Here is a 52267-nt window from a genome sequence, read left to right as displayed (position 1 = left end):
GTCTCGTCCGGGGCCGGCGTCGGGGTGGGGTTCACCGGGGCGTTGTGCCAGCGGCGTTCGCCGTCCCAGCCCCACCAGGTGCGGGCGGAGGCGGCGGTGGGGACACCGAGGACCAGGGCGCCGGCGGTCGCGACCGCCAGGATCGCGCGGTGGCGGATCATCGGGTACCCCCTCGGGTGGTCGGGGGTGTGGGGGTGGTCCGTGGGGTCGTGCCGCGCGAGGGCGTGCACGTGCTTCGGGTCGAGATGTCGGGCTCCTCGTGGATGCTCGGGCGCAGGATGCGGGGAGGGACGGACGCACCAGCCGGCCGGATGCCGAGGGTTTCGTTGACACGTCCACGGACATCTTGCATCATTTGTGACCCGTTCGGGGGGCGTCACGGAAATCGACCGACGAACGCCCGGTGTCCGACGCCCGAACGTGCACGATGCAACGAACGGGGAGCCGACCGCTCAGGCCCGGGGGATCGGCTGCAACCGCTGCAGCTGCGTCACGTGCCCCGGCTCGAGCTCGTCGAGCGAGGCCACCCCGAGCAGCCGCATGGTCCGCTCGATCTGCTCGGACAGGATCTGGATCATCCGGTCCACCCCGGCCTCGCCGCCGGCCATCAGCCCGTACAGGTAGGCGCGGCCGACCATCGTGAACTTCGCGCCGAGTGCGACCGCGGCCACGATGTCGGCGCCGGACATGATGCCCGTGTCGAGGTGCACCTCGGTGTCCTTCCCGACCTCCTTGACCACGGAGGGCAGCAGGTGGAAGGGAACCGGGGCGCGGTCCAGCTGCCGGCCACCGTGGTTCGACAGCGTGATGCCGTCGACCCCGAGGTCCGCCAGACGCTTGGCGTCCGCCAGGGACTGCACGCCCTTCACGACGATCTTGCCCTGCCACTGGTCACGGATCCAGGCGAGGTCCTCGTAGGTGACGGTCGGGTCGAACATGTGGTCGAGCAGCTCGCCGACGGTGCCGGACCAGCGGTCGAGCGACGCGAACGCCAGCGGCTCGGTCGTCAGGAAGTCGAACCACCACCACGGCCGCGGGATCGCGTTCACCACGGTCCGGGCACTCAGCTGCGGCGGGATCGAGAACCCGTTCCGCTTGTCCCGCAGCCGCGCACCCGCGACGGGCACGTCAACGGTGACGAGCAGGGTGTCGAACCCGGCCTGCTGGGCGCGGGAGACCAGCGCCATCGACTTCTCGCGGTCCTTCCACATGTACAGCTGGAACCAGTTGCGCCCGTGCGGGTTGGCGTCGCGGACGTCCTCGATCGCGGTGGTGCCCATCGTGGAGAGCGAGAACGGGATGCCGGCACGTCCGGCGGCCCGGGCGCCGGCCCGCTCGCCCTCGGTCTGCATCATCCGCGTGAAACCCGTCGGCGCGATGCCGAACGGGTACGACACCGGTGCCCCGAGCACCTGACGCGAGGTGTCCACCCGCGACACGTCCCGCAGGATCGCCGGGGTGAACTCGATGTCCTCGAACGCCTGCCGGGCGCGGGCCAGTGAGATCTCCGCCTCGGCCGCACCCTCGGTGTAGTCGAACGCGGCCTTCGGGGTGCGGCGGGCGGCGATGTCCCGCAGGTCCCAGATCGTCAAGGCCTGTTCGAGGCGCTGACGCCGACCCGGCAGCGAAGGCTTCTTGAACTGCATGAGCGGGGCGAGGTCCCGCACCGTCGGCAGCTGCCGCTTGACCCGGGTGCGAGCGGCGGACGCGGAGCCGGTCGCGGGCGCCGGTGCCCCGGTCGCGGGGTCGATCCGGTGCTGGTCGTCGGTCGTGGTCATGCGTGGCTCCTGACGGGGGATCGATCGGGATCGGCGCGCGACGGCGCCGACGGGGTGTACCGCACGGGCTCGACGCTCCGTGCGACGATGCTGCGGAGTGCCTCCAGTGAAGCCCCTCCGAGGCCCGCGAGTCCAGCGGCGCGCGCCTGCACCAGCACGTTGCCGAGTGCGGTGGCCTCGACCGGTCCGGCCACGACCGGCAGGCCCGTGCGGTCCGCGGTCAGCTGGCAGAGCAGCCGGTTCTGCGAGCCCCCGCCCACGACGTGCACGACCCGGATGGTCTTGCCGGTCACGTCGGCGATGGTGTGCAGGGTCTCGGCGTACGCCGTCGCGAGCGACTCGAGGATGCTCCGGACGAACTCCGCCCGCGACGCGGGGGCGCTCAGCCCGTGCGCCGCGCACCACGCGGCGATCCGCGCCGGCATGTCGCCGGGTGCCGTGAACGACTCGTCCGCGGGGTCGAAGACGGGGACCGGGGCGGTGACGGCCGCGGCGGAGGCGAGCAGGGCCTCCAGGTCGACGTGGTCGCCACCGCGCTCCCAGGTGCGGACGCTCTCCGACAGCAGCCACAGTCCGGACACGTTCTTCAGGAACCGGACGCGGCCGTCGACACCGCCCTCGTTCGTGCAGTTCGCGCGTCGTGCCGCGTCCGACAGGACGGGCGCGTCGAGCTCGACGCCGACGAGCGACCACGTGCCCGACGAGATGTAGGCGAAGTCCGGCTCCGTCGCGGGCACCGCGACGACGGCGCTCGCCGTGTCGTGCGAGCCGACCAGGGTCACGTCGGCCTGCCCGCCGACGAGCTGGGCGACGGACGGCAGCAGCGGGCCGAGTCGGTCGCCCGGGTCGCGCAGCGTGGGCAGCAGTCCGGCCGGGAGGCCCGCAGCAGCCCGCACCGCGGGGTCCCACCCACGGGTGGTCGCGTTCAGTGCCCCGGTCGTCGAGGCGTTCGTGCGCTCGGTCGCCTCGACCCCCGTCAGCCAGTACCCGAGCAGGTCGGGGACGAGCAGCGCACGCTGCGCGAGCTGCAGCGACGGGTCGGCAGCCCACTGGAACAGGGTGTTGAACGGCAGGTGCTGCAGGCCGTTCCGGGCGTACAGCTCGGTGGCGTCCATCCGGTCGTGCACGGGGACGACACCGCCCTGGTGCCGGTCGTCGCGGTAGTGCGACGGCAGCCCGAGCAGTCGGCCGTCGCGGAGCAGGCCGTAGTCGACCGCCCACGAGTCGATCCCGATGCTGGCGATCGCGGGGTGCTCGGCGAACGCGCGCCGGAGCCCCTCGGTCACCTGCCGGTACAGCTCGACGACGTCCCAGTGCAGGGCGTCGCGGCCGGTGTCGGCGGCGCCCTCGTGCAGGGTGACGGGGCCGTTCGGGAACCGTACGACGTGGTCCATCCGGACTCCGTCGGGGTCGACGTGGCCGACGATCACCCGGCCGCTGGTGGCCCCGAGGTCGACCGCGGCGACGCTGCCGCTGGTGTGCATGCCGTGCTCCTGCTCGGTTCGTTGGTCGTCGCTCGTTGGTCGTCGGTCGTCGCTACCGCAGGAAGGCCGCGGCGACACCGGCGTCGACCGGCACGTGCAGGCCGGTGGTGTGCGAGAAGTCGTCGGTGCAGATGGCGTAGACGGCGTTCGCGACGTTCTCGGGCACGACCTCGCGCTTCAGGATCGTGCGCTGCGCGTAGAACTTGCCGAGGTCCTGCTCCTCGATGCCGTACGTCTTGGCGCGGTTGGCGCCCCAGCCGCTCGCGAAGATGCCGGAGCCGCGCACGACCCCGTCGGGGTTGATGCCGTTGACGCGGACGCCGTACTCACCGAGCTCGGCTGCGAGCAACCGCACCTGGTGGGCCTGGTCGGCTTTCGTGGCGGAGTACGCGATGTTGTTCGGCCCGGCGAACACCGAGTTCTTCGACGAGATGTAGACGATGTCGCCGCCCAGGCCCTGCTCGATGAGGACCTTCGCCGCGGCCTTCGACACCAGGAACGACCCCTTCGCCATCACGTCGTGCTGCAGGTCCCAGTCCTGTTCGGTCGTCTCGAGCAGGCTCTTGGACAGCGACAGACCCGCGTTGTTCACGACGAGGTCGAGGCCGCCGAAGTGCAGCAGGGTCTGCTGGATCGCCTGGTCGATCGCGGCGGCGTCCGTCACGTTCGCGGCGACGCCGATGGCCTGGTCGAGGCCGCCGATCTCGGCGGCGGTCTCCTGCGCCTTCGCCAGGTCGAGGTCGGCGATGACGACGGCCGCACCCTCGGCCGCCAGGCGCTTCGCGATCGCCTTGCCGATGCCCGACGCCGCCCCGGTGACCAGGGCGATGCGCGTCGCGAGCTTCTTGGGCGCGGGCATCCGCTGCAGCTTCGCCTCTTCGAGGGCCCAGTACTCGATCCGGAACTTCTCGGTCTCGTCGATGGGGGCGTAGGTGCTGACCGACTCGGCGCCGCGCATCACGTTGATCGCGTTCACGGTGAACTCACCGGCGACCCGGGCGGTCTGGGCGTCCTTGCCGTACGAGAACATCCCGACACCGGGCACCAGCACGATGAGCGGGTCGGCGCCGCGGATCGCGGGGGAGTCCGGCGTCGCGTGCCGGTCGTAGTACGCCTGGTAGTCCGCGCGGTACTGCTCGTGCAGTTGGTGCAGGCGTGCGGTCTGCTCCTCGACGGAGGCCGTTGCGGGCAGGTCGAGGATGAGCGGCTTGACCTTGGTGCGCAGGAAGTGGTCCGGGCAGCTCGTGCCGAGGGCCGCGAGTGCTTCGGCGCGCTCGCTCGCCAGGAACTCGAGCACGATGTCCGAGTCGGTGAAGTGCCCGACGACCGGCTTGTCGTGCCCGGCGATGCCGCGGATCGTCGGCGCGAGGGCTGCTGCGCGTGCGCGACGTTCGTCGGTCGGGAGTGCTTCGAACCCCGCTCGGACGCCGCCGAAGGGGTCTGCCTCACCGTGCTCCGCGAGGTACTGCTCGGCGGTGTCGATGATCCAGCGGGAGTTCGCTTCGGCCTCGTCGCTCGTGTCCCCCCACGCGGTGATCCCGTGGCCGCCCAGGATCGTGCCGATCGCCTGCGGGTGGTCACGCTTGACGCCTGCGATGTCGAGCCCGAGCTGGAACCCGGGCCGGCGCCACGGCACCCAGACGACCCGGTCGCCGAAGATGCGCTCGGTCAGGGCCGGACCGTCCGCCGCCGTGGCGATCGCGATGCCGGCGTCGGGGTGCAGGTGGTCGACGTGGGCGGCGTCGACGAGGGCGTGCATGGCGGTGTCGATCGACGGCGCGGCACCACCCTTGCCGTGCAGCGTGTAGTCGAACGCGGCGACCATCTCGTCCTCGCGCTCCACCCCGGGGTAGACGTCCTGGAGGGCACGGACGCGGTCGACGCGCAGGACCGCGAGGCCCGCCGGGGTGAGGGTGCCGAGGTCGCCCCCGGAGCCCTTCACCCAGAGCAGCTCGACCGGTTCGCCCGTGACGGGGTCGGTGTCGGTGCCCTTGGCGGAGGTGTTCCCGCCCGCGTAGTTCGTGATCCGCGGATCCGAGCCGAGCGCGTTCGAGCGCGTGATGAGCGCACTGATCGTGGTGTCTGCGTCGGTTCCGTGCGTTGCGGGGTCCACCCGTGCCTCCACTGTGTTCGTCATGTTCCTACGCGCCCCAGCCGGCCTGGACGCCGCCGACGCGGTCCTCGGCGATGGACTGCTGGTAGCCCGAATCCAGGTACGCGCGCATCGGGTTCGCCGGCAGCCCGCGGGACTCGCGCCACTCGGCGAGGTCCTTCCGGACGTCGGTCTGGTACGCGTCCATGAAGACCTCGTTGGCGCCGAGGACGTCGTGTGCCTCTTGCGCCGCGGTCAGTGCGACGCGGTCCAGGAGCAGCGCGCGGGCCGTCATCTCCTGCACGTTGAGCACCGAGCGGATCTGGCCGGGGACCTTGTCCTCGATGTTGTGGCACTGGTCGAGCATGAACGCCACGTCGGGGTTGTCGTAGCCGCCGCCGCGGATGACCTCGACCAGGATCCGGAACAGCTGGAACGGGTCCGCGGCGCCCACGATCAGGTCGTCGTCGGCGTAGAAGCGCGAGTTGAAGTCGAAGGAACCGAGCTTGCCGAGGCGCAGGAGCTGCATCACGATGAACTCGATGTTCGTGCCGGGGGCGTGGTGCCCGGTGTCGAGGCAGACCATCGCCTTCGGCCCGAGTGCCGCCGTCTGCACGTAGCTCGTGCCCCAGTCGGGAACGTCCGTGTGGTAGAACGACGGCTCGAAGAACTTGTACTCGAGCACGAGTCGCTGGTCGGTTCCGAGGCGGTCGTAGATCGTGCTGAGCGACTCGTGCAGACGGTCCTGGCGGGAGCGCATGTCCTCTTGACCGGGGTAGTTCGAGCCCTCGGCGAGCCAGATCTTCAGGTCGCGGCTGCCGGTGGCGTCCATCACGTCGATGCAGCGTAGGTGGTGGTCGATCGCCTTCTGCCGGATCGTCTCGTCGACGTGGGTCAGGGCGCCGAACTTGAAGTCGTCGTCCTGGAACGTGTTCGAGTTGACGGTGCCGAGCGAGACCCCGTGCTCCTCGGCGTGGCGCTTGAGGTCGGCGAAGTCGTCCACCAGGTCCCACGGGATGTGCAGTGCGACGGTGGGCGCCAGGCCGGTGTACTCCTGCACCTGGGCGGCGTCGGCGATCTTCTCGTAGGGGTCGCGCGGGGTGCCCGGCGTGCTGAACACCTTGAAGCGGGTGCCGGAGTTGCCGAAGGCCCAGCTGGGCAGCTCGATCTGCTGTCGTGCCAGCTGGTCGGTGATGCCGGCGAAGCTCGGGGTCGATGTCATCGTGTCACTTCCTCGTGTGCGATTGAATCGTTTCATACAGTACGGCGCGCGGCGGGCTGCCGCAACCGTGTGGTGGGTGGTGCTGCGTCGCGCACCCCGTTGCGGTCATCGCGCCCCGGAGAGTCGGGGCGCGATGCGCGTACGGGGGCGCGATACGGGACGGGCGTGGGACGGGCGTGGGACGGGCGTGGGAGGAGCGTGGGACGAGCGTGGGACGGGCGTGGGACGGGCGTGGGACGAGCCTGGGACGGGCGTGGGACGGGCGGATTGCTCGCGGAGCGAGGGGGCGGCTGCGCTGGCGGGCTGTGCGCCCCGTTGCGGTCTTTGCGCCCCGAAGAGTCGGGGCGCGAAGCCCGCCCGGGGGCGCGATGCCGGGCGAACGCCGCCAGGCGTCCCGCGCACCCACCGTGACCGGCCCACCTTCCGCCCGTCAGACGCCCTACGCGGCGGGGACGGCGGCGGGTGCGCGCAGGTCGTGCGTGCCGCCGCCGAGCCGCTGCTCCGCAGCACCCGGCAGGCGCACCACCGCGGTCACGCCCTCGGGCACGGTCGCCCGGACGCGCAACTCCCCGTCGACGAGCTCCCACCGCACCGCGACGTGCCCGTGCACGGTGTCGAGCGAGGTCTCCGCCCACGTCAGCCCACCGCCCGGCTGCGGCGCGATGAGCACGGACTCGTACCCCGGCGACAGCGGCGACAGACCACCCACCACCCGGTGCATCCAGTCCGCCACGGCACCGAGTGCGTAGTGGTTGAACGAGGTCATCTCACCCGGGTTGATCGTGCCGTCCGGCAGCATCGAGTCCCACCGCTCCCACACCGTCGTCGCGCCCATCGTCACCGGGTACAGCCACGACGGGCACTCCGTCTGCAGCAGCAGCCGGTAGGCGTCCTCCAGGTGCCCCGTCTGCGTCAGCGCGTCGGTGATGAAGGGCGTCCCCGCGAAGCCCGTCGAGATCCGGTACCCGGACGCCTCGACCAGCTCGGCGAGACGCTCGCCGGCCACGGCCTGCTCCTGCTCGGACAGGATCCCGAACACGATCGCCAGTGTGTACACCGTGGTCGCGTCCGACAGGATCCGCCCGTCGTCCTGCAGGTAGTGGGTGCGGAACCCGGCCTGGAGGCGCGTGGCGAGTTCCCGGAACTCCGCTGCTTCCGCCTCGTGACCGCCCAACAACTCCGCCGCGTCCGCCACGATCGTCGCGGACCGGTAGGCGCAGATCGTCGCGACGACGCCCTTGTCGGCCTTCGCGTCGGCCGGGGCCTCGGGCGGGGCGTCCGGGTCGAGCCAGTCGCCGAACTGGAACACGGTGTCCCACAGGTCCTCCGGGGACAGGTGGTCACGGACCCGGCGCAGGTGTGCGGCCATCGAGTCGAACTGCTCCTCGAGCACCGCGGTGTCGCCGTACGCCTGGTACAGCGTCCACGGCACCCAGACGCCGGCGTCCGACCAGACGGCGGTCGCGTCGGGCGTGCCGAAGTCCTCGGCGGGGGAGTACTTCAGCACGTCCGGCACCACGAAGGGGATGACCCCGTCGGCGTGCTGCTGCTCGAGCCAGACGTCGCGCAGCCAGTCGGCCAGGAACGTCCGGGTGTCGAACAGGTACGAGGCCGTCGGGGCGAACGCGGCGATGTCGCCCGTCCAGCCGAGTCGCTCGTCGCGCTGCGGGCAGTCCGTCGGCACGCTCAGGAAGTTGCCCTGCATGCCCCGGACGACGTTGTCGTGGAAGGTGTTCAGCAGCTCGTGGCTCGACGCGAACGTGCCGGTGCGGGTGAGGTCCGACCCGACCTGCACGGCGGTGACCGCGGCGCGGAGTTCGTCGTGGGTGCCCGGCCAGCCGTCGACCTGCGCGTACCGGAACCCGTGGAACGTGAACCGGGGCTCGAACGTCTCGGGCTCGTCGTCACCGCGCAGGGTGAAGTGGTCCGTCGCCTTCGCGGTGCGCAGTGGGCGGGTGCCGAGCTCGTCGTGCTCGAGCACCTCGGCGTGCTGCAGGGTGAGCACGGTGCCGGCCGGGCCGGTCGCGGTGACGCGGAGCCACCCGACCAGGTTCACGCCGAAGTCGAGCAGGGTCGCTCCCGACGGGCTCGTCCAGATCGCCACCGGGGCGATCTCGGCCAGCGGGCGCACCGGCGGCACCGTGTCGGCGACGAGTTCGCGCTCGCCGATGTCGACCGTGTGCACCGTGCTCGTCCGTCCCTGGTGCCCCTCGACGCTGGGCACGGTGACCTCGCCGGGCGTCAGGAACGAGCCGTCGCGGAGTCGGGCGTCGATGTCCTGCCCGTCGTAGAGCTGGTCGGCGGTGATCGCGCTCGACAGGGCCTGCCAGTCGGTGTCGGTCGTGACGTGCTGCTCGTGCCCGTCGGCGAAGGTGATCCGGAGTTCGGCGAATCCGGCGCGCTCGTCGGTGTACCAGCCACCGCCGCCGCCCCAGGCCAGGCGTCCGGCTGCCCAGCCGTTGCCGACGACGAGCGCGAGGACCGCCAGCTGCCCGGGGATCGTGTCGGTCAGGTGCTCGGTGACGTCGTGCGAGACGACGCGGATGCGCCACTCGTAGCTCGTCCACCCCGGTTCGAGCAGGTGGTCGGAGACACGCTTCCCGCCGAGCCAGGCCTCGACGACGCCGAGGGCGCTGACGTCGAGGGTGGCGGCGGTGACGGCGCCGTGGCCGTCGTCGAGGGGGAACTCCCGACGCAGGATCGGGGCGCTGCCGAGGTCGGTGTCGGCCGCGATGAACGGTGCGGTCCAGGTGGTCATGTGGTGGTCCTTTCACGCGACCGGTCGTCGTCGACCGGTGCGGGGGTCGTGGGCCCGGCCGTCCGCCCGGGTGGGCGGTGTGGCGGAGGCGGGTCGCGCCTCCAGGCCGGGGTGGGAGGTCAGCCCTTGACGGCGCCGCTGGTCATGCCGGCGACGATCTGACGGTTGAAGAAGACGTAGAGGATCAGCGGCGGGATCGTGATGAGCAGCACGTCGGTGAACAGCAGGTTCAGCTGGCTGACCGACTGGCTCTGGAACGCGTAGAGCGTCTGCTGCACCGTCGCGTTCTCGGACCCCGGCAGGAAGTACAGCGGGTTGGTGAAGTCGTTGAAGACCGTCACCGACTGCACGAGCACGACCGTGATGATCACCGGCTTGAGCAGCGGCAGCACCACCCCGAAGAACAGGCGGATCGGGCCGGCGCCGTCGAGCACGGCGGCCTCGTCGAGTTCCTTCGGGATCGTCGCGACGAACGCCCGGAACAGCAGGATGCAGAACGACAGGCCGAAGGTCGCCTCGATGAGGATCATCCCGCCCATGGTCTTGAACAGGTTGAGCCCCTGCAGCACCCAGATGGTCGGCACGATCGCCGGCGGCACGATGAGCCCCGCCAGCACGAAGAAGTTGATCAGGCCGTTCCACTTGCTCGGTCGCCGCTGCAGGACGTACCCGACCATCGCGGAGAACACGACCATGACGGTGACGCTGCCGACGGTGAGCAGGGCGCTGTTCCAGAACGCGCGGAGGATCCCGCCGTCGCCGCTCTGGAAGACCGCCCGCAGGTTCTGCCACAGCTGCCAGTCGGTCGGCAGGCTGAAGCCGAGCTGGTTCGCCTCGGCGGGGTTCTTCGCGGCCTGGAGCAGGACGAACACGAACGGCACCAGGAAGACGACGAAGCTGACGACGATGGCGATCGAGCCGATGATCCACCGGCGGGCACGGCCGGGGTGGCGGGACCGCGTCGGGGTGCTGACGCGGGGGCTGGTGAGCGTGGTCACAGCTCTGCCTCCTTGCGGTTGAGGAGCCACGAGATCGGCACCATGATCGCGGTGACGACGATGAACAGGACCACGTTGCCGGCGGTGGACAGGCCGTAGAACCCGGCCTGGTACTGCTTGTAGATCACGCTCGCGATCACGTCGCTCGTGAACCCCGGCCCGCCGCCGGTCATCGCCCAGATCAGGTCGAACGACCGCAGGCCGCCGATGAGCGACAGGATGATGACCGTGCCCATCGCGGGGCGGGACAGCGGCAACGTGATGTTCCGGAAGATCGACCACGCGCTCGCGCCGTCGACCCGTGCCGCCTCGAAGTACTCCTGCGGGATCGCCACGATGCCGGCGATGAAGATGAGCGTCGCGATGCCGACGCCCTTCCAGACGTCCACCGCTGCGACGCTCCACAGCGCGAGCGCCGGGTCGGTCAGCCACCCGGGGGTGGGCAGGCCGACCGAACCCAGCACGCCGTTGATGATCCCGTGGAACGGGTCCATCAGCGCCTTGAACGTGATGCCGATGCCGATGGTCGACACGAGCACCGGGAAGAACACGACCGCCCGCAGGTAGCCGCGCCCCAGCACGGGCGACGTGAGGAGCAGGGCGAGGGCGAGTCCGAGGACCACCTTCGCCGCGCTCGTCACGAAGCCGTACTGGAAGGTGTGCACGAACCCGGAGACGAGCTGCGGGTCCTGGAAGAACCGGACGAAGTTGTCGAAGCCGATGAAGGTCTGGTCGAACAGCGTCCAGCGGGTGAGTGAGAAGTAGAACCCGGCGAAGGTCGGGACCGCGAAGAACACGACGTACAGCGCGATCGCGGGGATGAAGAACCACGCGGGGTAGAACGAGCGCATCCGCTTGCGCGCTGGTCCGGGGCGGCCGGCCTTGCGTGTCTGCGGCGGGGCAACCGCCGTCGTGAGGGTCGCGGTCACGCCGATCACCAGCCCTTGATGCCGAGCTGCTGTGCCTGCTGGACGACGTCGTCGTCGTACTGGTCGGCGCCCTTGCTCGCGGTGGTGATGCCCGAGCCGACCTGCACGCAGATCTTCTCGAGGTTCGGGCCCTTGATCGGGGACAGGAACTCGAGCGCGGGGCTGGCCTTGCCGTCGTCCAGGTACTGCTGCAGGTCGTCGATCATCGGGGGCACGTCGTCCGGCAGCGAGCAGGTCGAGATGACGTACGGGCCGGCGGGGGTGCCGGTGTCGTTCTGCACCTGGCAGCCCTCGGTGGAGTTCGCGAAGGCGACGAACTTCTTCGCGGCCGCCAGCTTGTCACCGGTGGTCGTCTTCGGGATGTACAGGCCGTTCGGCTCCCAGATCGTCAGGTTCGTGTCCGCGGCGTCCTCGGCAGGCAGGGCGAACGCGCCGATGTCGTCGACGGCGTCGGGGGAGTCCTGCTGGATCGCCGAGATCGCGTTCGTGAGCATCGGGTACTGCGCGCCGGTGCCGTCGGCCAGCATCTTCAGGCCGTTCGCCTGCGTGGCCGAGGCGTAGTCCTCGTTGTAGAGGTCCTTGTCCTTGCCCTCGGCGAGGTGCTCGAACCCGGCGAGAGCGGGTTCGTCGGCGTAGGACTCCTTGTTGGCGGTGTAGTCGTCCGCCCACTTGTCGTCCTGCGCGGTGATGTTCGCGAAGTCGCCGAGGACGAAGAGCTGGCTGGTCCAGGTGTCGCCGTAGGTCTGGATGATCGGGGCGACGTCGCCGGCGTCCTTGATCTTCTCGCTGTTGCTGATGAACTCGTCCCAGGTGGTCGGGACCTTCAAGCCGAGGTCGTCGTAGACCTTCGTGTTGTAGAGCACCGCACCGCCGAAGCTCGTGCCGAACGGGGCGCCGTACATGCCCTTGTCGGTGCTGACGACCTTGGTGAACTGCGGGTCGACGTCGCTCGCCCACTTCTCGTCGGACAGGTCCACCAGGGTGTTGTCCGGGTTGAGTGCCTGCATGAGCGAGCCGGAGTTGTAGTTGAAGACGTCGGCGGCCTCGCCGGTCGACAGGCGGGTCTTGATCAGGTTGTCGCCGTCGGTGCCCTGGGGCCGGGTGTCGAACTTGACGGTGATGTCGGGGTTGGCCTTCTCGAAGGCTTCGATGAGCGGCTTCGCGGTGGCCGCGGTGGCCGGGGCGTTGTCGGCCTGGTAGGTGATCTCGACCTTGCCGCCGCCTTCGTCGGCGGAGCCGCCGGACGAGCACGCTGCGAGCCCGCCGATCAGGACCGTCGCGCCGCCGATGGCGATCGCGCGCTTGGTCACGGAACGAACTGACATTCCTTACCTCCTCGTAAGGCCCGGGGCTGGGGTACCCCGGGTGAAACGGACCCGGATCCCGCGCCGTCGCGGGGTCCGGTTACTGCGTTTTAGAACGTTTCAATCAGGATGGAACCACGAGGATTGAAGCGTGTCAATCGCTGTGCCGATTTCGTTACCCGATCCCGCAGGCTCGCTCGCTCGTTCGTCGTTCGGTGCGAGGTTCAACACTCGGTGACGGGCGCGCGGGCTCGCACGGAGTGCGGAATCTCGCACCGAGCCGACGCGCGGTGCTGCACCGTGCGGTGGTCGCGCCGCCCGCCGGCCGGGAGGCCCGTACCGGCCCCGCCCCGCGCCTCCCGTCCGGCGCCCGGTCGCGTTCGCGGGCCCGGGTCGCCTCGTGCGCGCCGGCCCGGCCCGCAGTCCGCTGCCTGCTGCCTGCTGCCCGCTGCCCGCTGCCGCGGCCCGCCGCCCACTGTCCGCGAAAGCGACAGTGTGCCGCCGAACGTTCGCGCCGATCTGTCGCTCTGGCGGACCGGACGCAGCGACGACCCGCGGATGTGTCGCTTTCGCGGGTTGGTCCGCCGCCGGTCAGGCCTCGGTGCGCCTCGGGTCGCTCGGCGTGGTGCCCGCGACGGCTGCGGCGGCGGCTGCTGCGGCCGCGCCCTCGCGACCGAGCGTGCTCTCTCGCGGCACCAGCTCACTGCCGAGCACGACGGTCCGGTGTACGTGCATCGGGTCGGTGAGCTCCTCGAGCAGCAGTTCCACCGCCGCCGCACCCATCTCCGAGCCGTGCATCGTCACCGAGGTCAGCGGCACCGCACCACCCCACGCCACGGAGTTGTGGTCGCAGCCCGACACGGGGATGTCCTCGGGGACGCGGATCCCGGCGGCCCGGAGTTCGGAGACGACGGCCATCGCGAGCAGGTCGGTCACACCCAGTACCCCGTCGGGGCGTTCGTCCTCGGGCATCCGGGCGATGCGGAGCCCGGCGTCGGTGCCTCCGGGCGGGTCGATGTCCCCGGCGTCGACGTCGACGAGTACGACCCCGGGGTGCGCCGCGACGGCCCGCAGCACGCCGGCCCGTCGGCGGTCGACGGGCTGCAGGTCCGGACGGGCGCTCACGAACCCGATGCGTCGGCAGCCGCGGTCGATCAGGTGCTCGGTCGCCAGGAACCCGGCCTGCTCGTTGTCCACGACCACCGCGCACGCGTCGAGCTCGGTCGGTTCGTAGTTGACGTACACGACGGGTCGGCCGTGACGCCGCGCGACCTCGACCTGGTCGCGGGACTCCGTCATCGAGGCGAGCAGGATCCCCGACACCCGGGCGCTCTCGAGGTAGGCGAGGTGTTCGCCCTGCGCCTGCAGGTCGTCCTCGCTGCTGGCGATCAGCAGGGTGAAGCCGCGTTCCCGGGCGGCCAGCTGCGCGCCGTTGACCATGTCGCTGAACAGGGAGTTCCGCAGCGACATCACGACCAGACCGATCGCGCGCGTGCTGCCGGACACCAAGGCCCGGGCGTTGCGGTTCGGCGTGTACCCGAGTGCGCCGATCGCGTCCCGCACGCGTGCGGCGGTCGCGTCGGCGACCCGCTCGGGGTGGTTCAGGACGTTCGAGACCGTGGCGAGCGAGACGCCGGCCCGGGCTGCGACGTGGTGCACGCTCGGCGGACCGTCGCGCCGGGGGACATGCACCATGCTCCGATCGTAGGCGGCGGGGGAGCCGTGTCCGGACCGGGCCCTAGGCGTCGGCGACGGAGGACTGCCGCACCACGAGCTCCGGTGTGAACTCCACGTGCTCGAGGTCGATGTCCTGCCCCTGCTCGACCTGCTTCGTCAGGAGTTCGATCGCGCGGCGGCCGAGGTCCTGCGCCGGCTGCCGTACCGACGTCAGCGGGACCACGGCGGACTCGGCGAACGCGATGTCGTCGTAGCCGACGATGGCGATCTGCTCGGGCACCGCGATGGTGCCGCGCATGATGAAGGCCTGTTCGAGCCCGACTGCGAGCAGGTCGTTGGCGGCGAAGACGGCATCCGGGCGTTCGGCGGCCGGGCGGGCCTGGATCGCTTCGCCGATGCGGCGCCCTTCGAGCACGGACAGCGAGGTGGTCGGCAGGGCTTCGAGCCGGATGCCCGCGGCCTGGGCGGCGGCGAGTGCCCCGGCGTGCCGGTCGGCGACCTGGCGGATGCCGAACGGCCCGCCGACGAAGGCGATGTGGGTGCGGCCGATCGCCGCGAGGTGCTCGACCGCGATGCGGCCGCCGGCGACGTCGTCGACGGAGACCGAGGCGAAGTGCTCGTCGTCGGCGCGGCGGTCCACCAGCACCACGGCGGTGCCCTGATCACGCAGCCGCGCGAGGCGGGACAGGTCGTCGCCGGCTGGGGAGATCAGGAGTCCGGCGACACGGCGTTCCTCGAACAGGTCGACGTAGGTGCGTTCACGGTCGGTCGACTCGTCGGAGTTGCCGATCAGCACCGCGAGGCCGTTGTCCATCGCGGCGTCCTCGGCACCCCGGGCGACGTCGGTGAAGAACGGGTTGCCGCCGTCGAGCACGATGAGGCCGACGGTGGAGCTGCGCCCGGCCCGGAGCTGGCGCGCCGAGTCGTTGCGGACGAACCCGAGCGTCGCGATCGCCGACTGCACGCGTTCCACCGTGCCGGGAGCGACCTTGTCGGGGCGGTTCAGCACGTTCGACACCGTGCCGAGTGACACGCCCGCGAGCGCTGCCACCTCTCGCACACTGACCGCCATGTGGCCATCCTGGCATCGGCGCGGTCCGCGCGGTCGGCCCGCGCCGTGATCTGTGGAAAACGCGGACGGGAGGCACGGGGCGAGCCGGTACCGGGCCTCCCGTCCGTGGGGTGGTCGCGTCGACTGCCCGCGCACGGTGCGAGGCGCAGCCCGGCGAACCCGCTCTTGCCAGCGCGCACACCGGAGCGCTATCGTCCTCGTCGTCCCGTTGAAACGATTCACCGACGAACACGCGAACGGAGGACCAATGGCGGTCCGCATCGGAGCCCGGAACACCACGGGCTGGAAGGCCACCGTCTCGGTGGCCATGTCGAACTACATCGAGTCGGGGTCGATCATCGCGATCGCCACGAGCTTGAGCCTGTGGCAGGCGGAGTTCCGGATCGGCGACCTCGAGGTCGGCCTGCTCGCGAGCCTGTCCGCAAACGCCTTCGGTGCCGCCCTCGGCGCGATCGTCGGCGGACCGCTGTGCGACCGGTACGGCCGGAAGTTCATCTACACGTACGACCTGCTCCTCTACATGCTCGGCATCCTGCTCGCGGTGTTCGCCGGCAGCTACGGCATGCTCCTGGTCGGCTTCATCCTGACCGGCATCGCCGTCGGTGCGGGTGTGCCGGCGAGCTGGACCTACATCGCCGAGCAAGCCCCTGCGGACAAGCGCGCGGCCCACGTCGGCACGGCACAGCTCGCGTGGTCGATCGGGCCGATGGTCGGGTTCGCCCTGGCGATCGCCGCGGCCCCGCTCGGCCTGCTCGGCAGCCGCCTCATCTTCGCCCACCTGTTCGTCGTCGCCGCGATCGTGTGGTGGCTCCGCCGCGGGCTGCCCGAGTCGGCGATCTGGAAGGACGAGCGCGCGGCCACCGGCACGGCGAACTTCTTCCACGGGATCACGCAGCTGTTCAGCCGCCGGAAGAACCTGACCGCGATGCTGTTCCTGTTCGGCGTCTACGCGCTCTGGAACACCGTCGCCGGGCAGGCCGGCATCTTCCAGCCCCGGGTGTACGCGGCGACCGGGGTCACGAGCGTCACCGAGCAGTACGGACTGCAGATCCTGGTCTGGGGCTGCACCGTGGCCGCGACGTACTTCGGCTTCATGCGGTACGCCGACCGGGTCAGCCGCCGCGCGCTCTACGCCGCCGGTGCCGTGCTGGCGATCATCGCGTGGGCCGTGCTCATCTACGCGCCCGCCAACCTCGGCACCCTGCTGTTCTTCGCCGTGGCGTGGGGCATCTCGTCGGGCATCGGCGCGCAGGCGTTCTACGGCCTGTGGACGAGCGAGCTCTTCGCCACCCGGTACCGCGCCAGCGCCCAGGGCGTGCTGTTCCTGGCCGCCCGCGTGATGGTCGGACTGTTGAGCATCTGGTTCCCGCTGCTGCTGTCGGACATCGGGCTGCGGGCGCTCGGCGGCCTGATCCTCGGGCTCCTCGCGCTGTCGTTCCTGGTCGGCACGATCTGGGCACCGAGGACGCAGGGCAAGACCCTCGAGGCGATCGAGGCCGAGCGCTACGGCACCGTCACCACGGTCACCGGGACGGTCCGCACCGCCGACGAGCGCAGCGTCCACGACGCCGAGCAGCGGCGCCGCGAACAGGCCGGACGGTGACCCGCGTCTGCTTCCGGCTGCAGGTGCAGGTCGAGCTGCTCGACGCCTACCGTGAGCAGCACGCCGCCGTGTGGCCGGCGATGCTCCGGGCGATCGCGGCGGCGGGGCGGCGGAACTACTCGCTGTTCCTCGACGACGACGGACTGCTCATCGGGTACTACGAGACGGACTCGGTGGCCGATGCGGACGCCGCGCTCGCCGCGTCCGAGGTGGCCACGGCGTGGGAGGCGCACATGCAGGACCTCTTCGCCGGGGCCACCGGGCGCGCCGACCAGACGGCGCGGGTGCTGCCCGAGGTGTTCAACCTGGAGGACCAGCTTGCGGCCGCGCCGGACTGACGGGGCCGTGGACTTCGTGAGCAGGAATGGTCGGGTCCGCTGGCGCGACCCGACCATTCCTGCTCACCGAGCGCCCGCAGCACCGGAGTGACGGGGGCCGTGGCTACCGTGGACGCATGCAGCCGCCAGCAGCCGGGACCCTCCGCATCCTCCACCTCTCCGACACCCACCTGACCGGCGACGGCGCCCTGCACCAGGGCGCGGTCGACACCACGGCCGCCCTCGAACGGCTGCTCGCCCACGTCGACGCGGTGCCCGGCATCGGGCTGGTGGTGGTCTCGGGCGACGTCTCCGAGGACGGCAGCCCGGAGTCCTACGCGATCGTGCGGGACCGCGTCGGCGGCTGGGCGGAACGGCACGGTGCGGCCGTCGTCGTGGTCCCCGGCAACCACGACCTGCGCGAGGGCTTCCGGCAGGTCCTGGCGAACGGGCACGTCCTGGGCGAGGGCGGAACGGCGCTGATGCACACGCTGGAGTACCTGCCGCCGACGGTGCCGGTCTCCGGGCAGTCGGTCGTCGCGGGTCGACGGATCGTGACCGTCGACACGAGCGTCCCGGGTGCCGGGTACGGCGAGCTCAGCGACACGGCGCTCGAGCACCTGCGCACGGCCCTCGCCGAAGACGCCCACAGCGGCCCGGACGACGCCCCGCACGGCACCGTCGTCGTCCTGCACCACCCGCCGCTGCCCGCTCCGACCGAGCTGCACGAGGCCCTCCGCCTGCAGAACCCCGAGGCGCTCGCCGACGTCATCCGTGGTTCCGACGTGCGGGTCGTCCTCGCCGGCCACTACCACCACCACTTCGCCGGGTCACTCGCCGGCGTCCCGGTCCTCGTCGCCCCCGGTGTCGCGAACGACACCGACGTCGTCGGCCCGTACGACGAGGAATCGGCCGTCGTCGACAGCGGCGCACTCGTCGTCGACGTCGCCGCGGACGGCTCGGTCTGGTCGACACCGGTCCGCGTGCCCCGGGGCGACGCCGACCCGCGGGCGTTCCGCCTCGACCCCGAGACGGTCCGCGCCGTCATCGCGGCCGCCGGCAAGCACTGAGCACGCTTGCGCGGTCCCCACGCGCGGTGGACGCGCGTTGGACGTGCGTGACGACGGACGGGAGGCCCGTGGCGGCGCCGCCACGGGCCTCCAGTCCGTCGTCTGGGCACGTCCACAGCCGCGGTACCCCACGTCTTCGGGTTGCGTGCGGGAACACCGAGTAGCACGGACGCACACCTGGAGCGAAGGAGCACCCATGCGAGTCGGCAGTGCAGTGCAGTACGACCGGTACGGCGACTTCGACGTCGTCGAGCTCGTCCCCCAGCAGAAGCCCGAGGCCGGACCGGGCGAGATCGTCGTCGAGATCGTGGCCGCGGGCCTGAACCACATCGAGCGGTTCCTGCGCGAAGGGAAGCTCCGCGACCACGTCGACCTCGAGTTCCCCGCACACCAGGGCGTCGACTTCGCCGGCATCGTGCGCGCGCGGGGCGACGGCGTGAAGGACCTCCGCATCGGCGACGAGGTGATGGGGCACGCGCCGACCGGCGGCGCCCACGCCACGTGGATCGCGGTGCCGCGCGGCGCCGTCATCAAGAAGCCGGAGCACGTCGGGTGGGAGGTCGCCGGCGGCCTGTACCTGGCGGGCTGCACCGCGGTGTCGGTCGTCCGGTCGCTCCGGCTCGGACCGCAGGACACCGTCGTGATCTCGGCCGCAGCCGGTGGCGTCGGACACATCGAGTGCCAGCTGGCGCACGACGCCGGCGCGACCGTGATCGCCCTCGGCAGCCCTCGCAACCACGATTACCTGCGGCAGATCGGCACGCTGCCCGTCGCATACGGCGAAGGCGAGGAAGACCGCATCCGCGACATCGCCGACGGCCGGCCGATCACCGCGTTCATCGACAACCACGGCGAGAGCAACGCCGAGCTGCTGGCCGAACGCCTCGGCGTCGGCCAGGAGCGGTTCGTCTCGTCGGAGGAGCGCCGGGACATCGAGGTCCGGTTCCTCCGCGCACCCGCCGAGGACGAGGAGACGCGCGAGCTGCTCACCCTGCTGGCGAAGGCCGTGCAGGACCGCCGCGTGCAGGTGCTCATCTCGGGCTTCTACCCGTTCGAGTACATCGTCGAGGCGTACGAGGACCTGGCCGAGATGAAGTCCCGCGGCAAGGTCGTGATCGGGATGCAGACGGTGGAGACCGGGGCGCGGCTCGACTGGTACCGCTCCGAGAAGGCCCGTGACCTGCGCGACCGGTACGCCGACGCGCGGGGGACCGACACGGAGACGATGGCCGGCGGATCGGCGTCGCCCGCGAGCTGAGCGAGCGGAACGCGCTGAGCGTTGCAGGGGCCCGGCACCTTCGTGCCGGGCCCCTGCCGTGTCAGCTCAGGATGTCCTTCGAGGCGAACCGGCTGTACGCCAGCGCCCCGAACACCACGACGTACCCGAGCTGCAGCACCGCGTTCGACCCGAACGAGTCGAACGAGATCGGGTCGCGCAGCAGGTCGCCGAACCCGAGCCACTGGTGCGAGAACAGGAACGGGTGCAGCCAGTCGAGCTGGGGGAGCTGGTCGAGCACCTGCGACGCCCCGGCGAGCACGACCGTCGCGGCCATCGCGCCGACCGGCACGTTCGTCAGCGTCGAAGTGAACATGCCGATAGCCACGAGCCCGAGCATCGACACGGCGACGTACAGCGCGAGCAGCAGGGCACGGCCGGCGTACGACCAGCCGCCCACCTGGGTGCCGGACAGCAGCGTGACGGGGCCGATCGGGAACAGCACGGCGCCGATCGCCGCACCGACCAGCACCACCAGCAGCGTGGCGGCCAGGCAGAACGCGACGGCACCGGCGAACTTCACCAGGATGAACCGCACGCGGCCCGTCGGTGCGACGAGCAGGTAGCGGATCGTGCCGTGGCTGGCCTCGCCCGCGACGGTGTCACCGGCGACCACCCCGACGGTCAGCGGCAGGAACAGCGGGATCGACACGGTCAGTGCGGTGAACGCCACGAACAGGCCGTTGTTGGTGATGTCGCCGAGGAACGCCGGCCCGCCGTCGTCGCCGTCGGTGGTGAGCTTCACGGCGACCGCGATCAGGATCGGCACGAGCGCGAGCGCCCCGAGCATCGCCCAGGTGCGGCGACGCCGGAACACCAGCGCGAGTTCGGAACCGAGCAGTGCGAACGGGCGCTGCCGGCGGCGGACGGGCAGGTCGCGTACGGCCGCATCAGGCTGCGACATCGAATCCCTCTCCGGTGAGTGCGACGAACAGGTCCTCGAGGGTGCCGCCGCCCACCGTCAGGCCGCGGACCCGGACGTCGGCGCGCACGAGTTCCGCGGTGATCGTCTCGGGCAGCAGCTCGTTCGGCAGGTCGGCCACCAGCACGTCGGCCCCGCCGTCGTGCCGCGGGGTGAGCCCGAGTCGGGTGAGGACAGTACCGGCCTGCCCGACGTCGGGCGTCCGCACGGTCACGGTCCGGGCCCCTGCTGCGCGCAGCTCGTCGAGGGGGCCCTGCGCGACGATCTTGCCCGTCCGCATGACGGCTGCGTGCGTGCAGACCTGTTCGATCTCGGCCAGCAGGTGGCTCGACACGAACACCGTGGTGCCGTCGTCGGCCAGGGAGCGGATGAGGTTGCGGACCTCGCGCGTGCCCTGGGGGTCGAGGCCGTTCGTCGGCTCGTCGAGCACCAGCAGGTCACGCGGGGACAGCAGGGCGTTCGCGAGACCGAGTCGCTGCTTCATGCCGAGGGAGTACGCGTGCGCCTTCTTGTCCGCCGCGTGGGTCAGCCCGACGCGGTCGAGGGCACCGGCCACGCGGGCCTTGCGGGTGCGCGGGTCCGACGTGGGGTCGGCGGCGTCGAATCGCTGCAGGTTCGCCCGGCCGGACAGGTACGGGTAGAAGGCCGGCCCCTCGACGAGCGCGCCGACGCGGGGCAGCACCTCGTGCAGCGCCTTCGGCATCGGTTCGCCGAGCAGCTCGATGGTGCCGCCGCTCGCGCTCGAGAGCCCGAGCAGCATCCGGATCGTGGTGGTCTTGCCGGAACCGTTCGGCCCGAGGAACCCGAACACCGCGCCGCGCGGCACCGCCAGGTCGATCCCGTCGACCGCACGCTGCTTGCGGAACACCTTCTGGAGGCCCGTGGTGCGGATCGCCAGGTCGGGTCCCGGTCCGGCCGTGCTCGCCTGGTGGTCGGCTGAGCTCACCGCGTGGCCGGCTGTGCGCACCTCGTGGTCGTCCGCGCTCACTTCGCGGCGTCGACCAGGGAGGCGACCGGCACGGCACCCGCGAGCACGCGGCCGTCGTCGGTCAGGTAGACCGAGACGAGCGACGTCTGCACGGCACGGCCGCCGTCGACAGGCTTCGTCAGCTGGTCGAGCAGGCCGGAAGCCTCGCCCTCGAGCCCGGACCGGTCGACGGTGCCGGCGGGGAGCTCGGCGATGGTGCTCCAGCCCGTGCCAGTGAAGGTCGGCTCGTCACCGTTCGGGGTGCCACGGTGGTCGCCGTGCTCGCCCTTCGCGTGTGATCCGGCCTCGGACAGGTCCTTCTCGGTCACCTTCGCGTTCGACGGCGGGGTGAAGTCGAAGAGCCGGGCTGCCGGGGCGCCGTAGTCGAGGCTCGTGAACCCGACCTGCACCGCGGGGTCGTCCGCGCCGGCGGCCTGGACGCTCGCACGGAGCGGGAGACCGGTCTGCTGGTCGACGGCCAACCGGACGGCTCCGACGAGGGTGTCGGACGACTTCGGCGTGAGGGTGATCTGCCAGGCGTCGTGTCCGGCGACGCTGACCTCGGTCGGCTTCGACACAGTGGTGGTCGGGGTGATCGCGTCGATGGCCTGCTTCGCGATGTCGGCCGGGGTGGTCGTGCCGCCCTGCGGGTCCTTCGCGGTGTCGCTCGGCAAGGTCACGTGCGTGGCCGTGCGTTCCTTCGAGTCCCAGGTCCAGACGTTCGAGCCGTTGCGGACGACGTCCTGCTCGGCGAGCTGCTGCGTCAGCTGGACGCGCTGCTTGTCGGGGCCGTCGACGTAGACCCGGGCGGTGTGCGATGCGGCGAGCAGCCCGAGCACGTCGGAGGCGTCGCCCTCGAGCGAGGAGCCGCCGGACCCGGTGGGCAGTTCGGGGAGCCCGAGTGCGCTCGTCTGCGAGAGCTTCCCCGAGTACTGGGCGTCCGACGACTTCGCGATGCTGGCGATGACGGCCGCCGCGCTGGGGTTCGTCCCCGCGATCGGGTCGTTCGCGGCGTTCGCGATCATCGGCGCGGCAACGGCGCCGGCGACGACGACCGGTGCGATGACGGCTGGCAGCCAGGCTGACTTCTTCATCGGGTTCCCCTCGTGGAGCATTGGAGTCGTCGGTACGGTACGTCCGGCCCCCGACAGGCAGCTGGGCGTTGCGCGGGGGACTACGCCTGGGCGTCGACGCCGGCGGGCGCACTGCCGTCGTACTCGCAGATGGCGTTGACCTTCTCGGCGCTGGCACTTGAACGGTCGAACTCGTAGCCGAGCCACTCCTTCGCCAGACGACGCGCGAGCTCGATGCCGACGACCCGCTGCCCCATGCAGAGGACCTGGGCGTCGTTCGACAGGACCGAGCGCTCCACGCTGTAGGAGTCGTGCGCGGTGACGGCGCGGATGCCCGGCACCTTGTTGGCGCTGATCGCCACGCCCAGTCCGGTGCCGCAGATCAGGATCGCCCGGTCGGCCTCGCCGTTCGCCACCAGTCGTGCGGCGTCGACGGCGACGTGCGGGTACGCGGTGTGGCCGTCCGCGTCGACGCCGACGTCCCGCACGTCGGACACCCGCTCGTCGGCGAGCAGGTCGGCCTTGATGATCTCCTTGTAGTCGAACCCGGCGTCGTCGGACCCGATCACGAGACGGTACGTCATGTCTGTGCTCCTCCCGCGCCCCGAGGTTCCGGGCGCTCCCGAACCAGTCTGCGACGGCCGTGGACATCTGTCCAGCACACAATTTCTGCGTTGTGCGTGGCGGTAGCATCGCACCATGTCGGCCGAGACCCCCACTCCGGACGGAGCCCGCACCCGGTTCCCGCTGGACACCGTCTACCAGGCGGCGCGGATGTACTACCTCGAGGACGCCACGCAGGTCGAGATCGCCTCGCGCCTCGGTGTCTCACGGCCGACCGTCTCGCGGCTCGTCGCCGAGGCCCGCAAGGCGGGACTCGTCCGCATCGAGGTCGTCGACCCGTTCCAGGACGAGACCGTGGCGCTCGCCGAACGGCTGCAGGTCGTGCTCGGGCTCCGCGCGGTCCACCTCGCCGCGGTCACCCACGCCGCCACGCTCGGCGCCGACCTGGCCGCACCACTGGCCGCCGCGGTCGAGGGCATGGGACTCGTCCCCGGCGACGCCGTCCTGATGTCGTCCGGCCGCACCGTCTACGACGTCGCACGGTCCGGCATGCCGACCATGCCCGGGGTGCAGCTCGTCCCGACGGTGGGCGGGCAGGCCGACCCGATGCCGTGGTTCCAGACGAACGAGATCACCCGGACGGCCGCGGAGCACTCCGGCGCGATCCCGGCGTTCCTGTTCGCCCAGGCGCTGCCGTCCCCGGTGATGCGGTCCACCCTCGACGAGGACCCGGCGTTCCAGCACGTCGTCGGGCTGTGGAGCCGGGCGAAGGGCGCCATCCTCGGCATCGGGGCGCCGACCCACACGCGGGACGCGCTGGCCCGGGGCATCCCGGTCGAGGACGTCGCGTTCGACCGTGCCGCCGGAGACGTCTGCCTGAACTTCTACGCCGCGGACGGCTCACCGATCGAGTTCCCCGGCAGCGACCGGATGGTGCGGACCTCGCGCGAGATCCTGTCGACCGTGCCGCACGCGGTCGGGGTCGCCGTGGGCAGCGCCAAGGTCACGAGCATCGTGGCCGCGGTGCGGGGCGGTCTGGTCAACGAACTGGTGACGGACGCCGCGACGGCGCGCGCCGTGCTCGACGCACTCGCCTGAGCGCGATCCTTCCCATCACGCGTGCGATGGCGGGTGGATTCGGGCATACCTGGTCGTTTCTTCGTGGCAGGTACGCCCGGTTCCGGTAGGTACGCCCGAGTCCGGCAGGTACGCCCGGTTCTGGCAGGTACGCCCGGTTCCGGTAGGGACGCCCGAGTCCGGTCGGTACGCCCGGTTCCGGGGGTGACCGCAGGCGGCCTGGAGGCGCGGGGCGGGGCCGCACCGCGCCTCCAGACCGGTGGTCCCCACGTCTAGCGCGTGCGCCGCACGTCCCACAGGTGGTGCACCGGGTCGTGCGCGTAGTAGGTGGCGAGCGTCGCGACGGTGAAGGCGCTGCCGTCGGACCGGAGCCCGGTGCGCCCGAGCACCTCGTCGGGGACGGCGGCGAAGGCCCGGGCCGCGCGGTCTGCCGACTCCCGGAGCTCCTCGGCGACGACCGCGGGGTCCTGCTCGCCGTAACGGTCCTCGACGGCGGTGGCGTCCTGGTCCCAGTTCGGGAACGTCGGGGCGTCCTCGGTGAGCATCAGCTCGAGGCGCTCCGCCATCTTCCGGTGCACGTCCCGCACGTGGGCGCTGTACTCGAGCGGGGACCACGTGTGGTCGTCCGGGCGGTCGCGGACGTCGTCGCGCGTGAGGACTCCGGGCCACCCGGCCGTGTTCTCGTCGATGATGCCCGGCACGTCGCGGACGGTCACCGCGCTGCCGTCGTAGCCGCACTCGGGACACGCGGACTCGATGACCCACGTCCAGTTCTTCGTCTCGGGTTCGATCGCCATGGGCCGATGTTACGGCCTCGTTACTCAGCTTCCGGGTTCGCTGGACTGGTGCGGATCGGCGGCGGCCCCCGTTCGGGTGACACGCCGTTCCCTGAGAATCACCGGCCAATGACATTTCGGTTGCTCGGTAACGTCGCTCGCTGTTCTGGGCCGGTTCCCGACGGCCCACCGATCTTCTCGAGGAGCAAGGCATGGGTTCCGACCCCAGCAGTACCCACACCCGACCACACCGACGGCTGCGCGAGAGCGACGTCACCGTGGTCGACAAGAGCATGATGCGACGAGCCGTCAGCGGCATGGTCGTCGGCAACACCATGGAGTGGTACGACGTCGGTGTGTACGGCTACCTGGCCGTGACGATGGGGAAGGTCTTCCTGCCGACGGCCGAACCCTCGGTGCAGATCCTGTTCAGCCTCGGGGTGTTCGCGGCGACCTACATCGCACGGCCCCTGGGTGGCATCGTGTTCGGACGCCTCGGCGACAAGATCGGCCGGCAGAAGGTGCTCGCGACGACGCTGATCATGATGGCGGCGTCGACGTTCCTGATCGGGGCGCTCCCCGCGTACGCGACGATCGGCGTGTTCGGCCCGATCCTGCTCGTCGTGCTGAAGCTCGCGCAGGGCTTCTCGACCGGTGGTGAGTACGCCGGGGCGACGACGTTCGTCACGGAGTACGCCCCGGACCGCCGTCGTGGGTTCTTCGCGAGCATCCTGGACTTCGGCAGCTACCTGGGCTTCGCGCTCGGTGCCACGGTGGTGTCGGTGCTGCAGCTCACCCTCGGCGACGAGGCGATGACCGCCTACGGCTGGCGGTTCCCGTTCCTCGCTGCCGGTGTGATCGGCGTCGTGGCCATCTACTTCCGTCTGCGCATCGAGGAGTCGCCGGTGTTCCAGGCGACCCAGGCCGCGCAGGAGGCCGCGACCGAGTCCCGTGCGTCCTTCGACGGTGAGCGTCCGGCCAACGTCGTCGCGATGGTCCGTCAGCACTGGCGTCCGATCGTCATCGCGATCATGCTCGTCGCCGCGTCGAACACCGTCGGCTACGCCCTGACCTCGTACATGCCGACGTACCTGACCGACTCGCTCGGGTACTCCGCCATCGACGGCACGCTGCTGACGATCCCGGTGCTCCTGCTGCTGGCGGTGATGCTCCCGCTGACCGGCAAGCTCTCCGACCGCCTCGGCCGCCGCGTCGTGATGTGGATCGGTGCCGCCACCACCGTCGTGCTCGTCGTGCCGGCGTTCATGCTCATCGGGCACGGGGCGCAGTGGTCGACGCTCGCCGGCCTCGGGCTCCTCGCGCTCATGACCGCGCTGTGGGTGTCGAACCAGGCCGCGTCGCTGCCGGCGCTGTTCCCGACCTCGACGCGGTACGGCGGCATGGGCTTCGCCTACAACATCGCGATCGCGGTGTTCGGTGGGACCACGCCCCTGATCGTGCAGGCGCTGCTCACCGCGACGGGTGACGAGCTCGCGCCGGCGTACTTCCTGATGGCGATGAGCGTCGTCGGAGCGATCGGTGTCTTCTGCATGAAGGAGTCCTCGCAGCGCCCGCTGCCCGGGTCGATGCCGGCCGTGGAGACCGAGGACGAGGCGAAGGAGCTCGTGCTCACGCAGGACACGAACCCGCACCTGGACCTCGGTGACCTGCCGTTCGCGGCGCAGGACGCGGCGGCCGCCGCTGCGCGCGAGGCTGCTGCGCGCGAGGGGTCGCCGGTGCGGTGACGCTGCGGCTCTCGACGTGACCACGGACGGGAGGCGCGGTGCGGGTCGGACCCGCACCGCGCCTCCCGTCCGTGCGTGCGCACACTGCGACGATCCACGCGTCGATCGACGCGCGTTCTGTCGCACCATGCGCACGGAGCGGATGTGTGCGCATGAGGCGACGATGCACGCGTCGATCGACTCGTGCTCTGTCGCAAGACGAGTGCGCAGCCGCCCGCGCACGCGCCCCCTCACTCGTGCCGGTGCTCCGACGCCGGGTCCACCGCGGGCCACGCCGGGAACGGGTCCGGCCAGCCGCGCCACACGTCCGGCCCGGCGAGCAGCTCCGACGGCGTGAGCAGCGCCCCGTCGAGCGCCCGCTCGATCGCCCGGACGTCGAGCTGCTCGCCGACGAACCACAGCGCCTGCCCGATCGGGGCGTCGGCGTCCCACGACGGGTTCGCGGTGGGGTCGAGCGCGAGCATCGACCCGAAACTCGACCACGAGCCGACGTGGTCCGGCCGGGACGCCAGGCGGAAGAACCCCCGCGACCGCAGCACGCGGCCGTTCACGCCGGCGGACAGGTCCTCGGCGATGACGGTCGAGAGTCGACCGGGGTGGAAGGGCAGCGGCTCCCGGTAGCGCATCGAGACCAGGGCATCGCGGGCTTCGCGCCCGGTGTCCGCGCCGCTCGACAGCGCCCGCATCCAGCCGGCACCGGTGGCGAGCACCCGCGCGGCTCCACCGTTCGACGCCGGCAGGTCGGCGGCGCTCCGGATCGCGGGCAGGGCGACGATCACGGCCTGGGGTGCCATCCGGTGCAGCAGTGACACGAGCGCCCGTCGCCGACGGCCGGACAGCGGCTCGATGCGGTCGAGGGCGATCACCGTCGCGTACTCGACGAGTGCGGCCATCCGGTCCGCGGCCACGAACGCGTCGTCGACGTCCGACCACAGCAGGTGCGCGACGTCGTCGGCCCGCAACACCCCGACGACGTGCCGCAGCACCCGGTCGTCGCCGGTCTCGGACCGTGCCGCGTTGGCGAGCAGCATGCCGACCGCTCGGGCATCGGCTCCCGGGTGCAGGGTGACGACGAGCCCGTGGCGCGCGTCGGGCCCGCAGACCCGGTCGAGCTGGTCGGCGCGGTCGGCCACGGCGCGGGCGGTGGCAAAGGCACTCCCGGCGACGTGCATTCGGTGTCCGTCCGATATCCGGGCGGCGACGCGGTCGGCGTCGACCTGGTGCAGGGCGGTGACGAGGGTGATGGCAGCAGCACGCATGTCCGCTACTGTAACTGAAAACCGTTATCAACAAGGAGGCTCGTCGTGAAGGTCCGCAACTCCCTCAAGGCCCTGAAGAAGATCCCCGGCTCGCAGGTGGTCCGACGCCGGGGTCGCGTCTACGTCATCAACAAGAAGAACCCCCGCTGGAACACCCGGCAGGGCTGACGTCAGCGGCGGTCCGTAGGGTGGCGGCATGCGACTGCTGCTCATCCGCCACGGCCAGACCCCCGCGAACGTGCACGGCATCCTCGATGCCGTGGTGCCCGGACCGGGGCTGACCGAGCTCGGGCAGCAGCAGGCCGACGCCCTGCCCGCAGCGCTCGCCGACCGGGGGATCGAGCGACTGTTCGTGTCGTCGATGGTCCGCACGCAGATCACCGCGGCGCCCCTGGCGACCTCGCTCGGCCTCGAGCCCGTGGTGCTGCCGGGCCTGCGTGAGATCGAGGCGGGCGACACCCAGGGCAAGAGCGACAAGGTGTCCGTGCAGACCTACATCTCCACCGTGCACGGCTGGTCCGGCAGTGACCGCACGACCCGGATGCCCGGTGCCGAGAGCGGCGTCGAGTTCTTCGAGCGCTACGACGACGCCGTCCGGCAGATCGAGGCCACCGGGGTCGCCGTCGCCGCCGCCGTCAGCCACGGTGCCGCGATCCGCACGTGGGCGAGCGCAGCTGCGCAGAACACCCCGGACCACTTCGGCACGAAGCGTCACCTGGAGAACACCGGCATCGTCGAGCTCGAGGGGTCGTTCGCCGACGGCTGGCGCCTGGTCGACTGGGAAGGCGAGCCGGTCGGCGGCGACCAGCTCATCGACCGCACGGCGCTCGACCCCACCGGCGAGCGGTTCTGACGCGACCAGCAGACGGACGGGAGGCCCGGTACCAGCTGGTACCGGGCCTCCCGTCCGTTGTCGGTCGCGTCGACTACGCGAGCTGCGACGCCGATGCGGACGTCAGCGGCACGATCACGCCGTGCGACTCACGCAGCACGTCGAGCGTGCGCTGGACCTCGTCCGCGCGCTCCTCGGTCGTCCAGCCGAGCGCCTCGGCGAGCACGTCGGCCAGCTCGTCGAGCAGGTCGATCGTGACCCCGCCGACGAACGCCAGGTTCGTGCGGCGCAGGACGACGTCCACCAGGTGGACGGCCTGCTCGTGGCGGGCGAAGTACGCGACCTCGGCGCGGGTGAGCGACGGGTCGGACTCGAGCGGCTCGACCGGGCCGTCGGTCAGGACGTCCACGACCTCGGCGGCACGGGTGCCGTAGCGCTCGAGCAGCCCCTCGACGAGGGACTCGTCCAGGCCGTCGCGGTGTGACTTGATCCACAGGGCGCGCTGGGCGTCCGTGGTCGGGAACTCCTTGCCACCGCCGATCGGCATGCCCGTGGTGTCGACCTTGCGGCTCATGCCGAGCTTGGTCGTCGCCTCGGTGGACAGGTGTGCAGCGAGGGCACGGAAGGTCGTCCACTTGCCACCGACGAGCGACAGCACGGTCGACTTCGGCAGGCCGGCGATCTGGGTGTCCACGATCCGGTAGTCACGGGACACGAAGCCGGGGGCGGTGTCCTCGTGGCGGGGGAGCGGACGGATGCCGGAGTAGCTGTAGACGATGTGGTCGCGGGTGACGTCGATCTGCGGGAACACGTGCTTGACGAGCCCGAAGAAGTAGTCGATCTCCTCGTCGGTCGTCGTGACCGGCTTCGCGGGGTCGGCGTCGATGTCGGTCGTGCCGATGAGGACCCGGCCCTTGAGCGGGTAGATGAGGACGATGCGGCCGTCGTCGTTCTCGAAGAACAGCTCGCGGCCCTTGGTGGCCTCGAGCAGCTCGTCGTTGTGCACGACGATGTGCGAGCCCTTCGTGCCGCCCATGAACTTCGTCTCGCCGCCGAACGCCTCGTTCGTCAGGTCGGTCCAGGGGCCGGAGGCGTTGATCACGACGTCGGCCGTGAAGACGAACTCGTCGCCGGTCTCGCGGTCGCGCAGCAGGACGCCGCCGTCGCGGGTGCCGGCTGCCTCGACGTAGTTGACGGCGCGTGCCTTGTCGGCTCCGGCGGCCAGGCCGTCCTTCAGGACGTCGAGGGCCAGGCGCTCGGGCTCGTGCACGCTCGCGTCGTAGTAGGTGCCCGTGTACTTCAGGTCCTTGTTGAGGGCGGGCATGTCCTCGAGCGCGGCCTTCTTGGTGCGGAAGACGTGCTTCGGGACGGAGCCGCCGTCACGCGAGAAGGAGTCGTAGATCGTCATGCCGATCTTGATGAGCATCGCGCCGCGCTCCTTGGTGGAGCGCTGCTTGTGCGTCAGCATGCGCAGCGGGGCGTTCATGATGCCGGAGAACGTCGAGAAGATCGGCATGGTCGTCTGCAGCGGCTTGACGTAGTGCGGGGCGATGCGGATCAGGCCGTTGCGCTCCTGCACGCTCTCGCGCACCAGGCGGAACTCGCCGTTCTCCAGGTAGCGGATGCCGCCGTGGATCATGTGGCTCGAGGCCGCGGAGGCGCCGGAGGCGTAGTCGCCACGCTCGACCAGGGCGACGTCGACGCCCTGGAGCGCCAGGTCGCGGAACGTCGCGATGCCGTTGATGCCGCCGCCGACGACGAGGACCTGCGCGTTCGGGCGCTCGGTGAGGGCGGTCACCGTGTTCCGGGGCTGTGTCTTCTTCGACATGGTTCGTCGCTTCCTTCGTCTGTTCGTGCGGTCAGGATCGATCGTGCGCTCGTTCGACAGGGCGGGCAACTCGCGTGCACGAACGTGCAGCACACGTGTCGTCCAGGCCCGACACGGCGGTCAGGAGGCGCGGCAGGGGTTGCAGAGGCCCTGCACGTCCGTGCATGGTTGCGTTCGACAGATCGGAGCACCATGAGCGATGCGGCTCAGCCCATGCGCACGCAGCAGGCGCTGCGCGCCGCCCACCTGTACTACCTGCAGGACCTGACGATGGACGCGATCGCCGACGAACTCGGCACCTCGCGCTCGTCGGTGTCGCGGCTGCTGAAGTACGCGAGGGACACGGGGCTCGTCGACATCCAGATCCGTTCGCCCCTGGACCAGGCCGCCGCGCTGAGCCGGAGCATCCGCTCCCGCTTCGGGGTGCACGCGCACGTCGTCCCGGTGCCGGACCACACGAGCGACGTCGACCGGCTCGAGCGGGTGGCCCTGTCCGCCGCCCGGATCCTGACGCAGTACGTCGAGTCGAACATGGTGATCGGGATCTCGTGGGGTTCGACCGTGAGTGCGGTCAGCCGCTACCTGGTGCCGAAGACCACCCACGGCTCGACGATCGTGCAGATCAACGGCGCCGCGAACACCCGCACCACCGGCATCGTCTACGCGTCCGAGATCCTGCGCCGGTTCGGCGAGGCCTACGGCGCGTTCGTGCAGCAGTTCCCGGTGCCGGCGTTCTTCGACGACCCCGCGACGAAGGAAGCGCTGTTCCGGGAGCGCTCGATCCGCCGTGTGCTCGACCTGCACGAGCGGATGGACCTCGTCGTGTTCGGTGTCGGTGCCCCGCAGGCCCCGGTGCCCTCGCACGTGTACTCCGGCGGGTACCTCGACCCCGAGGACCGCGACGAGCTCACGCAGGCGGGGGTCGTCGGGGACGTCTCGACGGTGTTCTACCGGGCCGACGGCTCGTGGAAGGACATCGGGGTGAACGCCCGCGCCGGCGCTCCGGACCTCGACACGATCAAGCGCGCGCCGCGGCGGGTCTGCGTCGTCGCCGGGCGGTCGAAGGCGGCGTCGCTGCGCGGTGCACTGGCTGCCGGGCTCATCACGGACCTGATCCTGGACGAGAGCGTGGGGCAGGCGATCCTGCAGCCCTGAGTCAGGACCTGACGCAGTTTGTCGGTGGTCCGTCGTAGGTTCTCGACCATGGTGCTTTCTCTCGAACAGCCCGGTCAGCGGTACTTCCGGCGGATGGTCGGCAGCGACGTCGACCAGGCGCTCGCGTTCTTCACGGGCGACTACGACTTCCGTGCACCACTGGTCCGTCGCACCCACGAGAACGCCCACTGGGACTTCGCCGGCGTCGGTGACGAGCGGATGTCCCTGCGCTCGTCACGGTTCATGGTCGACCTGCGGAGCGAGAGCCAGGTCGACGACGAGTTCCTGGTCGCCTGGATGCGGAGCGGCTCGAGCCGGATCACCACGGGCGGCGAGACGTACGAGCTCGAGGCCGGGGTGCCGGTCGTGCTGCCCTTCGCCGAGCCGTACGCGCTGCACCACCGCGACATCGCCCTGAACCTGGTGCACCTGGACCGCGACTTCGTCCGTGCCGTGGCCGGTGACGACGACTTCGCCTTCGAGCCGATGCGCCGCCCGACGGCCGACGGCATCGCGCTGTGGCGGTCGGTGGTGCGGAAGTACTCGGCCACGTGGCTCGACGTCGACCGGTCGATGAGCCCGATGCTGCAGCACGACATCGCCGAGGCCTTCGCGACCGCGGCGATCCGGGCGTTCCCGCAGCGCAACAAGTGGCGCGCGACGGTGTCCGGCAGCGGCCCGGAGCACGACCGCCTGCGCCGGGCGCTCGAGTTCGTACACGAGCACGCGCGCGAAGCGATCGGTACCCCGGACATCGCCGCGGCGGCGGGGCTCAGCCCGCGCGGGCTGCAGCAGTCCCTCCGCCGGCACCTCGACCAGACGCCGGGGGAACTCCTGCGCGGCGTGCGACTCGACGGCGCCCGGACCGACCTGGTCGGCAGTGGCCTGGACGAGACGACCGTGGCCGAGATCGCGCGGACCTGGGGCTTCGGGCACCTCGGACGCTTCTCGGCGACCTACCGCAGCCGTTTCGGGGAGCTGCCGAGCGAGTCGCTGCGCGGGCACTGACCGACTGCTGCTGCGAACCGCTCCGCCGAATCTGATGACACGGATCGCGCTGCGGCTGTCCGGATGTTCGGCTGAGCGCTGCTGTGGGCGAATCCGGTGCTCAATGGACGGGACGAACGCACCGCCCACGAAGGAGTCAGCATGCGCATCGGCGTCCCCACCGAGATCAAGAACAACGAGTACCGCGTCGCGGCCACGCCCGCCGGTGTCGCCGAGCTCGGGTTGCACGGCCACCAGGTGCTGGTGCAGGCCGGTGCCGGGTCCGGTTCGGCCTTCACCGACGACGAGTACCGCACCGCCGGCGCCACGATCGTCGACACCGCGGCCGAGGTGTGGGAGCGCGCCGAGCTGATCCTCAAGGTGAAGGAACCGGTCGCGTCGGAGTACCCGATGATCCGGCCGGGCCAGGTGCTCTTCACGTACCTGCACCTCGCCGCCGACCGGCCGCTGACCGATGCCCTCATCGACTCGGGCGCGACGGCGATCGCCTACGAGACCGTGCAGCTGCCGGACCGCTCGCTGCCCCTGCTGTCGCCGATGTCCGAGGTCGCCGGGCGACTGTCCGCCCAGGTCGGCGCGTTCCACCTGATGCGCACGAACGGCGGGCGCGGGCTGCTGCTCGGCGGGGTCCCCGGCACGCCGAAGGGCCGCGTGGTCGTCATCGGCGGCGGCGTCGCGGGGGAGCACGCCGCGACGATGGCGCTCGGCATGGGCGCCGACGTCACCGTGTTCGACATCAGCCTGCCGCGCCTCCGGGCACTGGACGCCCGGTTCGACGGCCGCGTCACGACCCTGCGCTCGTCGGCGCACGCCATCGCCGAGGCCCTGCGCGACGCCGACCTGGTGATCGGCTCCGTGCTCATCCCCGGGGCGTCCGCGCCGAAGCTCGTCACCGACGCGATGGTCGCCGACATGCGGCCGGGCTCGGTGCTGGTCGACATCGCGATCGACCAGGGCGGCTGCTTCGAGGGCTCCCACCCGACCACCCACGACGACCCCACGTTCGCGGTGCACGACACCGTGTACTACTGCGTGGCGAACATGCCCGGTGCCGTCCCGCGCACGAGCACGATCTCGCTGACGAACGCCACGCTGCCGTACGCCGTCGCGATCGCCGACCGTGGCTGGGAGGCCGCGCTCGAGGCCGACGCCGCACTCGCCGCCGGTCTGAACGTGCACGACGGCCGGGTCACGAACGCCGCGGTCGCCGCCGCCCACGGCCTGGTGGCGTCCGCGCGCTGAGGCCGGGGGCGTCGGGCTGTCCGGCCGCCCACTTCGCGAAAGCGACAGTTCCCCGCCGAACATCGGCGGGGAACTGTCGCTTTCGCGGCCCGGACGGGTGCGAGGCCGCGGGAACTGTCGCTTTCGCGGGCCTGACGCGCAGGTAGCCGCGCGTCAGGCCGCCACCGGGGCCGCCGCCCGACCGGCACGGCGTCCGACCCAGCCGGCGCGGGCACGCACCACCACGGTCACGACGACCACGGCCGCCGCAGCCACCACGGCCGCGACCGCCGTCGGCACGGAGACGAGCGGTCCCTCGAACCGGGCCACGGCGACCCACGCCAGACCCCACGCGACCGAGGCCATGGGTGCCAGGCGTCCCCGGCCCCACAGCGCGATGAGGACCCCGACGAGCCCGGCCACCGCGGCGACGACCACGCCCCACGGGTCCTGCCCGAGTCCGAAGCCCCGGAAGCCCGCCGCCGTCAGTACCGCAGCGGTGTTCGCGGCCGTCGCGACGCAGACCCACCCCAGGTACAGCCCGAACGTGCCGTCGGTCAGGATCGCCTCGACGACGCCGCGGGACGGGGTCCGGCGCAGGATCGTGAACGTCCAGATCAGCACGACGAGCAAGGCGACGATGATCGGCTCGCTCGCCCACAGGAACCCGAACTGCACCGACAGGATCCACGCGGCGTTGAGCAGCAGGGAGAGCACCGCCGGAACCACCAGTCGCTCGTGCCGTTCGTCGTTCGCGGTGCGGAAGAGCTGCAGCACCGCGTAGCCGATGAGCCCGGCGTAGACGACACTCCAGATCGAGAAGGCCGGGCCGTCCGGTGCGATCGCGGTCGAGGACGCCGACAGGGCGCCACCGGCGGCGTCCTGGATGGGCGTGCCGCCGGCAGCGCCCGACCCGACGTACGCGCCGATGACGGCGACGACCGCGCTCACGGCCACCGCGATGCGCTTCCAGATCCTCTTCATGACAGTCCCTTTCGTCAGCATGCTGATGACCTGCACCGTAGGCGGCCGGTGGCGGCGGTCGTGCAGCGCACGTTCAGGCAGGACGCGGGGCGTGTGGCGGGGCCGCCACGGGCCTCCATGCCGGAGACCGGCCACCCTGCGTACGGTGGGCGCGTGAGCGTCGAACTGAACACCGTCTACATCGACCGGATCGCACCGATCGCGAGTCCATCCCTCGACGACAGCTTCCGGATGCTCGACGAGCAGGGCGCCAGCGCGTGCCTCGTCCTGCACCAGCCTGACGCCGAGGAACTCGGCGACGTCGCGGTCGCCCTCGGTCTGCACGAACTCGCCGTCGAGGACTCCGCCGAGGGGCACCAGCGACCGAAGCTCGAGCGCTACGGCTCGACGCTGTTCGTGGTGCTCAAGCCGGCGCTGTACAACGACCAGCAGGAAGAGGTGGCGTTCGGCGAGGTGCACGCCTTCGTCGGTGAGACCTTCTTCCTCGCCGTCGTGAAGGCCGACCCCCGCGGCAAGCAGACCGTTCCCAAGGCGCTGCAGCGGTTGAGCGGCAAGCCGGGGCTGGTGACCGTCGGCCCGCAGGCGCAGCTCTGGGCGCTGATGGACTCCATCGTCGACGGCTACGTGCCGGTGATCGACGGCCTCGAAGAGGACATCAACCAGATCGAGGACCAGCTGTTCTCGGGCGAGGCCGGGGTGTCCCGGCGCGTGTACGAGCTGTTCGGCGAGGTCGTCGACTTCCAGCGAGCGGCGCGTCCCTTGGTCTACATGATCGAGAACCTGCACCGCGGCGCCGAGAAGTACCACCTGCCGATCGAGATGCAGCGGCGGTTCCGCGACGTCCTCGACCACGCGATCCGGGTGGTGGAACGCCTCGACACGTTCCGGCAGCTGCTGCAGAACGCCCTGACCGTCGATTCGACCCTGGCGGCGCAGAAGCAGAACGACGACACGAAGAGGATCTCCGGCTGGGCGGCGATCCTGTTCGCGCCGACGCTCATCGCCGCGATCTACGGGATGAACTTCACGCACATGCCCGAACTCGGCTGGACGTGGGGGTACCCGCTGTCGATCGTCGCGATGATCCTGTTCGCCGCGATCCTGTACGTGGTGTTCAAGGTCAAGCGCTGGTTCTGAGTCGCGTCGCGCCGCTGCCTGAGCTGCGGTGCCACCGGAGCCGCGCCGCAGCCTGGGCTGCGCCGCAACCGGAGCCGCGCCGCAGCAGGATTTGCAGCGGACGGCCCCGGACCGGAAAGCTCTGACGTGCAACGACGCCGACTGGAGCCCGCATGCCGCACGAACTCGTCCACCTGACCGCCGGTGGCGTCTCGCTCGTCCTGGACTGCCGCGACGACGCGCTCCCCGCCGTCGTGCACTGGGGAGCGGCACTCGGGCCGCTCGACACCGACGCGCTGACGGCCCTCGCCGACGCCGACGTCGCGCCCGTCGCACCGAACGAGATGGACGATCCGGTGCGCCTGTCGGTGCTGCCCGAGCCACACCGGGGCTGGAGCGGTCGTCCGGGGCTCGCCGGGCACCGTGACGGCGCCGACTGGTCGCCGGCGTTCACGGTGACGTCGCTCGCGGTCACCGACTCCGCGGTCACGGCCGACGCCGAGGACACCGTCGCCGGGCTCACCGTCCGGGTCGCCATCGAGATGCTCGGCTCCGGGCTCGTGCGGGCCCGCGCGGGCGTGACGAACACCGCCGACGGCGCCTACACCGTCGACGACCTGACGCTCGCGATGCCGATCCCGTCGGGGGCCCGCGAGATCCTGGACTTCGCCGGCCGCTGGGGCAAGGAGCGGACCCCGCAGCGCCGCGAACTCGTCGTGGGGACCCACCTGCGCGAGGGACGGAAGGGCCGTACCGGCACCGACGCCGCGACCGTGCTGACGGTGGGGGAGCCGGGCTTCGGCTTCGCACACGGTCAGGTCTGGGGCGTCCACACCGCCTGGAGCGGGAACCACCGGCACCACGCCGAACGGCTCGCCACGGGCCGCCAGGTCATCGGCGGCGGCGAACTCCTGCTGCCCGGCGAGGTCCGGCTCGGCACCGGTGCCACGTACGAGGGGCCGTGGGTGTACTTCGCCCACGGTGACGGCCTCGACGACCAGGCCCGACGGTTCCACCGCTGGCTCCGCAGCCGCCCGCAGCACCCGACGACGCCCCGCCCGATGACGATCAACGTGTGGGAGGCCGTGTACTTCGACCACGACCTGGCCCGTCTCGTCGACCTCGCCGAGCGAGCCGCGGCCCTCGGCGTCGAACGCTACGTGCTCGACGACGGCTGGTTCCGCGGCCGCCGCGACGACCACGCCGGCCTCGGTGACTGGTACGTCGACGAGGAGGTCTGGCCGGACGGCCTCGGCCCGCTGGTCGACCGCGTCCGTGCGCTCGGCATGGAGTTCGGCCTGTGGTTCGAACCCGAGATGGTGAACGAGGACAGCGACCTGGCGCGCGCCCACCCGGAGTGGATCCTGCAGGCCGACGGTCGGCTGCCCGCGCGTTCCCGCGACCAGCAGGTGCTGAACCTGGCGATCCCCGAGGCCTTCGACCACGTGCTCGAACGGATGACGGCGATCATCGGCGAGTACGCGGTCGACGCCGTGAAGTGGGACCACAACCGCGACCTCGTCGAGGCGGGGTTCCCGGGCGGTGGCGCAGCGGTCCACGAGCAGACCGTCGCCGCGTACCGGTTGATGGCGACGCTCGGCGAGCGCTTCCCGTCGCTGGAGATCGAGTCGTGCTCGTCGGGTGGCGGTCGGGTCGACCTCGGCGTCATCGAGCACACCGCGAGGGTGTGGGTGTCGGACGACATCGACCCGCTCGAGCGCCAGCAGATGCACCGGTGGACGCAGCAGCTCCTGCCGCCGGAGCTGCTCGGGTCGCACATCGCGAGCGGTCGGAACCACACGACCGGTCGCGTCCACGACCTCGCCTTCCGTGCCGGTACCGCCCTGGTCGGGCACCTCGGCATCGAGTGGGACCTGGCCGGCGCGACCGCCGACGAGTCCGCTGCACTGACCGAGTGGATCGCGCTGTACCGGGAGCTCCGCCCGCTCCTGCACGGCGGCGACCTGGTGCGCTCGGACGAGGTCGACGACGCACGGCTCGTGTACGGCACGGTCGCGCCGGACCGGCAGCAGGCCGTCTTCTTCCTCGCCGGCATCGGCCGCTCCGAGGTCTCCGGCACCGGCCGGGTCACCTTCCGCGACCTCGACCCCGACACGGCGTACCGCGTCGACCCGGTGGTCATCGGCGACGGCCACGACCTGGTGCGACCGGACTGGTGGTCCGGCCCGCGGGTGTTCAGCGGCCGGGTGCTCGGCACCGTCGGCGTGCAGCCACCGCTCATGCCGGCCGACTGCGTGGTGCCGTTCCGGGTGACGGCCGTCTGACGGCGGGTGGTCGGGGCTCCCGGCCTGGAGGCCCGTCCCGCGTCCGGCCGGCCCGTCGCGGTCCGTCATCGGGTGCGTCCAGCCCGTTAGGCTTCCGGTCATGCCGCACTCCGGACACGCGACCCCGGTCTGGGCCCTCAAGCTCGCCGTCGTCACCGCCCTGGTGGGCGTCTCCGGCGGCATCGCCGGCATCGCGGTCTGGCTCGCGCTCCAGCTCATCCAGTTCGTCGCCTTCGGGTACGGGTTCGGCGGGCACCTCGAGGCCGCCGACGCACCGTCCGGGCTGAACCGGTTCCTCGCGCTCACCGCGGCCGGCGTCCTGACCGGGTTCGCCTGGTGGGCGCTCCGTCGGTGGGGGCGCTCGATCGTCTCGGTCACCGCGGCCGTCGACGGCAAGCGGATGCCGGCCCTGGCGACGCTCGCGAACGCCGGCATCCAGATCCTGGCCGTGGGGCTCGGCGCGTCCATCGGCAAAGAGGTGGCGCCGCGTGAGGTCGGGGCCTGGCTCGCCCAACTCGTCACCCGTCGTGCGGGGCTGACCGCACGCGAGACGAAGATCCTCGTCGCCTGCGGTGCCGCGGCCGGCCTCGCCGCCGTGTACGACGTGCCCCTCGGCGGCGCGCTGTTCGCGGTCGAGGTCCTGCTCGGGGAGATCAGCTTCGCGACCGCCCTGCCCGCCTTCGCCACGAGTGCCGTCGCCGCCATCACCGCCCGGCTCGTGATCCCGGACGAGGTGCTGTACCACGTGCCCGCGATGCACCTGTCGCCGTCGCTGCTCGTCTGGGCGGTCGTCGTGGGACCCGTACTGGGGCTCGCCGGGGTCGGGTTCGTCAAGCTGACCAACCGGCTGCAGGGCATCGCGCCGAAGGGCTGGCACCTGCTCGTCGTGCTGCCGGTGGTCTTCGCGATGGTCGGGCTCATCGCGATCCCGTTCCCGGAGATCCTCGGCAACGGTCGGGCGCTCGGCCTCGTCGCGATGAACACCACGCTCGACGACGCCTCGTTCGCCGGCCTCTCACCGATCGTGCTCCTGCTGCTGCTCGGTGTCCTGCGGACCGTGACCACCTCGGCCACCATCGGGGCCGGTGCGGTCGGTGGCACGCTGACCCCGTCGATCGCGATCGGTTCGGCGATCGGCGGTGGCCTGGGCGGTGCGTGGCTGCTGCTGTGGCCGGCCGACGGTCCGAGTCTGGCGGCCTTCGCCTTCGTCGGTGCGGCGGCCTTCCTCGCCACCACCATGCGGGCGCCGTTCACCGCCCTGGTGCTCGTCGTCGAGTTCACCCAGCAGGGCACCGACATCCTCGTGCCCTCGTTGCTCGCGGTGTCCGGTGCCGTCGCCGTCGGGTACGTGCTCGCGCGCCGTCGCAGCGCCCAGATGGTGTGAAGACCCCGAACCTTCCGGTACGGACGGCTACCCGGCGGCCTACTGTCGGCGCCAGGACGGAGCGACGGGCTCCGCACCGAGACGAGGAGCAGCCGATGGCGGGTTTCGACGACATCACGAAGAAGGCCCAGGAGTTCCTGAAGGACGGCAAGGTCCAGGACGCCCTGCAGAGCGAGAAGGCCGAGGGCGTCAGCGACAAGGTGCTCGGCGGTGTGGCCGACGCGGTCAAGAAGGCCACGGGCGGCAAGTACGACGACAAGATCGACGGTGCCCGCGACGCAGCGGACAAGAAGATCGGCAACGAGTAGCGGACGACGTGCGACTGCCCAGGACCCGGCGTGGTCCTGGGCCGTCGCCGTGCCGACTGGACGTGGTCGGGAACAACGGACACCATGGACGGGTTGCTCCGGACAGCAGCACCAGGAGGACGAGACGTGACAGTCGTGGCGCCGAACCAGCCGCTCACCGAGACCGAGGTCGAGGCGATCAAGCGGGACTTCCCGATCCTCGCGCAGGACGTGAACGGGCAGCCGTTGGCGTACCTGGACTCCGGGGCGACGGCTGAACGCCCGCGCCAGGTCCTCGACGCCGAGCGCCGGTTCCTCGAACACGACAACGCCGCCGTCCACCGCGGGGCCCACACGCTCGCGGCGCTCAGCACCGACGCCTACGAGGACGCCCGTGCCACCGTCGCCGGCTTCATCGGTGCCGCCGCCCCGACCGAGGTCGTGTGGACCGCGAACGCCACCGACGCCCTCAACCTCGTCGCCTACGGCATGGCCAACGCCAGCCGCGGCCGCGGCGGTGTCGACGCGGAGCGCTTCCGCCTGGGCGCCGGTGACGAGATCCTCGTGACCGAGGCCGAACACCACGCCAACCTCGTGCCGTGGCAGGAGCTCGCCGCACTGACCGGAGCGACCCTGCGCTGGATCCCGGTCGCCGACGACGGCACCTGGACCGCCGATGACGCCGCGGCGCTGATCACCGACCGCACGAAGGTCGTCGCGTTCTCGCACGTCTCGAACGTCACCGGGATGATCGCCCCCGTCGAGCAGGTCGTCGGCCTCGCCCACGCCCGCGGCGCCCTCGTGGTGCTCGACGCCTGCCAGTCCGCACCGCACCGGCCCCTCGACGTGCAGCAGCTCGGGGTCGACTTCGCCGCGTTCTCCGGGCACAAGATGCTCGGCCCGAACGGCATCGGCGTGCTCTGGGGCCGTGCCGAGCTGCTCGACGCCCTGCCGCCGTTCCGCACCGGTGGCTCGATGATCACCACCGTGACGATGGAGGGCTCCGAGTTCATGCCGGCGCCCGAGCGGTTCGAGGCCGGCACGCAGCCCGTGTCCCAGGCGGTCGCCCTCGCCGAGGCCGTCCGCTACCTGCAGGGCATCGGCATGGAACGCGTCCGCGCCCACGAGGAGCACCTCGCCCGCCGGATGCTCGACGGTCTCGCCGCCGTGCCCGGCGTCCGCCTGGTCGGTCCGCCCGCCGGTGTCCCGCGCTCCGGCCTGGTCGCGTTCGACGTCGACGGCGTGCACGCCCACGACGTCTCGCAGTACCTCGACGCGCAGGGCATCGCCGTGCGTTCCGGCCACCACTGCGCCCAGCCCCTGCACCGCCGCCTCGGCCTCGTCGCGACGAGCCGGGCGAGCACGTACGTGTACACGACCGAGCACGACGTCGACCGGTTCCTCGCAGCCGTCGCCGAGGTCCGCGACTACTTCGGAGCCACCGCGTGAACGCCCTTGACAGCCTGTACCAGCAGGTCATCCTCGACCACGCGAAGGCGCGGCACGGCGACGGTGCGATGCCCGACGCGGATGCCTCGCACTTCGAGCGGAACCCCACGTGCGGCGACGAGATCACGGTCAGCCTGCGGCTCGAACCCGGCACCGACCGCATCGCCGGGCTCGCCTGGCAGGGTGACGGCTGCTCGATCTCGATGGCCTCGGCATCGGTCCTCACCGACATGGCCGTCGGCCGCACGGTGCCCGAGTTCCTCGCACTGACCGAGGAGTTCCGCACCATGATGCGCTCGCGCGGTGTCGGTGAGCCCGACGAGGACGTCCTCGAGGACCTCGTCGCCTTCCACGGCGTCTCCAAGTTCGTCATGCGCGTCAAGTGCGGCATGCTCGCCTGGGTCGCGGCGGAAGCAGCCGCGCGCGAGGCGACCGCTTCCCGCTGAGCCGGCTGCGGCCACGCAAGGGGCGCGATGATCATCGAGACGGAGCGACCCGGCGCGGGCCGGGCCGACGCGATCGTGCGGGCCTACCTGACGGAGGTCGCGTCGCGGTGGTACGGGCGGGCGGCGACGACGGCCGAGGTCGACCTGGTGCTCGACGAGGAGCCGTACGACGACCTGCAGGGGGACTCCGGGGTGTTCGTCATCGCGAGTGACGGGGAAGCCGCTGTCGCCTGCGCCGGCGTGCGCTTCGTCGGTGCCGTCGGCGAGCTGACGAAGGTGTTCACGCTGCCGGAGCACCGCGGCCGAGGCGTCGGTTCGGCGCTCCTGCGCCACGTCGAGGACGTCTGCAGGGGACGCGGGATCACGTCGCTGCGGCTGGACACCCGTGCTGAGCTCGCCGAGGCCTGTGCGCTCTACGAGCGGCTCGGCTTCGTCCGGGTGGCGCCGTTCAACGACGATCCGTACTCCGACCGCTGGTACGCGAAGTCGCTCACTGCGGGGTAACGATCAGGCGATGGCGCCGATCTCGCGGAGCGCGTCGCCGACGGTGATGCGCTCGCCGCGTTCCTGCGCCCGTGCCCAGCGGGACTTCGCGAGCGCGACGGTGTCGTCGTCGAGACCGAGGAGCTCGTAGAGGCCGTCCAGCTCTCGGGGAACGAGGTCGGCGAGCGGCACGGGGAACTTCCGTTCGGGGCTCGCGTAGCTCTGCTGGGCGAGCTGTTCGAGCATCTCCGGGTCGGTCTCTCGCTGTTCCATGAGCAGGACGACGGTTCGTGACCTCGTCCCCATGAGGAAGGCGGACCGCACGTTCTCGTCCGGATCGGTCGCCAGTGTGATCTCGACGGAGAGGGGGAGGTCCTCTTCGCACGCGAGCTCCCAGCGCTGCGAGGTGTCCCCGTGGATCGCGGTGAGCATGTCCGGGTGGACGCCGAGGCCGCGCTCGCCGCGTTCCGGTCGCAGCGCGGGCGGGCGGGGGCCGTCCCCGACGCGGGCGGTGGGGAAGCCGACGCCCGTGTACACGGTGTGGGCGATCGGCAGGAACTGGAGCGCCTGGTGCAGTGCGGTCGCGGCGTCCTGCACCGCCGGAGCGGTCACGTCACCGTCGGCGGCCGCGATGGCGGTGGCGTAGTCGGAGAGTGCGGTGTGCTGCTGCTCGATGGCCCGGGCGAACATCTCCTTGCCCCTGGCGGTGTCGCCGAGGAGCCGCGGGTCCAGGTGCAGCGTGACGGCGCTCGGGTCCTGCAGGTGTCCCCGTGGTGTGCCACCGCCCGACATCATGATCTCGAACGTCTCGTCTTGCTCGTGGGCATCGGTCACGTCGCTGACGCTACCTGCTCAGGGAAGCGTGACGACGAGCTTCCGGGCGGAGACACCGGCGCGGAGCTCGGCGAGGGCATCCGGGATCGCGGCGAGTCCCGATCCGACGACGGACGCGGTCGGGGTGGCACGGTACCGCCCGGTGCGGAGCGCCTCGGGCAGGAAATCGCGGTAGATCGCGGGGCCGACCTCGGACTCCGTTCGGGCGGCCGCCCCAGATCGCGGTGACGTGGACCCCGTGTCGGCGCTCGAGCCGCGCCCGGATCGTCGTCACCGGTGTCGGGTACGCCGACGCGAGTCGACCGGAGCCGGTGGCTGCCCGGACGATCGGGAGCGTGCGGGTCAGCGAGCCCTGGCCGAAGGCGAGGGTGCCGGCGAGCTCCCGGTCGGCGAGTGCCTCGAGGATGCGGCGTTCGGCACCGTCGTCGCGGTAGTCGAACACGGCCTCGGCCCCGAGGTCCTGCACGAACCCGTGGTTCTTCGGCGATGCGGTGCCGATCACGGCGTAGCCGGCGGCCCGGGCGAGCCGGACGGCGTTGGCGCCGACGCTCGTGGACGCGCCCCACACCAGAACGACCCCGGGGCGCTCGGACGTGTCGGCCGTCGGGAGCGACAGCGCGAGCTGATCCGGCTCGAAGAGCCCGGCCGCGGCGGTCGAGACGGCGAGTGGCAGGACCGCCGCCTGCTCGGCGGGCAGGGTATCCGGAACCGGGGTCGTCACACGGTCGAGCAGCAGGACCAGGTGCTGGAACGCCCCTTCGGCAGCACTGTTCCGGTGCTGTTCCTGCCCCGCGGCGTGCCCGACGACCCGGTCGCCCACGCGGAAGCGCTCGACGTCCGGGCCGATCGCGACGACCGTGCCGGCGACGTCCGACCCGAGGACCGCGGGGAACCGCAGCTTCGGGAACACCAGGTGCCGGAAGAGCCCGCCGACGGCGTCGACCGGGTTGACGGCGACCGCCTCGGCGCGGACGACGAGTTCGCCGGGGCCGGGCTGGGGGACCGGTGCGGGCCCGACGGCGAACCGCCCGGTCGACGTGGTCCAGAGTGCTGCGTTGCCGGATGGCGACATGGTGTCCCGAATCTCTTGCTCGAAGTGAGTCATGACACGACGTGTCATCGCCCAGTCAACCATGACACGACGTGTCATCACCACTACTGTTGACACATGCGTTGGTCTCCGGATGCCCGAGGGCGACTCGAGCGTGCGGCGTTCGAGCTCTTCGCCGAGCAGGGCTACCAGGCGACGACCGTGCCGCAGATCACCGCACGGGCCGGCCTGACGACCCGCACCTTCTTCCGGTACTTCGCCGACAAGCGCGAGGTGATCTTCGCCGGTGACGAGATCCCCGACCTCGCCCGGGCCGCCATCGAGGGTGCACCGGCCGGGATCGACCCGCTCGACATCGTCGTGCACGGCCTCCGCACCGTCGCCGACGAGCGGTTCGAGGGGCGGCACGGCGAGGTCGGCTCGGTGCGGCGGCTGGTGCTGTCCGAGTCGTCGCTCCGGGAGCGCGACGCCCGGAAGCGCGCCGACCTGACGGACGCGGTGCGCGAGGCCTTCGTCCACCGCGGGCTCGATCCGTCCGAGGCGGCGGTGATCGCCGAGACGACCGTGATGCTGTTCCACCTGGCCCTCGAGGCCTGGCTCACCGGACCGGCCGAGCGCCGGATGGCCGACGTGGTCGACGAGCAGCTCAGCGCACTCCGTGGGGTGCTCGATCGGCGGCCCGCAGCGTCATGAACACGTCGACGCCGTCGTCGGTGTCGAGCACGAAGCCGTGTCGTTCGTAGAGTCGGCGAGCCGGGCTGCCCACCAGCACGTTGAGCCGCGTGGGACCCTCGTGGGGCTCGTCGAGGACGGCGCGCAGCACGGTCGAACCGACTCCACGCCCCTGGACGTCGGGCGCGAGGTAGAAGTGCTCGACCCAGCGGACGTCGTCCTCGACCCGCACGGTGATCGACCCGACGTCGCGGTCGTCGACCACGACGATGCGGGTCAGCTCCGGCTGGAACGCGTCGCGGAGGCGATGTCGGACGCGCGTCTCGTCGAACACCCCGAGGCGTGTCAGGTCGTCGCGCAGCACCACGGCCCGGAGCTCGACGAGCCACTCGAGGTCCTCGGTGGTGCTGTCCCGCAGTGCGACGTCCATCCGCTCAGCCTACGAACTCCGGTGCACCGTCATCGACCTCGTACGCTTGCCCGATGGACCGCGACGGCGTCATCGACCTTGTCGCGTCCCGCCGCGCCTCGGCCCGTGCACCGATCGTCGTCGGTGTCTCCGGCTACTGCGGATCCGGCAAGTCGACGCTGACGCGCACCCTCGTCGAGGGGCTCCCCGGCGCGGTCCGCATCCGCGGCGACGACTTCCTCGACCCCGTTCGGTCCCATCAGCGGTCGGCCGACTGGGACGGCGTCGATCGTCCCCGTCTGGTGTCGTCGGTGCTCGAACCGCACCGAGCCGGTCGTGCGAGCACGTTCCAGCGGTTCGACTGGTCGGTGCGAGCCCTCGGCCCGGCCGAGCCGCTGCCGCGGACGGACGTCCTGGTCGTCGACCTGATCGGACTCTTCCACCCCGACGCGCTCCCGCACCTCGACGTCAGCATCTGGTGTGACGTCGACCTCGACACGGCGGTGTATCGGGGCACGGCTCGTGACCGCGCGCTCGGGCGCAGGCACGATGCGCTCTGGCGGGACGTGTGGGTCCCCAACGAGCGTGACTTCGAGGAACGGTATGCACCGAAGGACGCCGCCTCGATGCGCTACGCGCCCTGACGCCGTAGCGACGTCACCATGCTCCGCAGGATCTGACGGGCCTCGGTCTGCTGGTCTGTGGTCAGATCGGCGAGCATCCGCTGCTCGACCCCACGGATCGCCGCACTCGCCTGCGCCAGACTCCGCCGCCCGCTGTCGGTCAGCTGCGTGGGGAGTGCCTTGCCGACCGACGGTTCGGTGGCACGGGTGACGAAGCCGTCGCGCTCCAGGGTCTGCAGCAACACGTTCATCGACTGCCGGGTCACGAACGTGCCGCGCGCGAGTTCGGAGTTCGACAGGCCGGGGCGCTGCGCGAGCAGCTCGAGGCAGGAGTAGTGCGTCACCGTCATGTCGAGCGGGCGCAGCACGGCTTCCATCGACGCCCGGAGGGCGCTCGCGGTCTCCTTGAGCAGGTAGCCAATCGACGTCTCGAGGTGGATGCCGGTGTCGTCTTGACGCATGTCAGTAGTCTGACATAGCTTGTTCTGTGTCAGAAGACTGACACGTACCCAAGGAGCACCACATGCCCGTCACCGGCCCCGACTTCATCTCCCTGCAGACCCGCGACCTCGATGCCTCGCAGGCGTTCTACGAGCGGTACCTCGGCCTCGTCCGCTCGCAGGCCGGCCCGCCGCACGCCGTCGTGTTCGAGACCACGCCGATCGCCTTCGCCCTGCGCGACCTGGTGCCCGGCACGGACCTCGACGCGGTGACGCAGCCCGGTATCGGCGCCGCGATCTGGCTGCACGCGACGGACGTGCAGGCGATCCACGACGCGCTGGTCGCCGACGGACACCGGATCGTCTCGGCGCCGATCGACGGTCCGTTCGGTAGGACGTTCACGTTCGCCGACCCGGACGGCTACCACGTCACGCTCCACGACCGCGCCTGAGCCCTGGAGCCGGCCACGCGCCCGGCGCGGGCGTCGTGGCGGACGCGGGGCGGGCCTCCAGGCCGGTGCCGGAGCCGACCGTCACGCTTCGTCACGATCCGTGACGGTCGCAGGTGTCCGACGTAGCGTCTCGACCCGTGACCACCAGCAGCGAGCACCGGCAGATCCGCTTCAACGCGTTCGACATGAACTGCGTCGCGCACCAGTCCTCCGGACTGTGGCGGCACCCCCGCGACCGGTCGCGGGACTACCGCGACCTGACCTACTGGACGGACCTGGCGAAGACGCTCGAGGGCGGGGCGTTCGACGGCATCTTCATCGCCGACGTCCTGGGCACCTACGACGTGTACGGCGGCTCGAACGAGGCCGCGCTCCGCACCGGGTCGCAGGTGCCGGTGAACGACCCGATCCTGCTCGTGTCGGCGATGGCGTCGGTGACCGAGCACCTGGGCTTCGGCATCACGGCCGGCACGGCGTACGAGCACCCGTACCCGTTCGCCCGACGCATGTCGACGCTCGACCACCTGACCAAGGGGCGGGTCGGCTGGAACGTCGTCACCGGGTACCTGCCGAGCGCCGCCCGGAACATGGGCCAGACCGACCAGCTGTCGCACGACGACCGGTACGACGTGGCGGACGAGTACCTCGAGGTCCTCTACAAGCTCTGGGAGGGCTCGTGGGAGGACGACGCCGTCGTCGCCGACCGCGAAGCCGGGGTCTTCACGGACCCGGCGAAGGTGCACCCGATCGAGCACCACGGCACGCACTTCGACGTGCCGGGCATCCACCTGTCCGAACCGTCCGTGCAGCGCACGCCCGTCATCTACCAGGCGGGCGCGTCACCGCGCGGCATCCGCTTCGCCGCGGAGAACGCGGAAGCGGTCTTCGTGGGCGCACCGACCGTCGAGCAGCTCGCGTCGACCGTCGCGAAGGTCCGGGACGCCCTGGAGGCAGCTGGTCGCGACCGGTACGCCGCCCGCGTCTACACGCTGCTCACCGTGATCACGGACGCCACCGACGAGCTTGCCCAGGCGAAGTACGAGGACTACCTGTCGTACGCGTCGGAGCTCGGTGCGCTGGTGCTCAACTCCGGCTGGATGGGCGTCGACCTGTCGCAGTGGGACCCGGACCAGCCCCTCGGCGACGTCGAGTCGAACGCGATCCAGTCGGCGGCGGCGAACATCGCGGCAGCGACGGGGGAGGACGGGTCGAAGTGGACGATCCGTGACCTGGCGCGGCAGACGGCGATCGGCGGGCTCGGCCCGGTGGCGGTCGGCGGGGGAGCGACGATCGCCGACCGGCTGCAGGAGATCCAGGAGCTGACCGACGTCGACGGCTTCAACCTGGCCTACGCGGTGACCCCGGGCACGTGGGAGGACGTCATCGAGTTCGTGATCCCGGAGCTCCGCGCCCGTGGGGCCTACCCGGAGGAGTACGAGCCGGGGTCGCTCCGCCAGAAGCTGCACGGCCGTGGGGACCGGCTGCCCGACGAGCACCGTGGGGCGTCGTTCAGGATCGGGAGCCGGGCGGTCGTAGGCTGATCGGGTGATCGAGTCGTCCGTGGTCGTGCGTCCCGCGACCCCGGACGAGACCGACACGTGCATCGACCTGTGGGCCGCGGCCGTGGCCGCCCGTGACGGTGCCGCCGAGGACCCGGCGGTGCGGGAGCGCGCGCGGCAGAAGTTCGCGGCGGAGCACGTCGCCTGGCTGGTGGCTCCCGGCCCGGACGGTGCGGTCGACGGCTTCGTGCTCGTGACGGCACCGGGCACCGGTCGGTCGACGGACCCGGCGGACGCCGCCTACCTGTCGTTGCTCGCGGTGCGCCCCGGGGTGCAGGCCCGCGGGGTCGGACGGTCGCTGCTGTCCGAGGCGGTGCACGACGCCCGGGCCGCAGGGCACCCCCGCGTGGTGCTGCACGTGCTCGGCGACAACGACCGGGCGGTGCGGCTGTACGAGGCGGGCGGCTTCGTGGCGACGGGCGACGAGTTCGCGCACGCGCTGAGCGGGGTCACCACCCGCGTGTACGTCGCGGGCTGACGCTGGCTACGCGTCCTGACCGCGCACCGGCGTCCACGTCGGGTAGGTCGCCGAGCGCCCGTCGCCCGACGACGTGCGGGTGATCCGGCGCTGGACCCACGGCAGGACGTACTCGCGGTAGTAACGGAGTTCCTCGCCCAGACGGGTCCGAGCGGCACCGGGGTCCGCGGGCTCGACCGGCGCGGGGCCGTCCAGGACCGCGTGCAGCGCCAGGTCCGCGACGCGCTGGTGCCCGGTGGCGTTCATGTGCAGCCGGTCGTCCGACCAGAACTCCGCACGACGCAGGTGCGGGTCGCGGGAGACGTCGACGAACGGCAGGCCACGGCGTCGGGCGAGCGTGCCGAGCGCCTCGGCCCAGGCATCACCGCGGCGGTTGATCAGGGAACCGAGGGGCAGGCGGGCGCTCGGGTCGGCTGGGCTGAGGAGTGCCAGGCGCGCCCCGGTGGCCTCGACACGGTCGGCGGCGGCCTCGACCTGCCCGATCAGCGCGTCCACCTCGAAGCGCGGGCGCAGCAGGTCGTTGCCGCCGGCGCAGAAGGTGATCAGGGTCGGCGCCGGGTCGAGCGCGAGGGCGGCCTCGAGTTGACCGTCGAGGACCCCGGCGAGCAGTCGGCCGCGCACCGCGAGGTTCGCGTACGAGACGTGGGCGTCCGAGGCTCCCGCCATCGCGCTCGCGAGTCGTCCGGTCCAGCCGGGGAACGGAGCGGGTCCGGCGTCGCCGATGCCCTCCGAGAAGCTGTCGCCGATCGCGACGTAGCGGATGGTGTCGTGCATGCGCCCATCATCGTGCACATGCCTGTGCAGGTTCCCGGTGGGCGGCGCGAGCTTCGTGAGTTTGGTGGGCTTCGTGAGCAGAAATGGTCGGGTCACCGTTCGGCACCCGACCATTTCTGCTCACGAAGGGCTCGTCACCCTCAGCGAACCCTCACAGCACCGCCTTCGGCACCCGGTGCAGGGTGACCGCACCGACGGCGGCGAAGGGGTGCAAGGGGTCCGGGGCGGTGGAGCCGGTCGGCCCGCCGAGCTTCGAGTCACCGACCGCACTGAGCACCGCGTAGGCGTCCTCGGCGGTCCAGCCGTGCTCGTCGACCAGGAACGCGAAGGCATCCTCGTACCCGCGCCGGACGCTCTCCTGCACGGGGTCGCCGAGGCCGACGAACAGCCAGTCGTCGGCGGTCTCGATGCGGGGCGCGCGGAGCACCGGACCGCCCTTGACCAGGTCGACGGAGACGATCGCGGTGCCCTGGGCCTCGATGGCGACGAACGACGACTCGCCCTCGGCCATGAGCGCGTGGATGTCGCCGATCGACAGCAGCGCACCGGGGACCCGGACGGGCAGGGACACCGTCGAGCCGGGGCGGGCCTCGGTGACGTCCATGTTGCCGCCCTCCGGGTAGGCCGGCATGATCGTCGAGTTCTCACCCTCGGCCGGCGCCGTGCCGATGCACCCGATCATCGGCCGGACGGGGAACCGGTGCCGGTCGGACACCTGCACCATGTCGTCCGAGATCGGGCAGCGGCGGGCGAAGACCCGGTCGCCCATCACGTGCTGCAGGGCCCCGGAGCCGGGCAGGGACACCGACCACCCGTGCGTGGTCAGCTCGATGGCGTGGATGGTCACCACGAGGGTGTCGCCGGGTTCCGCCCCCTCGACGAACACCGGCCCGGTCACCGGGTTGATCGGTGCCTGCAGCTGCGCCATGTCGTGGTGCTGGTCGAGTTCGGCGTAGACGGCGTCGGTGGTCTCGAAGCCGATGGTCTCGCCGGTGCCGGGGCGGACCCGCAGCACGGGCTCCCGGTCGGCCGAGAACCCGGGGCGGCCGAGGGTGTTCGGCAGGAAGTGGTCCGGCGTCATCGTGCGTCCTCGGTCGTCGGTTCTGCTTCGGAGCCGACCTCGGTGGAACGGCCGGTGCGTCGGTAGTACAGGAACACGGCCGCGCCGACGATCAGCCAGATGATGCCGCCGACCTTCGCCTCGACCGCGGCGTTGAGCAGGACGTACCCGATGATCAGGAACCCGACCAGCGGCACGACCAGGTGCAGCAGCCAGTTGCGCGACTTCCCCTTGACCACGTGGTGCACGAAGACGGACACGTGCAGGAGCATGAAGCCGAAGAGCGCGCCGAAGTTCACGAGCGACGAGATCGTGTCGATCTGCCCGACGAAGAACAGCACCAGGATCGCGGAGAGCACCGAGACGACGATGATCGCGTTCTGCGGCACCTGGCGCCCGTTGAGCTTGTGCAGGAACGCGGGCAGCTGACGGTCGCGGCTCATCGAGAAGAGCAGACGGCTCGTCGCGGCCTGTGCGGCCATGGCGTTCGCGATGCCGACGGCGAGTACGTTGACGGCGAAGAACGCGGTGGCCCAGCCGCTCGACGAAGCCTGCTCGACGATGGTGAAGAAGGCGTTGCCGGCCTCGCTGTCCGAGAACGAGTCCCGCCCCGCGGCCAGGGCGGATGCGAGCCAGGTCTGCAGGATGAACAGGAACGCCACGATGACGAGCGCCAGGATCATCGCCGTGCCGGCTCCGCCACGACGGCCGGTGGACTCCTCGGACAGCGTCGAGATGCCGTCGAAGCCCAGGAAGCTCAGCACCGCGATCGACAGCGCCGAGGCGATGAGCGGCGCCGACACCTTGGCAGGGTCCCAGATCTGCTCGGTGCCGAAGGACGCGTCGGGGATCGTGCCACCGGTCAGCGCGACGATGGCGATGACGACGAAGATCGCGACGAAGACGAGCTCGATGAGCAGGAAGATGCGGTTCGCGAGCTTGAGCGAGGACACCCCGGCCAGGTTGATGACCGTGTTGATCGCGACGAACACGAGCGCCCACAGCCAGCGGGGCGTGCCCGGGAAGATGCCGACCATGCTCTCCGCGGCGAACACGTAGAGCAGCGTCGGGACGAGCAGGTAGTCGAGCAGGATCGCCCAGCCGGCGAAGAACCCGGCGGTGGGGTGGATGCCGCGGCCGACGTACGAGAACACGCTGCCGGCGAGGGGGATCGACTTCGCCATCTGCGCGTAGGCCAGGGCGGTGAAGATCATCGCGACGAGGCCGACGAGGTACACCAGCGGCACCATGCCGCTGGAGGCGTTGTAGACGGTCCCGAAGATCGCCCACGGGGCGATCGGGACCATGAAGACCAGCCCGTAGATGAGCAGGTCGGTGGTGCTGACGGAGCGCTTGAGCTCCTGCTTGTAGCCGTAGGCCTCGAGCTGCTGCTGTGCGGAGAGCTCGCTGTGCTGCTGCGACATGTCGGGTTCCGTTTCGGGTGGAGGGACGGGTGCTGTCTCTTATACACATC

48 protein-coding genes are annotated in these 52267 nt (G+C 71.2%); 23 read left to right on the top strand and 25 right to left on the bottom strand.

Annotated elements, in window-relative coordinates:
* Nucleotides 1–452: 452 nt before the first annotated feature.
* From DEI98_RS16980 to DEI98_RS16935, 10 genes are all read right to left on the bottom strand, one after another.
* Complete coding sequence (locus DEI98_RS16980) at nt 453–1778, bottom strand: alpha-hydroxy acid oxidase (protein WP_181438078.1); 1326 nt, start codon at nt 1776–1778, stop codon at nt 453–455.
* On the bottom strand, nt 1775–3262 hold the full coding sequence (locus tag DEI98_RS16975) for a rhamnulokinase family protein (protein ID WP_111101406.1): 1488 nt from the start codon (nt 3260–3262) through the stop codon (nt 1775–1777). The genes DEI98_RS16980 and DEI98_RS16975 overlap by 4 nt, the downstream gene beginning before the upstream one ends.
* A 52-nt stretch (nt 3263–3314) precedes the next feature.
* The gene (locus DEI98_RS16970; protein WP_111101405.1) at nt 3315–5399 is read right to left on the bottom strand and encodes a bifunctional aldolase/short-chain dehydrogenase; all 2085 of its coding nucleotides are present in this window, start codon (nt 5397–5399) and stop codon (nt 3315–3317) included.
* Between the two features lie 4 nt (nt 5400–5403).
* Nucleotides 5404–6576 (bottom strand): L-rhamnose isomerase, encoded by a 1173-nt coding sequence (rhaI, locus tag DEI98_RS16965; protein WP_111101404.1) that lies wholly within the window; start codon nt 6574–6576, stop codon nt 5404–5406.
* A gap of 439 nt (nt 6577–7015) precedes the next feature.
* Nucleotides 7016–9334 carry a family 78 glycoside hydrolase catalytic domain gene (locus DEI98_RS16960; protein ID WP_111101403.1) on the bottom strand — a complete coding sequence of 773 codons (2319 nt, stop codon included), beginning with the start codon at nt 9332–9334 and terminating at the stop codon, nt 7016–7018.
* A gap of 119 nt (nt 9335–9453) precedes the next feature.
* The gene (locus DEI98_RS16955) at nt 9454–10332 is read right to left on the bottom strand and encodes a carbohydrate ABC transporter permease (RefSeq protein ID WP_111101402.1); all 879 of its coding nucleotides are present in this window, start codon (nt 10330–10332) and stop codon (nt 9454–9456) included.
* Nucleotides 10329–11261, bottom strand: a complete 933-nt coding sequence (locus tag DEI98_RS16950) for a carbohydrate ABC transporter permease (protein WP_258370921.1) — start codon at nt 11259–11261, stop codon at nt 10329–10331. Before DEI98_RS16950 ends, DEI98_RS16955 begins: the two co-directional genes overlap by 4 nt.
* 5 nt (nt 11262–11266) lie before the next feature.
* Entirely contained in the window at nt 11267–12586 is a 1320-nt protein-coding gene (locus DEI98_RS16945; protein WP_111029963.1) for an ABC transporter substrate-binding protein, read from the bottom strand.
* 570 nt (nt 12587–13156) lie between these two features.
* A complete protein-coding gene (locus DEI98_RS16940; RefSeq protein WP_111101401.1) occupies nt 13157–14260 on the bottom strand; it encodes a LacI family DNA-binding transcriptional regulator in 1104 nt (367 codons plus the stop codon).
* 43 nt (nt 14261–14303) lie between these two features.
* Nucleotides 14304–15314: a LacI family DNA-binding transcriptional regulator gene (locus DEI98_RS16935; RefSeq protein ID WP_111029965.1), complete on the bottom strand. Its 1011-nt coding sequence runs from the start codon at nt 15312–15314 to the stop codon at nt 14304–14306.
* A 247-nt stretch (nt 15315–15561) separates the two neighbouring features.
* On the opposite strand from DEI98_RS16935, the gene DEI98_RS16930 reads away from it, so the two are divergent.
* The 4 genes from DEI98_RS16930 to DEI98_RS16915 all read left to right on the top strand — a co-directional run bounded on the left by DEI98_RS16930 (nt 15562) and on the right by DEI98_RS16915 (nt 19562).
* Entirely contained in the window at nt 15562–16917 is a 1356-nt protein-coding gene (locus DEI98_RS16930; RefSeq protein ID WP_220034902.1) for an MFS transporter, read from the top strand.
* The gene (locus DEI98_RS16925; protein ID WP_110865254.1) at nt 16914–17255 is read left to right on the top strand and encodes an L-rhamnose mutarotase; all 342 of its coding nucleotides are present in this window, start codon (nt 16914–16916) and stop codon (nt 17253–17255) included. The genes DEI98_RS16930 and DEI98_RS16925 overlap by 4 nt, the downstream gene beginning before the upstream one ends.
* 116 nt (nt 17256–17371) lie before the next feature.
* Entirely contained in the window at nt 17372–18304 is a 933-nt protein-coding gene (locus tag DEI98_RS16920) for a metallophosphoesterase (protein ID WP_111101410.1), read from the top strand.
* A 196-nt stretch (nt 18305–18500) separates the two neighbouring features.
* Complete coding sequence (locus DEI98_RS16915) at nt 18501–19562, top strand: NADP-dependent oxidoreductase (RefSeq protein ID WP_051596869.1); 1062 nt, start codon at nt 18501–18503, stop codon at nt 19560–19562.
* A gap of 61 nt (nt 19563–19623) precedes the next feature.
* On the opposite strand, the gene DEI98_RS16910 is transcribed toward DEI98_RS16915, so the two are convergent.
* From DEI98_RS16910 to DEI98_RS16895, 4 genes are all read right to left on the bottom strand, one after another.
* The gene (locus DEI98_RS16910) at nt 19624–20484 is read right to left on the bottom strand and encodes an ABC transporter permease (protein WP_111101400.1); all 861 of its coding nucleotides are present in this window, start codon (nt 20482–20484) and stop codon (nt 19624–19626) included.
* Nucleotides 20471–21448: an ABC transporter ATP-binding protein gene (locus DEI98_RS16905; RefSeq protein ID WP_111101409.1), complete on the bottom strand. Its 978-nt coding sequence runs from the start codon at nt 21446–21448 to the stop codon at nt 20471–20473. Before DEI98_RS16905 ends, DEI98_RS16910 begins: the two co-directional genes overlap by 14 nt.
* Nucleotides 21449–21486: 38 nt before the next feature.
* On the bottom strand, nt 21487–22563 hold the full coding sequence (locus tag DEI98_RS18790) for an outer membrane lipoprotein carrier protein LolA (protein WP_181438077.1): 1077 nt from the start codon (nt 22561–22563) through the stop codon (nt 21487–21489).
* A gap of 80 nt (nt 22564–22643) precedes the next feature.
* A complete protein-coding gene (locus DEI98_RS16895) occupies nt 22644–23126 on the bottom strand; it encodes a ribose-5-phosphate isomerase (protein ID WP_111057823.1) in 483 nt (160 codons plus the stop codon).
* Between the two features lie 115 nt (nt 23127–23241).
* Here DEI98_RS16895 and DEI98_RS16890 point away from each other — a divergent pair, with 115 nt between their 5' ends.
* Nucleotides 23242–24204 carry a sugar-binding transcriptional regulator gene (locus tag DEI98_RS16890; protein ID WP_071405045.1) on the top strand — a complete coding sequence of 321 codons (963 nt, stop codon included), beginning with the start codon at nt 23242–23244 and terminating at the stop codon, nt 24202–24204.
* A gap of 251 nt (nt 24205–24455) precedes the next feature.
* On the opposite strand, the gene DEI98_RS16885 is transcribed toward DEI98_RS16890, so the two are convergent.
* A complete protein-coding gene (locus DEI98_RS16885) occupies nt 24456–24980 on the bottom strand; it encodes a DinB family protein (protein ID WP_111101398.1) in 525 nt (174 codons plus the stop codon).
* A gap of 191 nt (nt 24981–25171) precedes the next feature.
* Here DEI98_RS16885 and DEI98_RS16880 point away from each other — a divergent pair, with 191 nt between their 5' ends.
* A complete protein-coding gene (locus DEI98_RS16880) occupies nt 25172–26704 on the top strand; it encodes an MFS transporter (RefSeq protein ID WP_111101397.1) in 1533 nt (510 codons plus the stop codon).
* 230 nt (nt 26705–26934) lie between these two features.
* Here the strand turns inward: DEI98_RS16880 and DEI98_RS16875 are convergent, their stop codons facing one another.
* Nucleotides 26935–27963 (bottom strand): GTP-binding protein, encoded by a 1029-nt coding sequence (locus DEI98_RS16875; RefSeq protein ID WP_111101396.1) that lies wholly within the window; start codon nt 27961–27963, stop codon nt 26935–26937.
* 45 nt (nt 27964–28008) lie between these two features.
* On the opposite strand from DEI98_RS16875, the gene ykgO reads away from it, so the two are divergent.
* Together ykgO and DEI98_RS16865 are read left to right on the top strand one after the other, a co-directional pair.
* On the top strand, nt 28009–28131 hold the full coding sequence (ykgO, locus tag DEI98_RS16870; protein WP_017888460.1) for a type B 50S ribosomal protein L36: 123 nt from the start codon (nt 28009–28011) through the stop codon (nt 28129–28131).
* Between the two features lie 28 nt (nt 28132–28159).
* A complete protein-coding gene (locus DEI98_RS16865; protein WP_111101395.1) occupies nt 28160–28816 on the top strand; it encodes a histidine phosphatase family protein in 657 nt (218 codons plus the stop codon).
* Nucleotides 28817–28889: 73 nt separating this feature from the next.
* On the opposite strand, the gene DEI98_RS16860 is transcribed toward DEI98_RS16865, so the two are convergent.
* A complete protein-coding gene (locus DEI98_RS16860; RefSeq protein WP_111095779.1) occupies nt 28890–30623 on the bottom strand; it encodes a glycerol-3-phosphate dehydrogenase/oxidase in 1734 nt (577 codons plus the stop codon).
* Nucleotides 30624–30815: 192 nt separating this feature from the next.
* Between DEI98_RS16860 and DEI98_RS16855 the strand changes: the two genes are divergently transcribed.
* From DEI98_RS16855 to ald, 3 genes are all read left to right on the top strand, one after another.
* Nucleotides 30816–31778 (top strand): sugar-binding transcriptional regulator, encoded by a 963-nt coding sequence (locus DEI98_RS16855; protein WP_027466231.1) that lies wholly within the window; start codon nt 30816–30818, stop codon nt 31776–31778.
* A 48-nt stretch (nt 31779–31826) separates the two neighbouring features.
* Nucleotides 31827–32786 carry an AraC family transcriptional regulator gene (locus DEI98_RS16850; RefSeq protein ID WP_111101394.1) on the top strand — a complete coding sequence of 320 codons (960 nt, stop codon included), beginning with the start codon at nt 31827–31829 and terminating at the stop codon, nt 32784–32786.
* 141 nt (nt 32787–32927) lie between these two features.
* A complete protein-coding gene (gene ald / locus DEI98_RS16845) occupies nt 32928–34028 on the top strand; it encodes an alanine dehydrogenase (RefSeq protein WP_111101393.1) in 1101 nt (366 codons plus the stop codon).
* 153 nt (nt 34029–34181) lie between these two features.
* Here ald and DEI98_RS16840 read toward each other — a convergent pair whose 3' ends face one another.
* Complete coding sequence (locus DEI98_RS16840) at nt 34182–34991, bottom strand: tryptophan-rich sensory protein (protein WP_111047241.1); 810 nt, start codon at nt 34989–34991, stop codon at nt 34182–34184.
* A gap of 153 nt (nt 34992–35144) precedes the next feature.
* Here DEI98_RS16840 and DEI98_RS16835 point away from each other — a divergent pair, with 153 nt between their 5' ends.
* The 7 genes from DEI98_RS16835 (at nt 35145) to DEI98_RS16805 (ending at nt 42462) form a co-directional block, all read left to right on the top strand.
* Nucleotides 35145–36128, top strand: a complete 984-nt coding sequence (locus DEI98_RS16835; RefSeq protein WP_111101408.1) for a magnesium and cobalt transport protein CorA — start codon at nt 35145–35147, stop codon at nt 36126–36128.
* A gap of 152 nt (nt 36129–36280) precedes the next feature.
* A complete protein-coding gene (locus DEI98_RS16830; protein ID WP_111101392.1) occupies nt 36281–38392 on the top strand; it encodes an alpha-galactosidase in 2112 nt (703 codons plus the stop codon).
* A gap of 100 nt (nt 38393–38492) precedes the next feature.
* Complete coding sequence (locus DEI98_RS16825) at nt 38493–39776, top strand: chloride channel protein (protein ID WP_027466237.1); 1284 nt, start codon at nt 38493–38495, stop codon at nt 39774–39776.
* Between the two features lie 95 nt (nt 39777–39871).
* On the top strand, nt 39872–40084 hold the full coding sequence (locus DEI98_RS16820) for an Rv0909 family putative TA system antitoxin (RefSeq protein ID WP_071247674.1): 213 nt from the start codon (nt 39872–39874) through the stop codon (nt 40082–40084).
* A gap of 135 nt (nt 40085–40219) precedes the next feature.
* Nucleotides 40220–41512 carry an aminotransferase class V-fold PLP-dependent enzyme gene (locus DEI98_RS16815; RefSeq protein WP_111101391.1) on the top strand — a complete coding sequence of 431 codons (1293 nt, stop codon included), beginning with the start codon at nt 40220–40222 and terminating at the stop codon, nt 41510–41512.
* On the top strand, nt 41509–41958 hold the full coding sequence (gene sufU / locus DEI98_RS16810) for a Fe-S cluster assembly sulfur transfer protein SufU (RefSeq protein ID WP_071405057.1): 450 nt from the start codon (nt 41509–41511) through the stop codon (nt 41956–41958). Before DEI98_RS16815 ends, sufU begins: the two co-directional genes overlap by 4 nt.
* A 27-nt stretch (nt 41959–41985) precedes the next feature.
* A complete protein-coding gene (locus DEI98_RS16805) occupies nt 41986–42462 on the top strand; it encodes a GNAT family N-acetyltransferase (RefSeq protein ID WP_111101390.1) in 477 nt (158 codons plus the stop codon).
* Nucleotides 42463–42465: 3 nt separating this feature from the next.
* Here the strand turns inward: DEI98_RS16805 and DEI98_RS16800 are convergent, their stop codons facing one another.
* Both DEI98_RS16800 and DEI98_RS16795 read right to left on the bottom strand, forming a co-directional pair.
* Entirely contained in the window at nt 42466–43275 is an 810-nt protein-coding gene (locus DEI98_RS16800) for a hypothetical protein (RefSeq protein WP_146243550.1), read from the bottom strand.
* 10 nt (nt 43276–43285) lie between these two features.
* A complete protein-coding gene (locus DEI98_RS16795) occupies nt 43286–44347 on the bottom strand; it encodes a zinc-binding alcohol dehydrogenase family protein (protein WP_258370917.1) in 1062 nt (353 codons plus the stop codon).
* Between the two features lie 96 nt (nt 44348–44443).
* Between DEI98_RS16795 and DEI98_RS16790 the strand changes: the two genes are divergently transcribed.
* Nucleotides 44444–45019 carry a TetR family transcriptional regulator gene (locus tag DEI98_RS16790; RefSeq protein WP_111032081.1) on the top strand — a complete coding sequence of 192 codons (576 nt, stop codon included), beginning with the start codon at nt 44444–44446 and terminating at the stop codon, nt 45017–45019.
* Here DEI98_RS16790 and DEI98_RS16785 read toward each other — a convergent pair.
* Nucleotides 44973–45428: a GNAT family N-acetyltransferase gene (locus DEI98_RS16785; protein ID WP_111101388.1), complete on the bottom strand. Its 456-nt coding sequence runs from the start codon at nt 45426–45428 to the stop codon at nt 44973–44975. The two genes, DEI98_RS16790 and DEI98_RS16785, sit on opposite strands and share 47 nt — an antisense overlap.
* 53 nt (nt 45429–45481) lie before the next feature.
* Here DEI98_RS16785 and DEI98_RS16780 point away from each other — a divergent pair, with 53 nt between their 5' ends.
* Entirely contained in the window at nt 45482–46051 is a 570-nt protein-coding gene (locus DEI98_RS16780) for a uridine kinase (RefSeq protein WP_111101387.1), read from the top strand.
* Here the strand turns inward: DEI98_RS16780 and DEI98_RS16775 are convergent.
* Nucleotides 46039–46491 carry a MarR family winged helix-turn-helix transcriptional regulator gene (locus DEI98_RS16775; protein ID WP_111101386.1) on the bottom strand — a complete coding sequence of 151 codons (453 nt, stop codon included), beginning with the start codon at nt 46489–46491 and terminating at the stop codon, nt 46039–46041. The two genes, DEI98_RS16780 and DEI98_RS16775, sit on opposite strands and share 13 nt — an antisense overlap.
* Before the next feature lie 62 nt (nt 46492–46553).
* Between DEI98_RS16775 and DEI98_RS16770 the strand changes: the two genes are divergently transcribed.
* From DEI98_RS16770 to DEI98_RS16760, 3 genes are all read left to right on the top strand, one after another.
* On the top strand, nt 46554–46922 hold the full coding sequence (locus DEI98_RS16770) for a VOC family protein (RefSeq protein WP_111101385.1): 369 nt from the start codon (nt 46554–46556) through the stop codon (nt 46920–46922).
* 137 nt (nt 46923–47059) lie between these two features.
* On the top strand, nt 47060–48463 hold the full coding sequence (locus DEI98_RS16765; protein ID WP_205123983.1) for an LLM class flavin-dependent oxidoreductase: 1404 nt from the start codon (nt 47060–47062) through the stop codon (nt 48461–48463).
* Between the two features lie 4 nt (nt 48464–48467).
* Entirely contained in the window at nt 48468–48959 is a 492-nt protein-coding gene (locus DEI98_RS16760; protein ID WP_110862263.1) for a GNAT family N-acetyltransferase, read from the top strand.
* Between the two features lie 6 nt (nt 48960–48965).
* On the opposite strand, the gene DEI98_RS16755 is transcribed toward DEI98_RS16760, so the two are convergent.
* The 3 genes from DEI98_RS16755 to DEI98_RS16745 form a co-directional block, all read right to left on the bottom strand.
* Nucleotides 48966–49733 (bottom strand): SGNH/GDSL hydrolase family protein, encoded by a 768-nt coding sequence (locus tag DEI98_RS16755; protein ID WP_084740901.1) that lies wholly within the window; start codon nt 49731–49733, stop codon nt 48966–48968.
* Between the two features lie 151 nt (nt 49734–49884).
* Nucleotides 49885–50814, bottom strand: coding sequence for an acetamidase/formamidase family protein (locus tag DEI98_RS16750; RefSeq protein ID WP_110865231.1), 930 nt, complete (start codon nt 50812–50814; stop codon nt 49885–49887).
* Nucleotides 50811–52217, bottom strand: a complete 1407-nt coding sequence (locus DEI98_RS16745) for an APC family permease (RefSeq protein WP_071405068.1) — start codon at nt 52215–52217, stop codon at nt 50811–50813. Before DEI98_RS16745 ends, DEI98_RS16750 begins: the two co-directional genes overlap by 4 nt.
* Nucleotides 52218–52267 lie beyond the last annotated feature (50 nt).

Origin of the sequence: Curtobacterium sp. MCLR17_034, from assembly GCF_003234485.1 — a bacterium.
Lineage (GTDB): Bacteria > Actinomycetota > Actinomycetes > Actinomycetales > Microbacteriaceae > Curtobacterium > Curtobacterium flaccumfaciens.
Note: the sequence above shows the minus strand (reverse complement) of the source record. Positions and strands in the feature narration are given on the sequence as shown.

Excerpts from the sequence above, each read along its gene's own strand:
- DEI98_RS16945 (WP_111029963.1), bottom strand. The coding sequence starts at position 12,586 with ATGTCAGTTCGTTCCGTGACCAAGCGCGCGATCGCCATCGGCGGCGCG.
- DEI98_RS16790 (WP_111032081.1), top strand. The coding sequence starts at position 44,444 with ATGCGTTGGTCTCCGGATGCCCGAGGGCGACTCGAGCGTGCGGCGTTC.
- DEI98_RS16750 (WP_110865231.1), bottom strand. The coding sequence starts at position 50,814 with ATGACGCCGGACCACTTCCTGCCGAACACCCTCGGCCGCCCCGGGTTC.
- DEI98_RS16850 (WP_111101394.1), top strand. The coding sequence starts at position 31,827 with ATGGTGCTTTCTCTCGAACAGCCCGGTCAGCGGTACTTCCGGCGGATG.
- ald (WP_111101393.1), top strand. The coding sequence starts at position 32,928 with ATGCGCATCGGCGTCCCCACCGAGATCAAGAACAACGAGTACCGCGTC.
- DEI98_RS16970 (WP_111101405.1), bottom strand. The coding sequence starts at position 5,399 with ATGACGAACACAGTGGAGGCACGGGTGGACCCCGCAACGCACGGAACC.
- DEI98_RS16860 (WP_111095779.1), bottom strand. The coding sequence starts at position 30,623 with ATGTCGAAGAAGACACAGCCCCGGAACACGGTGACCGCCCTCACCGAG.
- DEI98_RS16855 (WP_027466231.1), top strand. The coding sequence starts at position 30,816 with ATGAGCGATGCGGCTCAGCCCATGCGCACGCAGCAGGCGCTGCGCGCC.
- DEI98_RS16795 (WP_258370917.1), bottom strand. The coding sequence starts at position 44,347 with ATGTCGCCATCCGGCAACGCAGCACTCTGGACCACGTCGACCGGGCGG.
- DEI98_RS16865 (WP_111101395.1), top strand. The coding sequence starts at position 28,160 with ATGCGACTGCTGCTCATCCGCCACGGCCAGACCCCCGCGAACGTGCAC.
- DEI98_RS16980 (WP_181438078.1), bottom strand. The coding sequence starts at position 1,778 with ATGACCACGACCGACGACCAGCACCGGATCGACCCCGCGACCGGGGCA.
- DEI98_RS16930 (WP_220034902.1), top strand. The coding sequence starts at position 15,562 with ATGGCGGTCCGCATCGGAGCCCGGAACACCACGGGCTGGAAGGCCACC.
- DEI98_RS16785 (WP_111101388.1), bottom strand. The coding sequence starts at position 45,428 with ATGGACGTCGCACTGCGGGACAGCACCACCGAGGACCTCGAGTGGCTC.
- DEI98_RS16960 (WP_111101403.1), bottom strand. The coding sequence starts at position 9,334 with ATGACCACCTGGACCGCACCGTTCATCGCGGCCGACACCGACCTCGGC.
- DEI98_RS16975 (WP_111101406.1), bottom strand. The coding sequence starts at position 3,262 with ATGCACACCAGCGGCAGCGTCGCCGCGGTCGACCTCGGGGCCACCAGC.
- DEI98_RS16895 (WP_111057823.1), bottom strand. The coding sequence starts at position 23,126 with ATGACGTACCGTCTCGTGATCGGGTCCGACGACGCCGGGTTCGACTAC.
- DEI98_RS16840 (WP_111047241.1), bottom strand. The coding sequence starts at position 34,991 with ATGAAGAGGATCTGGAAGCGCATCGCGGTGGCCGTGAGCGCGGTCGTC.
- rhaI (WP_111101404.1), bottom strand. The coding sequence starts at position 6,576 with ATGACATCGACCCCGAGCTTCGCCGGCATCACCGACCAGCTGGCACGA.
- DEI98_RS16755 (WP_084740901.1), bottom strand. The coding sequence starts at position 49,733 with ATGCACGACACCATCCGCTACGTCGCGATCGGCGACAGCTTCTCGGAG.
- DEI98_RS16830 (WP_111101392.1), top strand. The coding sequence starts at position 36,281 with ATGCCGCACGAACTCGTCCACCTGACCGCCGGTGGCGTCTCGCTCGTC.
- DEI98_RS16910 (WP_111101400.1), bottom strand. The coding sequence starts at position 20,484 with ATGTCGCAGCCTGATGCGGCCGTACGCGACCTGCCCGTCCGCCGCCGG.
- DEI98_RS16935 (WP_111029965.1), bottom strand. The coding sequence starts at position 15,314 with ATGGCGGTCAGTGTGCGAGAGGTGGCAGCGCTCGCGGGCGTGTCACTC.
- DEI98_RS16885 (WP_111101398.1), bottom strand. The coding sequence starts at position 24,980 with ATGGCGATCGAACCCGAGACGAAGAACTGGACGTGGGTCATCGAGTCC.
- DEI98_RS18790 (WP_181438077.1), bottom strand. The coding sequence starts at position 22,563 with ATGAAGAAGTCAGCCTGGCTGCCAGCCGTCATCGCACCGGTCGTCGTC.
- DEI98_RS16890 (WP_071405045.1), top strand. The coding sequence starts at position 23,242 with ATGTCGGCCGAGACCCCCACTCCGGACGGAGCCCGCACCCGGTTCCCG.
- DEI98_RS16880 (WP_111101397.1), top strand. The coding sequence starts at position 25,172 with ATGGGTTCCGACCCCAGCAGTACCCACACCCGACCACACCGACGGCTG.
- DEI98_RS16780 (WP_111101387.1), top strand. The coding sequence starts at position 45,482 with ATGGACCGCGACGGCGTCATCGACCTTGTCGCGTCCCGCCGCGCCTCG.
- DEI98_RS16820 (WP_071247674.1), top strand. The coding sequence starts at position 39,872 with ATGGCGGGTTTCGACGACATCACGAAGAAGGCCCAGGAGTTCCTGAAG.
- DEI98_RS16745 (WP_071405068.1), bottom strand. The coding sequence starts at position 52,217 with ATGTCGCAGCAGCACAGCGAGCTCTCCGCACAGCAGCAGCTCGAGGCC.
- DEI98_RS16805 (WP_111101390.1), top strand. The coding sequence starts at position 41,986 with ATGATCATCGAGACGGAGCGACCCGGCGCGGGCCGGGCCGACGCGATC.
- DEI98_RS16770 (WP_111101385.1), top strand. The coding sequence starts at position 46,554 with ATGCCCGTCACCGGCCCCGACTTCATCTCCCTGCAGACCCGCGACCTC.
- DEI98_RS16915 (WP_051596869.1), top strand. The coding sequence starts at position 18,501 with ATGCGAGTCGGCAGTGCAGTGCAGTACGACCGGTACGGCGACTTCGAC.
- DEI98_RS16875 (WP_111101396.1), bottom strand. The coding sequence starts at position 27,963 with ATGCGTGCTGCTGCCATCACCCTCGTCACCGCCCTGCACCAGGTCGAC.
- DEI98_RS16920 (WP_111101410.1), top strand. The coding sequence starts at position 17,372 with ATGCAGCCGCCAGCAGCCGGGACCCTCCGCATCCTCCACCTCTCCGAC.
- DEI98_RS16775 (WP_111101386.1), bottom strand. The coding sequence starts at position 46,491 with ATGCGTCAAGACGACACCGGCATCCACCTCGAGACGTCGATTGGCTAC.
- DEI98_RS16940 (WP_111101401.1), bottom strand. The coding sequence starts at position 14,260 with ATGGTGCATGTCCCCCGGCGCGACGGTCCGCCGAGCGTGCACCACGTC.
- DEI98_RS16825 (WP_027466237.1), top strand. The coding sequence starts at position 38,493 with ATGCCGCACTCCGGACACGCGACCCCGGTCTGGGCCCTCAAGCTCGCC.